We start from the raw sequence: 57,671 nt of genomic DNA, 5'->3' as shown, positions 1-57,671 counted from the left end.
CGAACTTGGTGGTGAAAGCTATAGCGTGATCCCTCGTTATAATGGTAATCCATCCTCTGGTATCGCGGTGCAACTGGCAACGGGCGCGAATGCGATTGAAACCCAAGCACGGGTTCAGGCGCGTCTAGATGAGCTGGCAGTTAACTTCCCACAAGGGTTAGAAATGCGCAAAGCTATGGATACGACGCCTTTTATCCAGCTTTCGATTGAAGAAGTGGTCAAGACTTTGTTTGAAGCCATCATTTTGGTTTTCTTGGTTATGTATCTCTTCTTACAAAACTTCCGCGCCACTTTGATTCCAACTATCGCTGTACCTGTTGTGTTACTTGGTACCTTTGGGGTGCTTGCTGCGATGGGCTTTTCGATTAATACCTTAACCATGTTTGCGATGGTATTGGCGATTGGCTTGTTGGTGGATGATGCGATCGTGGTGGTTGAAAACGTTGAGCGTGTGATGAGCGAAGAAGGTTTACAGCCAAAAGAAGCTACGCAAAAATCAATGAAACAAATCACTGGCGCTTTGGTCGGGATTGCGATGGTGTTGTCCGCTGTATTTGTACCTATGGCCTTTATCTCTGGCTCAACCGGTGCGATTTACCGACAGTTCTCACTTACGATTGTATCGGCAATGGTATTGTCTGTAGTTGTGGCGATGATTTTAACCCCAGCACTTTGCGCGACTATGCTTAAACCTATTCCAAAAGGTGGGCATAAAGCGAAAGGATTTTTTGCTTGGTTTAATAAAAAATTCGACGCCATGACAAACGGTTATAAAACAGGTGTGGCAGGCATGGTCAAACGCATTGCGCGTTCTATGCTGGTCTACATTCTGATGCTTCCTTTGTTGTTTGTGTTATTTAAAAATATTCCAGCCTCTTTCTTGCCTGAAGAAGATCAAGGTAACTTTATGTTGATCGTTCAGTTGCCAACCGGCGCGACCCTTGAGCGCACCCAAGAGGTGATGGATGAGGTGGCTGATTACTTTAAAAATGAGTCAAATGTTGATGGTTACTTTACTGTCTCCGGCTTTAGCTTTGCTGGTCAAGGTCAAAATGCAGGGATGTCTTTTATTAACTTAAAAGATTGGTCACTACGAACCAACCCAGATCAATCTGTCGATGCGATTATCGGGCGAGCGAATAAGTACTTTTCTGCCAATGATAAAGCGGTGATCTTTGCCGTTAACCCGCCTCCGATTCGCGAGCTAGGTCAAGCGACAGGTTTTGATTTTTACTTACAAGATAATGCCGGACTTGGACATGAAGCTTTGCTTGCGGCGCGCAACCAGTTACTTGGAATGGCGGCGCAATCACCTATCTTGCAAAAAGTACGTCCAAATGGCTTGGAAGATAACCCGCAATTTTTCATCGATTTAGATTATGAAAAAGCCAAAGCTTTAGGTATTTCGATTGATGATGTGAACCAAACCTTATCTGTGGCGTGGGGCTCGGCTTATGTGAATGATTTCATTGATAGAGGCCGTGTGAAGAAGGTTTATATCCAAGGGGATACGCCATACCGTATGAACCCTGAAGATCTTAAATCTTGGTATGTACGTAACGACACAGGCAAAATGGTACCTTTTGAAGCCTTTAGTACAATGCGTTGGGGTTATGGCTCACCTCAGTTAAGCCGTTATAATGGTAGCTCTGCGTTTGAAGTGCTAGGTGAGGCTGCGCCGGGTTATAGTACCGGGGATGCGATGGATGAAATCGAGAAGATTGCGCAGCAATTACCACAAGGTATCGGCGTGAGTTGGACGGGAACATCTTATCAAGAAAGACAAGCAGGCTCGCAAGCGCCTATGCTTTATGCTTTGTCTATGCTGGTGGTTTTCCTATGTTTGGCTGCACTTTATGAAAGTTGGACGATTCCTGCATCGGTTATCTTGGTTGTGCCGCTGGGGGTACTTGGTGCGTTAACTGCGACCTATTGGCGTGGTTTGGAAAATGATGTGTACTTCCAAGTTGGTCTGTTAACAACCATAGGTTTATCAGCTAAGAATGCTATTTTGATCGTCGAGTTTGCCAAAGAGCTTTATGATCAAGGCCATTCATTGGTTGAAGCCACAGTTGAAGCTTGTCGTATGCGCTTGCGTCCAATCATTATGACCTCGCTTGCCTTTGTTTTAGGGGTAACACCGCTTGTGATTAGCTCTGGCGCTGGTGCCAATGCACGCCATGCAATCGGTACTTCTGTAATGGGCGGGATGATCTCAGCAACTGTCCTCGCTATTTTCTTTGTGCCTGTGTTCTTTGTGCTTATTATGTCGTTATTTACTAAGAAGAAAAAAGAGCAGCAGCAAGCACAAATTGCAGAGGTTGAAGCTAATATTGATTAAACCCATTTAGAGGGGGATTTAATTCCCCTTAAAATAGTGTTGGATAAAGTCTATATTGTTATGGTTAAGTCGTTTAAGATAATGGCTTAACCATTTTTTATGCTTGGAGAAAACTATGAAATGCCACCGCTTAAATGAAGTGATTGAACTTCTGCAACCACATTGGCAGCAAGAACCCGATCTTAACTTAATGCAGTTTATTGTTAAATTAGCCCAAGAAGCAGGTTATGAAGGCAAGCTTGAAGATCTCACTGATGATGTTTTAATTTATCATCTTAAAATGCGTAATAGTGGTAAAGATGAAATGATCCCTGGCCTTGCGAAAGACCAAGAAGATGATTTTAAAACCGCATTATTACGTGCACGTGGCATTTTAAAAGACTAAATCTAATTGATTAGACTTAAGTATTTGACCTAAGCTGGATCTTGTAAGCAAGGTGATATAAACCCTTTTGCGCAAAAGGTATACTCATTAGCAAAAATACCTTGTCGCAAGGAAGAGCTAAGGAAGTAGCCATGACTCAAGAGAAGCAAAGTGCGCAGCATACGGATCCGCAAAAAATAAGCATTAAAGAAATTCCAGCCAAAACCAATCGCGCTCACAATGGGCGTATTTATGTGCGCAAAAGCAAAGGTAAATTCCAAGCTTTACGTCGTTACGGTGGCTGGTTTTTAATGCTTTTATTTATTCTTGTACCTTGGATTAACTATCAAGGTCATCAGGCCATTTTGCTCGATATTGGCCATCAACAATTTAATTTTGTCGGCACCACCTTATACCCTCAAGATCTTACTTTACTTGCCATTCTTTTTATATTTGCCGCTTTTGCACTCTTCTTTATTACCACATTTCTTGGACGTGTTTGGTGTGGTTATTTGTGTCCACAAACTGTCTGGACCTTTATTTATATCTGGTTTGAAGAAAAGTTAGAAGGCCCTGCAAACAAGCGTCGCAAGCAAGATCAAGGCAAAGTTTCCACGCAGCTTATCTGGCGTAAGGGCTTAAAGCATTTCGCTTGGTGGACGATTGCTTCACTTACAGGGCTTACTTTTGTCGGTTACTTCTTACCTGTGCGTGAGCTCTTCGTTGACTTCTTTAGTTTAAATATTTCTTTTTGGCCGGGATTCTGGGTCTTTTTCTTCGCGATTTGTACTTATGTCAATGCAGGTTTTATGCGCTCAATTGTATGTTTGCATATGTGTCCTTATGCGCGTTTTCAGTCTGCAATGTTTGATCGCGATACCTTTATCGTTGGTTATGATAGTGGGCGCGGAGAAGTCCGTGGACCGCGTTCGCGCAAGGCTGACCACAAAGCACTAGGTTTAGGCGACTGCATTGATTGTGACTTATGTGTGCAGGTGTGCCCAACAGGTATTGATATACGAAATGGACTGCAATATGAATGTATTAACTGCGGTGCTTGTATTGATGCCTGTGATGCCACCATGGCGCGCATGGGGTATCCTAAAGGCTTGATTAGTTATACGACTGAAAACAAACTTCAGCATAAGCAAACCAAAGTCCTGCGTCCTAAATTAATTGGTTATGGGGTTATGATGCTGATCATGTGCGGCATTTTCTGGCAGCAACTAGAAAGTGTCTCACCGGCTGGTTTAAGCGTCATCCGCGATCGCGCGCAGTTGTCTCGTGTTGATAGCCAAGGCTGGATAGAAAATACATATCTGCTTAAAGTGATGAATAAAACCCAGCAAAGTCAGACTTATAAGATTGAAACCCAAGGCTTAAATGGGCCAAAATGGTACGGCAAACAAAGCGTGCAAGTTGCTCCCGGTGAGGTCTATAGTTTGCCTGTGAGTATAGCGGTTGACCCAAATCAGCTTCAGTCACCTATCAGTACTTTTAAGTTTATTTTAAAGGCGGATTCTGGTTTTGAATTAGCTGTTGAGAGCCGTTTTATTAAGCCACTTAAATAAGAGTCAGCAGCGACTCTATAATGAAGAGTATGGCCTTCTTATGCTAAGATTTGCGCAGATACTTAAAAGGATAAATTATGCCAACTCACTCGCAAGCAATTTCAGAGGCAAAGTTTCACTTTGAAAAGCTAACCCCAGATTTTATTTGGTATGCATTAGAAAGCATTGGCGTACGCGCTGAATCTGGTTTTATGCCTTTAAATAGTTATGAAAACCGAGTTTATCAATTTATTGATGAAGACAAAAAGCGCTATGTGGTAAAGTTTTATCGCCCACAACGCTGGACTTTAGAACAAATTCTTGAAGAACATAACTTTGCTGTTGAGCTTGTTGAGAATGATATTCCTGTTGCCTCAGCAGTGGAGATCTCAGGGCAACGAGTGCATCAATATCAAGGTTATATTTTTGCCCTTTTTCCAAGTTTAGGTGGGCGCGAGTTTGAACTGGATAATCTTGATCAGCTCGAAGCTGTTGGACGTTATTTAGGCCGCTTACATCAAGTTGGAAGCTTGCAAAAATTTGCTCATCGACCGACATTAGGCTTAGATGAGTATGTCTATCAGCCGCGAAAATTACTCGAAAATAATCAATTTATCCCTGATTATCTACAAAATAGCTTTTTCAGTGATTTGGATGTTTTAATCCAAACTCTGGAAGAAAATTGGAATCATAAGTTTAAATCGATACGTTTACATGGGGATTGCCATGCAGGGAATATCTTGTGGCGTGACGGGCCTTTATTTGTCGATCTTGATGATTCACGAATGGGACCTGCTGTGCAAGATCTTTGGATGCTGTTAAGTGGCGAACGTGCTGAGAAGATCATGCAATTAGATATGATCTTAGAGGCTTACACAGAAATTAACACTTTTGATCAAAGCCAGTTGAAACTAATTGAGCCACTTCGGGGTCTGAGAATGGTGCACTATATGGCATGGCTTGCAAAAAGATGGCAAGATCCAGCTTTCCCGATTGCATTTCCTTGGTTTAATGAGCCAAAATACTGGGAAAATCAAGTATTAGGCTTTAAAGAGCAAATTGCAGCTATGCATGATGCGCCATTATCATTGCATCCTCAATGGTAAGACATTCAAGAAAGAAAATAATAGACTTAAATCAGTCACAATCTGAACACAAAATGGAGCTTCGTTTAATGAAAAAGTTATTTACCCTTGTTACTGCTATGCTGCTGAGCTTTAGCGCAATTTTACCTATTGCTGCGCATGCAGAGCGTTTTGCTGAAGGTGAGTATTATCAAGTCTTACCAACAGAGAAAACTAGCAGCCCAACAGTGACAGAGTTTTTCTCTTTTTACTGCCCACACTGTCATGCGTTTGAGCCAATTATTGGTGATTTAAAAGCCCATATCGATGGTAAAGCTGAGTTTAGAAAGAGCCCTGTTTCTTTCATGGGCGGTCCTGTAATGGGCGAAGCGATGAGCAAAGGCTATGCAACTATGGTTTCTCTTGGCGTTGAAGATAAACTAGTCCCTGTGATGTTTGATCGCATTCATAACAAACAACAACCACCAAAAGATGAAGCAGAACTTCGTCAAATCTTCCTAGATAACGGCGTAAGCGCTGAAGATTTTGACGGTGCATATGGCAGCTTCGCGGTTGACTCTATGGTACGTCGTTTTGATAAAGCATTTAAAGATAGTGGTTTAACTGGTGTTCCTGCAGTTGTGATTAATGGTAAATATCTAGTTAAGTCAGATAAAATCACAACCAAAGAAGAGTACTTTGAGCTTGTTGATGAGCTATTAAAAAAATAGTTAAATCTGAGATTTAAAACTAATTAAAGATGAGCGCTGGGGATCCCTTAGCGCTCTTTTTTTGCCTCATCAATTTAAGACATTATCTACACAGCTTGCTCGGCTAAGAGTTTAAGAAGGCGCTCCATCGCTCTATATCCTAAAGCTTCGGCTAAGTGGACGCGGCTTATTTGCTCTTGCTCAGCCAAATCTGCAATGCTTCTCGATACTTTTAAAATCTTATGATAAGCCCGAATCGATAACCCTAGTTGGTGAATAGCCGCTTCTAAAAATTGACTATCCTCCTCAGCGAGTTTGCAGTATTTCTCAATCTCACGGCTTTGCAGCTGCATATTGATCTTCCCTTGGCGCTTTAACATTATTTCGCGTGCACGAATGACTCTTTGTTTGACGACTTGGGTTGATTCGCCTCTGTCTTTGCCTGCGCTGAGCATGCCTTGAGGTAAAACGGGTATTTCTACTGATAAATCAAAGCGATCAAGTAAGGGGCCAGAAACCCGAGATAAATATCTTAAAGAAAGTTGTGCGCTGTGATGACTATTTTCATCAACATAGCCTGATGGGCTTGGATTTAAGGCGCCAACAAGTTGAAAGCGTGCAGGAAAGCGTACCTTAGCTGCGGCGCGTGAGATTACAATTTCACCAGACTCAAGGGGTTCACGCAGCGAGTCTAAGACTTTGCGATCAAATTCTGGCATCTCATCTAAAAATAATAACCCATTGTGAGCTAAAGAAATATCACCGGGTTTAGGGATTGAGCTACCACCGACTAAAGCAGGGATTGAGCTAGAATGGTGTGGACTGCGAAACGGGCGTTGTTTCCAGTTTTGTGGGCTGATATCGACATCGGTTAAAGATAAAACTGCTGCAGTTTCAAGCGCTTCTTCTTCACTCATTTCAGGCAATAGGTCACACAAGCGCGAGGCTAGCATGGTTTTGCCTGTTCCTGGAGGCCCTAAAAATAATAAGTTATGCCCGCCAGCTGCAGCTATCTCTAATGCGCGTTTGCCTTGCTGTTGACCGATAATATCTTGTAGATCTCTGGTTTGTTTATTATTTATTTTCAAGGGTGATGTTTCGATACAAGCAAGGCTTAATGGGTTGGTTTGCGGCGCGGTTAAATAAGCACAAACTTGAGCTAAGTCTGTAGCGCAAACATGGATCCCCTTTCCGACTAAAGCTACTTGGCCGGCGTTAGCTTTAGGGACAATAAGCTGACGTTGTTTTTTCTTTGCTTCTAATGCTGCTGGAAGTGAGCCTTTAACTTGTCGCAGGCTTCCTGATAATGCTAGTTCGCCAATAAACTCATACTTGGTTAAGTCTTGGCTGGGGATTTGATCTGATGCAGCTAAAATACCTAAAGCAATCGGAAGATCAAAGCGACCACCTTCTTTGGGGAGATCGGCTGGGGCAAGATTAATCGTTATTTTTTGTGAAGGCATCTCAAATCCAGAGTTAATAATTGCGCTGCGCACTCTATCTTTGGATTCTCTGACTGTGGTTTCTGGTAAGCCAACTAAAGTAAAACCCGGCATACCTTTACTTATATGTACTTCTACGACCACTTGTGGTGCTTGAACACCAAGGCAGGCTCGACTAAAAATGCAAGCAAGTCCCATAATCATTCCTTTTTATTTTAATAAAACCTAGACAAGTTATGGTTAAACTTATGAATATGCCGACTTGATTCATCTAAGTGCTTTATTTGCATAAAGTTAACACTTTGAAATGACTGGGCAAACGTTTAACGCTAGATGTTATCTAGGTTGACATCTATATAGTCAAGCAGAAGAAATGTTGTGTTTTTGTATAAAAAATGAGATTTTTGCTTGTCAAAGAACCAATTTTTGTGATACCACTATAGATATTGAGTATAAAATATTCCAAATGGACTGGGTATGCAGCAAGTTTTAGACATTCGTGCCATTATTGTGCGTCTCATTCTCGTGGTGGTGAAAACTTCCGCGCGGGGACGAGTGTCGACAAACTAAACACTCAAACGAAAAAGCCCCCGCACTTCTTTAGGTTCGGGGGCTTTTTTGTACTTAATAGCTTGCAAATATAGCCATTTAAACGCTTTGGGAAAGACGTTTTATATACAAATAAAAGAGACGATTAGAGAAAAGTCGGTAAGTGAAGTAATGAAATAAATAGAACACAACAGGAGAATGAAGTTAATGAATGGATCTGAGCTAGTCGTCAGTGCATTGCAGCAAGAAGGAATTACCCAAGTTTTTGGTTACCCAGGTGGCGCAATTATGCCGATTTATGACGCGCTATATGATGGCGGTGTCGAGCATATTTTATGTCGTCATGAACAAGGTGCAGCGATGGCTGCGATTGGGTATGCAAGAGCCACGCAAGGAGTTGGCGTGTGTATGGCAACTTCAGGACCAGGGGCAACCAACCTAGTCACCGGTCTTGCCGATGCAATGCTAGATTCTGTGCCGATTGTTGCGATTACAGGACAAGTTGCAAGCTCGCATATCGGGACGGATGCCTTCCAAGAAATGGACGTCATTGGGATGTCGCTTGCTTGCTGTAAGCATAGCTACCTAGTGACGGATATTAACGACTTAGCACCGACTCTCTCCGAAGCATTTGAACTTGCTCAAACTGGTCGCCCTGGCCCTGTTTTGGTTGATATTGCCAAAGATGTTCAGCTTGCCAAAGCGCCGGTTAAAATTCTGCCTGTGTTCACCCCACCTGAGCCACCTGTGGCTTGCTCCGAGCAGCTGCGCCTTGCTCAAGAAATCCTTGCACAAAGTGAGCGCCCTGTTTTATATGTTGGCGGTGGCGTTCAACTAGCGAAAGCAACCGATGTGGTGCGTGAGTTTTTAACTCATAACCCTATGCCTGCGGTTAGCACTTTAAAAGGTCTTGGTACGATAGATCGTCATCATCCGCATTACTTAGGTATGCTTGGGATGCACGGCACTAAGGCGGCTAACCTCGTGGTGCAAGAAAGTGATTTATTGATTGTTGTTGGCGCACGTTTTGATGACAGGGTGACAGGCAAGCTTGATACTTTCGCGCCAGAAGCCAAAGTGATTCATATCGATATCGACGCCGCAGAAATTCACAAATTACGTCAAGCCAATGCAGCGCTACGTGGTGAAATTCAAAAAGTTCTTCCTCAGCTAAAACTTGAACATAGCATTCAAACTTGGATCGAACACTGTGATCGCCTGCGCACTAAATTTAAGTGGCGTTATGATCACCCAGGCGATTTGATTTATGCGCCAGCTTTGCTTAAAGAGCTTTCGGATACTATGCCGGATTCAAGCGTTATCGCCACCGATGTTGGACAACATCAAATGTGGTCAGCGCAACATATCCAACCGCGTGAGCCACAAAACTTTTTAACTTCAGCTGGTCTTGGCACCATGGGCTTTGGTTTACCTGCGGCAATGGGGGCAAAAGTGGCTCGTCCTCAAGATGAGGTCATACTTGTTTCTGGCGATGGTTCTTTTATGATGAATATTCAGGAGCTTGGAACCTTAAAGCGTCGCCAAATTCCGCTAAAAATTATTCTCTTAGATAATCAGCGTTTGGGTATGGTTCGCCAATGGCAATCTTTGTTCTTTGATGGCCGTCATAGTGAAACTATTTTGGATGATAACCCAGACTTCCTGATGCTTGCCAAAGCCTTTGACATCGAAGGACTGCGTATCACGCAAAAACAAGAGATCACTCCTGCGCTTGAGCGTATGCTAAGCAGTGATAAGGCATTCTTATTACACGTTGTGATTTCTGAAGAAGAAAATGTATGGCCACTTGTACCGCCGGGCGCAGCAAACCAAGATATGTTGGAGAATACTTAATATGGAACGTTATCAATTAATTATTAAAGCAGAAGATAAACCGGTTTTACTTGAAAGAGTCTTGCGTGTCATTCGTCATCGTGGTTTTATTATTAAACAGGTGGCTGCAACTCAAAACCATGAGAGTCATGTAGCGAGTGTTGAAATTATTGTCGATTCAGACCGACCGATTAGCACCTTGATTCATCAAATTGAGAAGCTATGGGATATTCGCAGCGTGATCACCAATAAAATCGATAATACGATTCTACCGGCTCCATCATTTGAGCATTGTTAATGCCAAGCTGAGCTTGAGAAAAATATAAAAAACAAACACAACAGATATTTATACTCAAAGTCACAAGATAGAGTATACAAAAGAAATTATAAGCGTAATGCTAAGGAAGACAAATTATGGCTACAAGTACAGCAGACTACATTTGGTTTAACGGCGAGATGAAGCCTTGGGCAGAGGCAAATGTGCACGTATTAACTCACGCAATGCACTATGGGACGTCGGTATTTGAAGGGATTCGCTGTTACAACACGCCAAATGGTCCGATTGTCTTTCGTCACCATGAGCATATGCAACGCCTTGAAGATTCTGCAAAAATCTACCGATTCCCAATTCCATATACAGTCGAAGAAATGATGGAAGCTTGTCGCGAAACCCTTCGCGCAAACAAACTTGATTCTGCTTATATTCGTCCGCTTGGCTTTATTGGTAATGTTGGTCTAGGTGTTTGCCCACCAACTGACTCGAAAATGGATTTGATTATTGCTGCTTTCCCATGGGGCTCTTACCTTGGTGAAGAAGCACTAGCAAATGGTGTCGACGCGATGATTTCAAGCTGGAATCGCGCAGCGCCAAACACTATTCCAACGGCAGCAAAAGCTGGTGGTAACTACCTTTCATCACTACTTGTTGGTGGTGAAGCGCGTCGTCATGGTTATGATGAAGGGATTGCACTGTCTGTTGATGGTTATATTTCAGAAGGTGCGGGTGAGAATATCTTTGTTGTGAAAAACGGCAAGATTGTTACGCCGCCGGCAACGAGCTCTATTTTACCTGGGATCACGCGTGATTCGATTAAAATCTTAGCTGAAGATCTTGGTTATGAAGTGGTTGAGGCGAATATTGCGCGCGAAGCGCTTTATCTTGCGGATGAGATCTTTATGACAGGCACAGCAGCAGAAATCGTGCCGGTACGCAGCGTGGATCAAATCACTGTTGGCACGGGTAAACGTGGCCCTGTGACAGAGCAAATTCAAAAGGTTTTCTTTGGCTTGTTTGATGGCACAACTGAAGATAAGTGGGGCTGGTTGGATCCTGTTTATCCTGAAGCTAAATAACGAGTCTTTAGTGATAATTAGCTGATTGTGCTTATGTTCATGGAACAAAGATTTACTTGCACAAGGACGTGCAAGTCATAGCGATCATGGATGACTTGAGCGTCTTTGTGGAATGATATAAGCATAAGCAGCAACACGTCACACTTACAGCATCATATAAATTGAAAACCAGTTAAAGATTTAAAAGGAATTACAATGTCAGACAAACCACAACCGAGCGCACCCAAAAATCCAGTCTTCCCTTATCGCTCAGCAACCACAACTCATGGCCGTAACATGGCTGGCGCACGAGCATTATGGCGCGCAACAGGGGTTAAAAATGAAGACTTCGGCAAACCAATCATCGCCGTCGTAAACTCATTTACTCAATTCGTACCAGGCCATGTGCATCTAAAAGATATGGGTCAACTGGTTGCACGTGAAATCGAAGCAGCAGGCGGGATCGCAAAAGAATTTAATACTATCGCAGTCGATGATGGCATTGCGATGGGCCATGGCGGCATGCTGTACTCACTACCATCGCGTGAACTTATCTCTGATTCAGTTGAATACATGGTCAACGCTCACTGCGCCGATGCCATGGTATGTATTTCTAACTGCGATAAAATCACCCCAGGAATGTTGATGGCGTCACTACGCCTAAATATCCCAGTTATTTTTGTTTCAGGCGGACCAATGGAAGCGGGTAAAACTAAGCTTTCAGATCAAATCATCAAGCTCGATTTGGTTGATGCCATGATCCAAGGCGCCGATCCGAAAGTTTCAGATGAACAAGTGGAAGAAGTCGAACGTTCTGCTTGCCCTACTTGCGGCTCTTGCTCTGGGATGTTCACAGCTAACTCAATGAACTGCTTAACCGAAGCGCTAGGTCTTAGCCAACCGGGTAATGGTTCTATGTTGGCAACTCACGCCGATCGTCGTCAATTGTTTGAAAAAGCAGGCCATCGCATTGTTGAGCTAACCAAGCGCTATTACCTTGAAGGTGATGAAAGTGCATTGCCACGCAATATTGCGACCAAAGCTGCATTTGAAAACGCAATGGCGCTGGATATTGCAATGGGCGGTTCAACCAATACGGTTCTGCACTTACTTGCTGCGGCGCAAGAAGGCGAAGTTGATTTTGATATGATCGATATTGACCGCATGTCACGTCTAGTGCCACACCTATGTAAAGTTGCCCCATCTACACAAAAATATCATATGGAAGATGTTCACCGCGCTGGTGGTGTGATGGCTATTTTAGGTGAGCTTGACCGAGCTGGCCTGATTAATCGTGATACGCGCACTGTGCTTGGGCTTTCAATGGCAGAGCAACTTGCGCAATACGACATCATGCAAACGTCTGATCAAAACGTAAAAGATTTTTATCGCGCAGGCCCAGCTGGGATCCGCACGACAGAGGCTTTCTCTCAAGATTGTCGCTGGGAAACTTTGGATGATGATCGCGCTGATGGGTGTATTCGCACTAAAGAAAATGCCTTTAGCCAAGACGGTGGCCTTGCGGTACTAAAAGGTAATATTGCATTGGATGGTTGTATTGTTAAAACTGCTGGGGTTGATGAAAGCATTCTTAAATTTGAAGGCCCTGCTGTGGTATTTGAAAGCCAAGAAGATGCCGTCGATGGGATTTTAAACGGTAAAGTGAAATCCGGTGATGTGGTTGTGATCCGCTACGAAGGACCAAAAGGTGGTCCAGGCATGCAAGAAATGCTCTATCCAACGACTTACCTGAAATCTATGGGCTTAGGCAAAGAGTGTGCGCTGCTAACAGATGGTCGCTTCTCTGGTGGTACATCTGGCCTATCTATCGGTCACGCTTCTCCAGAGGCTGCTAATGGCGGTATTATCGGATTAGTAGAAAGTGGCGATCGCATCTCGATTGATATTCCAAATCGCTCAATCTCACTTGAAGTTGCTGAAACAGAAATTGAACGTCGCCGAGTTGAGCAAGATAAGCTAGGTTGGAAGCCGAAGAGCCGCCAACGCCAAGTATCACTCGCATTAAAAGCTTATGCAAAACTTGCGACCAGTGCTGATAAAGGCGCAGTGCGTGATAAATCTCAGTTGGAGGATTAATCATGGCTGACTCAAATTCAGGAGCTGAGGCCTCACTGCCTCAAACCGGAAGCGAATATTTACGTCAAATCTTGCGCGCACCTGTTTACGATGTGGCGCAAGTCACGCCGCTACAAGCGATGCCAAGATTGTCTGCGCGTCTTGATAACCAAGTACAGCTCAAACGTGAAGATCGCCAGCCGGTACACTCATTTAAACTTCGTGGCGCTTATAACATGGTCGCAAGTTTAACTGATAGCCAAAAACAAGCTGGGGTTGTGACGGCATCTGCGGGTAACCATGCCCAAGGGATCGCCTATTCAGGCCAACAGCTTGGCTTAAGAGCTATTATTGTGATGCCAAAAACTACGCCGGACATTAAAGTTTCGGCTGTGCGTAGCTTTGGTGGTGAAGTCGTGCTGCATGGCAGCAGTTTTGATGAAGCCAAAGCAGAAGCTGAGCGTTTAGCGGTTGAGCAAGGCATGACTTATGTGCCGCCGTTTGATCACCCATTGGTGATTGCTGGACAAGGCACAATCGGCATGGAAATGCTGCAACAAAACGGACACCTTGATTATATCTTTGTGCCGGTTGGCGGCGGCGGTTTAGCTGCTGGGGTTGCGGTGTTAATCAAGCAGCTAATGCCTGAAATCAAGGTAATTGCTGTCGAGCCAACAGATTCAGCATGCCTAAAAGCTGCGCTAGATAAAGGCGAGCCAACTGCCCTTGAGCGCGTCAGTATTTTTGCTGACGGTGTCGCGGTGAAGATCATCGGCAATGAAACTTTCCGTTTATGCCAAGAGTATTTAGACGGGCATATTTGCGTCTCAAGCGATGAAATTTGCGCTGCAGTCAAAGATATTTTTGAAGATACGCGCGCGATTGCTGAGCCATCTGGCGCCTTGGCATTAGCTGGGCTGAAGAAATATGCTGAGAAAAATCAGCTTCAAGGTAAGCAGCTAGGCGCGATTTTATCTGGCGCAAACACTAACTTCCACGGCCTTAGATATGTTTCTGAGCGTTGTGAAATTGGTGAGAAGCGTGAAGGTTTATTAGCGGTGACGATTCCTGAGCGCAAAGGTGCTTTCTTGGAGTTTTGTAATTTGATTGGTGGTCGCGCAGTTACTGAGTTTAACTATCGCTATCATGATCAAAGCAAGGCAAATATCTTTGTGGGTTTGCGTCTGCAAGAAGGCCAAACTGAGCTTGAAGGCCTGCTCACCGAATTGCAACAAGGTGGCTATGAAGTGATGGATTTATCAAATGATGAAATGGCCAAAGTGCATATTCGTTATATGATAGGTGGCAAGCCGCAAAAGCAACTTCAAGAGCGTTTATATAGCTTTGAATTTCCTGAGTATCCTGGTGCATTAGTGAAGTTTTTAAGCACCCTTGGAACCCATTGGAACATCAGTTTGTTTAACTATCGTAACCATGGCGCTGATTATGGTCGTGTCTTGTGTGGTTTTGAACTTACCGATGCGGATCAAGAGCGTTTCAATGCGCACTTGCAAGAGCTAGGCTATGAATATAAAGATGAGACTGATAATCCTAGTTATCGTTTTTTCTTGGCGATGAACGACTAGCTGGCGATACTTTTTTTAGGCACAAAAAAACCACTAACCAAATCAAAGGCTAGTGGTTTTTTCTTTTTGATTAAGTCTTATTTCTTCGGTGAAAAATCAAACTTTTGACCGGCAACTGATGCATCGATCATCAAACCACCTTTAGTCACAATAAACACAGCCATATCATTTACATAGCTTGCACGTGACGAGTTGTGTGCGCCAGATTGACCAGCTGTTGCAGAGTTACCTGTTGTGCCGACTTGTGCATTTGCACCGACGTTTATTGCAACTGCTGAGGTTTGTGCGCCAAATTCAAAGTTACCTTCAGTGAACTTGTCAAATGCACGTTTGTTTTTAAAGAAGATAATCTCGCTGTAGCCTTCACCACCAAAAGAGAAGCCGACAGAAAGTTGCGATAATTTTGTATCGCCAACGTACTCAGTGCCGCGGAATACGCGACCTTCACCGTAAGCGCCGCCAACAATAAAAGCGCCTTTACCTACGGTTGGGAAAAGTGCGTAGCCGTAAGCTGAGTTAAAATAACGCTCGGTTTCAGGGGCGCGTTGAAAGTTAACCAAGGCATCTTGGTATGAGTCTGCAAAAGCTGGGCTTGAAGTTAAGCCTAGTAAGATTAAGCAGGCTGCAAAAAATTGACTGATTCTCTTCATGTATTTCTCCATTATGTGTGCCTATATGGTTTTTTATGATGGCTTTTTGTTCACACTAGTATAACTGGCTTAAAAGCAAAAACCTTTTTTATTTACTTGAATTTAGCTTAGCTCACGATTAAAAATCAAGTATAACTCATAATTTTGAACACTGTTTTATATTTATTTACATTTTCACCTAAGCCAGCCAGTCTTGAAATAACTTTTCGCTATCCCCTAAATACTCAATCATCCAGTCAACCAATTGGTTGTTAGTGTCTGTATTCCAAACTAAGCAGCAACTACTTAATGGGCTTTTTTGATCTTGGCTTTGGCGCAGCGGTTTCTCCACTAAATCTCCGCGACTAATGAAATGTCTGGCCATATGTCTGGGCATAAACCCCATTCCGACACCTGTTTTTAGGCATTCAATGGCACTAAACCAGTTAGGTAAGAGTAGGCGACGCTGGCTGGCATAATGCCAAGTGTAGCGTTTTGGTAATATGGTTGAGGTATCATCTAAGCAAATAGCAGGATAGTGAATTAAGTCCTCTTCTGGCAGTTTGGCAAGTTCTGGTGACATTACAAAGGCCCAATCGAGTGTGCCCATTTCTTTGATAGCAAATTGGCCATTGACGGGAATTGCTGAAGTCGCACCAATCACTATATCGGTGCGGTTTTCAGAAATGGCTTCCCAAGCACCGTTATAAACTTCCATATTGACTTGTAGTTCAGCAAAATCAAATGCTTGATAGAAATCTTGAATCAGCTGCTCTAAAGGTTCGAGTTTAACAATATTGTCTAAGGTTAAGCGCAGGGTTTGGCTCCAACCATTCCCAACACGTTGAGTTTGCGCTTTGAGTTCATCCATATTGCGTAGGATTTGCCTTGCTTCACGAATAAAATGCTCGCCTGCTGGGGTGAGTACAACTTTACGCGGCTGACGCTCAAATAAGATCACCCCAAGCTCTTGTTCAACTTGGCGTACGCTATAACTGATCGCAGAAGGAACTTTATGTAGTTGATGGGCAGCAGCACTAAAGCTTTGAGTTTGTGCGACGACATCTAAAATATGTAGTGCTTGTTTTGAAAACATAACGAGCCTTTAAAACTAAATATTGAGTAGAAAGTATAGCTGAAGTTGCTTAAAACTCATCAATGAATCAAATTTTTTGATAGATAAGAGAGTTATTTTGCGTTTAATTTATCCTTTAAAGATCTTTATAATCGCAGGTATTAATTAGAGTTATCCTTTTTTAAGCATTTTATAGTTAATTATTTGTTTAAAAGCATCAAAAAAATTCAAAGGTATAAATATGAAAAAGACTGAGCTGTTTTATCTCGCAGCCCTTTCCATGCTTGGTTTTGTTGCAACCGACATGTATCTTCCGGCTTTTAAAGAGCTAGAAACCCACTTTGGTACAGGCCCTGAGTTGATTGCGCTGTCTTTATCTATCTTCTTGTCTGGGATGGCATTTGGCCAGTTATTGTGGGGTGTGGCATCGGATAAATTTGGTCATCGTAATACGCTTGCGTTGGGCTTGGTTGTCTTTTCTGTTGCGTCGATTGGACTTGCGTTTAGCCAAGAAGTTTGGCAATTGCTGAGCCTGCGTTTCTTACAAGCCTTTGGTGTGTGCGCGCCTGCTGTAATTTGGCAAGCCATGACGATTTCGCGTCACAAAGAAAAAAGCCAACAAATTTTCGCATCCATCATGCCTCTAGTGGCGCTTTCGCCTGCGATTGCTCCGCAACTTGGCGTATTTATGATGGCGCATTTTGGTTGGGCGAGCATTTTCGTGCTGTTGGCTGTGCTTGGTCTTCTTTTAACGGTTAAAACATTGACCTTACCAAGTGAAAAAGTTGAGCCTAAACAGTCGTCAATTTTAAAAGATATGCGCGGTTTGATGACATCTAAAACTTATTTAGGTAATGTCACCATGTTTGCCGTAGCTTCGGCTGCTTTCTTTGCATACTTAACTGCTATGCCTGAAATCATGACGCAAATGGGCTATGACGCAAAAGATATCGGCTTAAGTTTTATTCCTCAAACAATTGCATTTATGACTGGTGGTTACTTTGGTAAAAAACAAGTTGAGAAGTTAGGTGACGGCAAAGTCTTAAAAGCACTGCTTGGGTTATTCTCTGTGGCTTCACTTATTTTAGTTGTAGTTACTCAACTTGCGCCAACAAATATCTGGCCGGTATTACTGCCATTTTGCTTTATTGCTGTTGCCAATGGTGCGCTTTACCCAATCGTAGTTAACCGCGCACTTTCAAGCTTAGCGGCGCAAGAGTGCCCAGCAACGGCAGCTGGCTTGCAAAACAGTATTCAAATCTGCATTAGTAGTTTAGCAAGTGTGCTGGTGGCAAGCTTTGCAAGTAACGCACTTGTCGTCACAGGTCTTGCTCTAGCATTATGCTTAGTTGGGATTCATTTTGGTAACCTTTTAGCGAAGAAAAACCAAGTGCTTGAAACCTCAGTTGATGCTGCATAGTTTGTAATCAAGATAAAAAATTAAATTTTAATTCATTTTAAATCAATGGATTATATTTATATTTTCAAGTTTTTTTAAAAGATCGCTTGAAAAGCATTTAGGCTATCCACATATATTTAAGTGTAAGCGGTGCCACCTTTGTGGGCCGTTTAGAAACCTATCTTGAGTTGCCGTTTGGGACTTTATGATAGAGATTTTTAATTTACTATTGCTTAAATAATGAGGATAGTCTTATGCGTACTAATATCGATTTCTCACCTTTATACCGTAATGCGATTGGTTTTGACCGTCTATTGAATCTAATGGAAGCCAACACCAAGAATAACTCTGCGGGTTACCCTCCATACAATATCGAACAGAAAGACGAAAACCATTATCGTATCACGATGGCGGTTGCTGGCTTTGCTGACGAGCAGCTAGATATTACTCAACAAGAAAATATGCTAGTTGTGAAAGGCGAAAGCAAGTCTGATGATTCTGATAAAAAATACATTTACCAAGGTATTGCGGAGCGTGATTTTGAGCGCAAGTTCCAACTTGCTGATTATGTCAAAGTCATTGGCGCAGACTTAGAAAATGGCTTGTTGCATATTGATCTTGAACGTGAAATTCCAGAAGCCATGCAACCGCGTAAAATTGCGATTAATGGTAAAAACTTAATTGAAAGCAAATCTTAAGTTTTTAATTTGTTACAACTTGTTAACTAGCAAGTAATATAAAGATGAGAAAGGTGCTTATGCAAATCGCAGAGCGCCTTTTTTTATGCCTGTAAACCAAGGTTGAATAAGGCTTGATGAAAAAAACACACTTCTTTAACTCTATATTCACACAATGAATGATAATCTTTTGCAAAAATAAAACCTTATTTTTATTGTGTGCACCTATTCTTCTAATAGGTAAAACCAGTAAGCTAGTCGCTGATTAATCTATTACACTGGATTGTAAAATAAATGTGATATAAGTTGATTACTTGGAGGTTTAGAGTGTTTAGAGCTTTAGACAGAATTTACCAAATTGAAGCTTTCGCTTTAGCTTCTTTTTATAGCGCTTCAGAAAAAGGATATTTGTATGTCGAATAACAAAAAGCTTACTACCGCTGCTGGTTGCCCGGTTGCCCATAACCAAAATGTACAAACAGCTGGCAAGCGTGGTCCACAACTTTTGCAAGATGTGTGGTTCTTAGAAAAACTAGCTCACTTTGATCGTGAAGTGATTCCTGAGCGTCGTATGCACGCGAAAGGTTCTGGCGCATACGGTACCTTTACTGTTACGCATGATATTACTAAATACACGAAAGCTAAAATCTTCTCTGAAGTTGGTAAAAAAACTGAGCTTTTTGCTCGCTTTACCACAGTAGCAGGTGAGCGCGGCGCAGCAGATGCAGAGCGTGATATTCGTGGTTTTGCGCTTAAGTTTTATACTGAAGAAGGTAACTGGGACTTAGTTGGTAACAACACGCCCGTTTTCTTCATTCGTGATCCACTTAAATTCCCTGATTTAAACCACGCAGTGAAACGTGATCCACGTACCAACATGCGTAGCGCAGACAATAACTGGGATTTCTGGACATCTCTTCCGGAAGCGCTGCACCAAGTAACTATCGTGATGAGTGATCGTGGTATTCCTGCGACATATCGTCATATGCATGGTTTTGGTAGCCATACATTCAGCTTTATTAATGCAGATAACGAGCGTTTCTGGGTTAAATTCCACATGAAATCTCAACAAGGTATCAAGAACCTAACTGAGAAAGAAGCGGAAGAGCTAATCGGTAAAGACCGTGAAAGCCACCAACGTGACTTACTAGAAAGTATTGATAATGCAGATTATCCAAAATGGACCATGAAGGTACAAATCATGCCTGAAGCAGATGCTTCAAAAGTACCTTACAACCCATTTGATTTAACCAAAGTTTGGCCACATAAAGATTACCCATTGATTGAAGTGGGTGAAATTGAGCTAAACCGTAACCCAGAAAACTACTTTGCTGAAGTTGAGCAATCTGCATTTAACCCTGCAGCTGTGGTTCCTGGAATTAGCTTCTCACCTGATAGAATGCTTCAAGGTCGTTTATTCTCTTATGGTGATGCGCAGCGTTATCGTTTGGGTGTGAACCATCACCAGATCCCAGTAAACGCACCGCGTTGCCCAGTACATAGCTATCACCGTGATGGTGCTATGCGTGTAGATGGTAACTATGGCAGCACGATTGGTTATGAACCAAACTCAAAAGGTGAGTGGGCAGAGCAACCTGATTATTCAGAGCCGCCACTATCTCTAGAAGGCGCTGCGGATCATTGGAACCACCGTGAAGATGATGATTACTATAGCCAACCTGGAGCGCTATTTCGCTTGATGACACCTGAGCAGCAGCAAGTATTGTTTGAAAATACTGCTGGTAATATCGGTGGTGCGTCGAAACATATTCAGTTGCGTCACTTGACTAACTGTTATCGCGCAGATCCTGCTTATGCGGCAGGTATTGCTAAGCTTTTAGGTATCGATGAGTCTGAATATAAGGATTAATCTTTCTTGTATTGAGGTTGTATTCTTAGTCTTTGGATATAACTTTGAGATTTAAATCCTATCTAAGATAGAAAAAATAAATCCCGAAACTGGAGTTGTCTCGTTTCGGGATTTTTTGTGTTTGGAGAAAAATTATGACCAAGCTTAAATAGCTTGATTATGCGAAATACCATAGAACAAAGATTACTTGCACAAGGATGTGCAAGTCATAGCGCCCATGGATGGGACAGCGTCTTTGTGGCATGGTATTCGGATGAGCAAGCGCAACCTCTAAGCGAATATATCTACTTTTAAGCGAGCTTTAGCCTCTCAGACATAAGAGACTTAAAACTTAGTATATACTATTTTAAGTCCGCCAAAACGTAGGGAAGAAGAGCACCAAAATAGTTAAGATTTCCAAGCGTCCAAGCAGCATACCAAAGCTTAATATCCACTTCGCAGCATCAGGCAGGCCAGCAAAATTACCTGTTGGACCAATCACATCACCCATACCCGGCCCAACGTTTGCCACAGCAGTCATCGCACCTGTAATACTCGTGATAGGATCAAGCCCCATCGCACTCAAACTGCCAGCAATGATGATAATCGTAATCGCAAAGGTTAAGGCAAATGCAACCACTGAGCGCACTATATCATCATTAACAGGGCGCCCGTTGTAGCGCTGGACAAACACCCCAGATGGGTGAATCAAGCGCATGACTTGGTTATTTAAAAGCGATGCTGCAACTTGAAAGCGGAAGATTTTAACCCCGCCAGCAGTTGAGCCAGAGCAAGCTCCAGAAATCATTAAAAATGCAAAAATAACCGTGGGTAAACTTCCCCATGCAGTGAAATCCTCAAGCCCAAAACCTGTGGTGGTCATCACTGAAATAACATTAAAGAAAGAGACACGCAGCGCATCTAAGACTTGATAATGTCGAGTAAAAACAAGCCATAAAGCCACAGATAAAGCCGCAGCTATTACCGCATAGGCAAAGCCTTTAACCTGTGCATCTTTGACTAAAATCGATAGCTTTTGTTTACGTAGCGCGGCGACAAAAAGCAAGAAAGGCAAGCCGCCTAAAAACATAAACAAAGAGCCAACCCAATGTGCACCATTGGAGAAATGGTTCATCGAGCCATCAGAGGTCGAGTAACCACCGGTTGAAAGCGTGGTAAATGAATGGTTTATCGCATCAAACAAGTCCATGCCGGTAAGCATATAGCCGATTAAACATAGACAAGTTAAAGTAAGATAAACCCAGACGATATTAATCGCCACACTTTTTGCGCGCGGGCTACTTTTATCTGACCAATCTGAAGACTCAGTTTGGAACAGCTTCATCCCCCCAACGTTAAGCATCGGCAGGACAGCTACCGCCATCACGATAAAGCCAACCCCACCCAGCCATTGGAGCAATGAACGCCAAAGTAAGATGCTTGGCGCCATGTCATCCAGGCCGCTTAACACGGTTGAGCCTGTTGTTGTGATCCCAGACATGGTTTCAAAATAGGCATCAGTAAAGCTGATATGGTTGATAAACATAAAAGGCAGCGCAGCAAAAGCACTAGCTATCGTCCATACAAAACTGGTGATCAGGAACATATCCCGAACCCCAAGTCTAAATTTTTTAGTCCGTCCTAGACTCAAACACGCAAACGCACCAAGGTGAGTTAAAATAAGTGCTTGGCCAAACTCGATAAAACCACCAGTACCTGTGACAAAAGCGAGTATGGTTGGTACATACATAAACAGGGCGAGCTTAGATAACACCAACCCAATAACGAATAAAATAGGACGATAATTAACCATAAGACGAGCCTAAGTTTATAAGAAGAATGGGCTAGGTTGGAACAAGCGCTCAACATCTGGTACGTATTTCTTATCGACTAAGAACATCACCACGTGATCATCTTGCTCGATAACGGTTCTGTCATGTGCAATCAAGACTTCTTCACCTCGCACAATCGCGCCAATGGTGGTACCCGGCGGTAGTTTAATATCACCGATAGGTTTACCAACCACTTTTGAAGTGCTTTCATCACCGTGTGCAATCGCTTCGATCGCCTCAGCTGCGCCGCGACGCAACGAAGAAACGTTAACAATATCTGCGCGACGCACGTGAGTTAACAAGGCTGAGATCGTAGCTTGTTGAGGTGAAATCGCCACATCAATTACGCCGCCTTGGACGAGATCGACATAAGCGCTGCGTTGGATCAGCACCATTACTTTTTTGGCGCCCAAACGCTTGGCAAGCATGGCAGACATGATGTTAGTTTCATCTTCGTTAGTCAGCGCAATAAAGACATCGACTTGATCGATATTTTCTTCATTTAAGAGCTCTTGATCAGCCGCATCACCACAAAAAACAATCGTGTTTTCAAGCGATTCTGATAACTCTTCGGCTCTTTGGTAGTTACGTTCAATCAATTTCACATTGTAGTCTTTCTCAAGGCGCGACGCTAAACTTGAGCCAATGTTACCACCACCAACAATCATGATGCGGCGATAGTTTTTCTCAAGGCGTTGCAACTCACTCATGACCGAGCGAATGTGGTTACTCGCTGCAACAAAAAAGACTTCATCGTCAGCTTCAATGATAGTTGTGCCTTGTGGGCGAATCGGGCGACCTTGACGGAAAATAGCAGCCACGCGGGTATCAATGTGCGGCATATGTTCACGCAGCGCAGACAGAGCATTCCCCACAAGTGGGCCACCATAGTAGGCTTTGACGGCCACTAGGCTCACTTTTCTCTCTGCAAAGCTGACAACTTGCAGTGCGCCAGGATATTGAATCAAACGCTCAATATAACTTGTGACTAGCTCTTCAGGGGCAATTAAGTGATCAACAGGTACAGCGCCAGATTGAAATAAGCTTTCTTTCTCAGCTAAGTACTCAGGTGAGCGAATACGCGCGACACGGTTTGGAGTGTTAAACAAGGTGAAAGCCACTTGGCAGGCTGCCATATTGGTTTCATCTGAGTTGGTGACCGCAACGAGCATGTCTGCATCTTGTGCACCTGCTTCACGCAAGGTATCTGGGTGACTTGCATAACCATGAACAACTCGTAAGTCATACTTGTCTTGCATGTCTCTTAGACGCTCAGTGTTATTATCCACGACGGTAATATCATTGTTTTCGCCTACTAGGTTTTCAGCAAGCGTCCCACCAACTTGGCCGGCTCCGAGAATGATAATCTTCATAACAAACTGCTATACCTTTGTTGTATTGATCCACACAAGTTGTCTCTTAACTTAGATTATTAGGCTAAGAGACAAGTATGAAATTGATTTTTAGTTATGCTTTGTGTAGCACGGCATAATAGAAGCCATCCATTTCTTGCTCATTTGGCAAAATTTGGCGACCGATTTGAGCAAGATGCTCAGGCGCTAGGCTCGCATCAGGGGTGCGTTTTAAAAATGCCTCCACTTGAGCTTTGTTTTCTTGTGGGGTGATCGAGCAAGTAGCATAAACCATTGTTCCACCAGATTTTAGTTGTGTCCACATTGCATCAAATATTTCTGCTTGAAGCTCAACTAAGGCTTCGATATCTGTTGCGCGGCGCAGCCACTTAATATCTGGGTGACGACGAATTACGCCGGTAGCAGAGCAAGGTGCATCCAAAAGGATTCGATCAAACTGAGCGCCTTGCCACCAATCTTGCGGGTAACGTGCATCACCACAAATGACTTCAGCATCTAAGTTTAGGCGCGCTAGGTTATCGTCCACTCTTAATAGGCGTTTGGCATCGCTATCAATGGCAACGACATGAGTGTTTTTGGTGCGCTCAAGAATGTGCGCGGTTTTGCCGCCAGGGGCTGCGCAGCAATCTAAGATCAGCTCACCATCTTGCGGTTGTAAGTACTCTACTGCAAGTTGCGCAGCAGCGTCTTGAACTGAAACCCAACCTTCTTCAAAGCCAGGTAGCTTCTTCACATCACAAGGCGCGATTAATTTCAGCGCGTCGCTTGCATCTGGGTGGGTGATGGTTTCAATCTCTTGCTCATCGAGTAGGGCTTTGTATTCATCACGGGTGTGATGCTGAGTATTGACTCTTAACCACATTGGCGCTTTTTGATTATTCGCCTCAACCACTTGCTCCCAGTTTTCTGGGTAAGCTTCTTGCAACAGCTTTAACAACCAGCTTGGGTGTAAATATTTACCCGCATTATTTAATAATGATTCTTGGTTCAAGCTCTCTTGGTTGCGTTGGTAATTTCTTAGAACGCCATTAATCAGGCCGCTTAATTTATAACCACCTAATGCTTTAGCACCTTCAACTGTCTCACCAACGGCGGCATGAGATGGGATACGCATAAAGTTGATTTGATAAATGCCGACTAGAATGAGGTGATGAAAAACGCGCTTTTTACCTTTTAATGGCTTATCCATCAATTGATTAGCAATAAACTCAAGGCGTGGCAGGTTACGCAGAGCGCCATAGCAAATCTCTTGCAATAGGGCGTGATCTCGCGGTTTTAACTCCTGCATTGCTGCTGGGAGTATGTTTGAAAGTGACTGACCTTGGTCAACGACTTCGTATAAAACTTCGGCAGCAAGGGCGCGAACATTCATAATAATTATTCTCTATTTAATTTATCTATTAAGCGATTTAAAGCTAAGTAATTTAAAGCACAGAGCCGGGCGTGAACCAATCCCCTTTGGAATTGAGTACATCTGCCACAGGCATAGCTTTTTTACCTGGGATCTGAATCATCTCAAGCACTAATACATCTTGCTTGGTTTGGATGTAGATCCCGCTTTTATCTGCTTTTAAAATTTCACCCGGCTTGGCTTTCGCCTCTGCTTGCGCTTCCACGCGAGATTGCCAAACCTTGATTGTATTCTCATTGAGCGTAAAGTGACTCACAGGCCATGGGTTAAATGCACGTACGCAACGCTCGATATGCGCGGCGTCATCTTGCCAATTAATTTGCGCTTCCTCTTTAGAAAGTTTCTTCGCGTAATTTGCCAGTTCATCATCTTGCTTAATTGGTTGTGCTTGACCGCTTGCGATCGTTTGCAAGCAATCGACTAATGCGCTTGGTCCAAGCTCGGCAAGTTTGGCATACATAGAAGCGCTGGTATCTGTACTTTCAATTGGCAGTTTTGCAATTGAGAGCATATCACCTGTATCTAGGCCAATATCCATTTGCATAATCGTCACGCCGGTTTCGCTATCTCCCGCCCAGATTGAGCGTTGAATCGGCGCTGCGCCACGCCAGCGAGGTAAAATTGAACCATGCACATTAATGCAGCCCAAGCGCGGCGTATCTAAAACAGCTTGTGGCAGGAGCAGGCCATAAGCAACCACCACCATAATATCTGCATTTAGGTCTTTAAGAGTTTGTTTTGCATCATCAGATTTGAAGTTTTCAGGCTGATAAACAGGAATGTCATGTTCAACTGCGAGGCTTTTAACTGGGCTTGGCATGAGTTTTTTACCACGCCCTGCTGGTCGGTCTGGTTGGGTGTAAGTTGCGATAACTTGATGCTCTGAGTCAATCAGTGCTTGAAGGTGTTTGGCTGCAAAATCTGGTGTACCGGCAAAGACAATTTTAAGTGACTGGCTCAAGGTTAACCTCTTTATATATGCTGGATAATGACATGTTATATGGCGCATCTAAAAACAAGCATACCCATAATCTCAAAGTACAAATACTTGATTTCATGGGTATAGAATATGTTTTATGTGTTCTGCTAAGCGAGCAGAATTGTTAGTTCTTTTCGTTAAAACGCTTAATTTTCTCAAGCTTTTGCTTGATACGTTGACGTTTTAGTGGCGAAAGATAATCAACAAATAGTTTGCCTTCAAGGTGATCAAGCTCATGTTGAATACAAATCGCTAACAGATCTTCAGCATCAAAAGTAAATTCTTTGCCATGACGATCAAGCGCTTTGACTGTAACTTCGTGTGCGCGAGGCACTAAAGCGCGGGCGCCCGGTACAGAAAGGCAGCCTTCTTCGATACCGTCTTCACCACGTTTGTCTAAAATTTCAGGGTTAATCAGGACCATAGGTTGGTCGCGAGTATCTGAAACATCGATCACAACAAGACGTTTATGAAAATCGACTTGGGTCGCTGCTAGGCCAATCCCTTCTTCGTCGTACATCGTCTCGATCATGTCATCGATCATAGTTTGTAGTTCAGGGGTAAATTCCTCGATTGGTGTTGCGACAGTGCGCAGGCGATCATCGGGAAAAGTTAAAACATTTAATACAGACATATTTCGTTAAGTTTCTCTATTTCATTTTGTTGAGCTAATTTTAGTCATTTTACCAGTGAAATAACAGCTTTGAATCACTTTTGTACTGGCTTAAAAATAAGACAACAGTATTTAAGCATCTATCCTATTCTTTTTAGGTTAAAAAACAAACACTTTATTTTTTATTAAGAGTATGAAATATAAAGTTTATATTTCTTAAAGGGGGATATTTTGGATAAATATCAGGATATAAAACCAACCCAAAGCTTAAACTTATGCCAAACGCGAATTCAAGAATTAAGTCTAGCGCAGCAAGCTTGGTTGCGTCTGGCGTTAATTCCAAGGTTAAGGCGCAAGGCGCTGATGCAGATATTAACCAAGGCGGGGCCGATACATTTGTGTCAGCAATCTTCATCGCCGCAATTAGCTAGTTTAGGTTTAACTCAAACCCAGATTCAGTTTTTAAAAAATACTAGCTTATCTCAAGTTGCACAAATCCAAGAATGGTTAGCCCAATCCCCTTCGCGTTCACTGCTTTTATATGGTGATGTAGAATATCCTTTTTTATTACGCCAAATTTCCTCTGCGCCACTTTTCTTATTTATCGAAGGGAATAAAGATATTTTAACTATGCCGCAGGTAGCGATTGTTGGGAGTCGCCATGCCAGTTATCAATCCTTAAATGCAGCGAGTCAGTTTGCGCAGTATTTTGTTGAGCAAGGAGTGAGTGTTACCAGTGGCTTAGCGCTTGGGGTTGATGGTCACGCACATCAAGGAGCGTTAGATGCTCAACAGGCAAAACCCGAAACCTTAGCCAAAACCATCGCAGTACTCGGAACAGGGCTTGATAATATTTACCCGAAAAAACATACCCAATTAGCCCGAGATATTATCGAGCACGGTGGCGCGGTCATTTCTGAGTTTCTGCCTCATACCCCGCCAAAGCCGCAAAATTTTCCTCGGCGCAACCGCATCATTAGCGGTTTATCTTTAGCTGTGCTCGTGGTGGAAGCGGCGCAAAGAAGTGGCTCTTTAATTACTGCGCGTTATGCGCTGGAGCAAAATCGTGATGTTTTTAGCTTGCCAAGCTCAATTGCCTATAATGGTGGCAATGGAAGCAATAAATTACTGCAAGATGGTGCTATAATGGCATTAAGCCCACAAGATGTGCTTGAACATCTACAGCAAGATTTATCTAACTTCTATCAGCTTTTTTCTGAACATCAAACTGAGCTCGATTTCTCACAAGAAGCACTGCAAGATAACAAATCAAGCGACACATCATTGCCAATTAAACCAAAGATAAGTGAATTATCACTTGCGAGTCAAAAGATACTTGATACCCTAACCACAGAGCCGATAGCTATTGATATTATCGCCACTCGTACCCATATTCCTGTACATGAGATCATGAGTGAAATTCTCGATCTTGAATTAACCGGACTTGTGAGCGCTGTGGCTGGCGGTTATATTCGTATTTAATCGAGATAAATAATTTTAAACCTAAGGAGCAAATTATGATGGATATATTGATGTACCTATTTGAAACTTATATCCATAGTGATAATGAGCTTCAATTAGACCAAGACGAGCTTGAAACAGAGCTTGTGCGTGCTGGTTTTAAAACTCCAGATATATATAAAGCGTTAAATTGGCTTGAAGAGTTAGCCGCATTACATGATCAAGATGGTGAGCATGCACTGCGCATGTCAGCGCCAACCTCAATGCGTATTTATACCTATGAAGAAAGCATCAAGATTAATCTAAAGTGCCGCGGTTTCTTACTTTTCCTTGAACAAATTGAGGTGCTCACGCCTGAAATCCGTGAAATGGTGATTGATCGCGTGATGAGCTTAGACTCTGCCGAGATTGAAATCGAAGATTTGAAATGGGTTATTTTAATGGTGCTGTTTAATGTACCGGGAAATGAGAGTGCTTATACTCAAATGGAAGAGCTTTTGTTTGCAGCCCAGCAAGGACAACTGCATTAATGAATAAGATTAACCATGATCTCTTTGAAGCCAAAGCCCATGCGTTAGAGCACAGACCTTGTCCTGAATGTGCAGCAAATGGGCGCGAGGGTGTGCTTGAAGTGCGTCATGGTAAACGTGGCCCATTTCTTGGCTGCAAGCTATATCCTGAATGTGAATATATTGAAGCCCTGCATAATAATGATGGACATATTATCAAGTCATTAGAAGTACCTTGCCCTGAGTGCCAAAGCCAAGCCCGCAACGGTGAATTGGTTTTACGCCAAGGGCGTTATGGGATGTTTATTGGTTGCAGTTTGTACCCTGAGTGTACCCATATTGAATCAAAAGATGAGCCAAAGCAGGTTGAAGAATCTGAGCAATTAGCTTGCCCTGAGTGTCAAAAAGGTGAGTTAGTGGCGCGGAATTCTCGTTTTGGGAAGCGCTTTTATGCTTGTAATGCTTACCCTAAGTGTAAGTTTTCACTTAATTTAGAGCCACAAGTAGGCGTATGCCAAAGTTGCGGCTTTAAATTATTAGCACTCAAGAAAACAGCCAAGGGTGAGTCTTTAGTCTGCGCTGATCGCAAGTGTCAGGCACTGCAAAACGAATCCCTTCAAAACTAAAACTGCAGCTGGGCTATTTCGCTTATTGCCCTGCTGCAATTTTAACTGGTTTGCATATTTAGGCTTGGATCATTTCTTGAAGTTTCGGAAAGTCTTTCTCATTCAAGTGCTTGGCTACTTCCACTAAACGCGCGCGTAGGATCTCTGGCGTGCGTCCAACCACATTAATATGTCCCATCTTACGTCCCGCACGTTTTTCCTTCCCATACCAATGAATATGGCAATAAGGGATCGCCAGTAATTCTTGTGGCAGCTCATCTATCCCAAGAAGATTAATCATCGCCGATGGTTTCGCATTCGGGTGACCAAGAGGTAGGCCGGCAACTGCGCGCAAGTGGTTTTCAAACTGACAAACATCACTGCCTTGCTGCGTCCAGTGCCCTGAGTTATGCACACGTGGCGCAATCTCATTCACTAGTAATTTACCGTCTAAGTCGAAAAACTCAACCGCTAATACGCCAACATAATCCAAGGTTTGAGTGATCGCTTGGAACATTTCAGTCGCTTGTGCTTGAAGATCTGCATCCTCAATGGTTAGCGAAAAACGCAGCACACCATCTAAATGCGTATTTTGTGCAAGCTGATAGGTGATAACTTCACCTTGCGGATTGCGCGCGCCAATAATTGAAACTTCACGTTGAAAAGGAATGAATTTCTCTGCGACTATGCCTTGAGCAGGGTTGCCCTGAGTAGGCTCAACTGCGAGCGCTGCAGCCATTTCTGTCCAAGTATCATCAAACTGTGACATCTCTTTGATACGCCACTGGCCTTTGCCATCATAGCCACCAAGCGCAGTTTTCAAAACGAGAGGCAAACCTAAGCTTTCAATCGCTTGTTCAAAATCTTGCTTGGTATTAATCAAAGCGTAAGGCGCATTGCTAACCTTGGCATCATCTAAGAGCTTTTTCTCTACACGGCGATCGCCACCGGTTAAGATGGCTTGAGCGCTTGGTTTTAATTTACCGCTTTGTTCACAAACATCGAGAATATCCAATGGAATATGCTCAAATTCTGCGGTGATCACATCGCATTGAGCAATGGCAGCCTTGAGCGCAGAAAGTGAGTCGGCTGCGCTATCTGCTGAATTAAACTCTTGGAAAACTTGGTTTGATACTGGGTGAACCACCTGATTGGTGTTGACATCAAATGCCATCACTTGAAGATTCAAAGGAGCGCCTGAAAGTGCCATCATACGTGCAAGTTGGCCTGCACCTAAAACGAGGATCTGCATTCTTGTATTCCTGTAAGCGATAAAATTATTCAAAGGTAAAGCGAGTCATCATGAAAATTAAGCTTGCGACGGATCTGGATTATCTAACACAGCTTGGGTTTGCGCTTGGCGGAAAGCTTTAATTGCATCCATTACTTTAGGATCGCTAGTGCCGACGATTTGCGCAGCAAGTAAGCCAGCATTAGCAGCGCCAGCATCACCAATAGCAAGAGTGCCCACGGCAATTCCTTTTGGCATTTGAACAATTGAGTGCAATGAGTCAACACCTGATAAAGCGCGCGATTGAACCGGCACACCTAAAACAGGTAAAGGAGTGAAAGCTGCCGTCATACCAGGAAGATGCGCTGCGCCACCTGCGCCAGCAATAATCACACTAAGGCCACGTTCTTGAGCGGTTTCGGCATACTCAGCAAGAAGGTGAGGTGTACGGTGGGCTGAAACAACTTTGGTTTCATAGCTCACACCTAATTGCTCTAACATTTGCGCTGCGTGTTGCATGGTTGGCCAATCAGATTTAGACCCCATAATAATGCCGACTTTCATTTCAAGCTCCTGTTGCTTCTTTATATAAAGATTTAGGTTTGTATAAATTGCCAGAAAAATTGTTAAAAAATTGATCAAGACAGAAAAAATAATTTTCAGTATTATACGGTGTAACTTACCTAAGGAAAACGTTTGCGTAAGTTTAATTTGTTTATTTTTGCCTTATAAGTAAAGAGGTTTTTTGTGAGTTCGATTACGCAAGCAACAAAAGCACTGCAAGCTGGCAAGGTGATTGCCTACCCAACCGAAGCTGTATTTGGTGTCGGTTGTGATCCGGATAACCAAGCGGCAATTGAAGCTTTGTTGGAACTAAAACAGCGTCCAGTTGAAAAGGGACTGATTTTAATCGCAGCGACTTATGAGCAGCTTTTAGATTATATCGATGAATCTCAGCTAAGCGCCGAGCAAATCGCGCAAGTTAAAGCAACTTGGCCTGGTCCTGTCACTTGGGTGATGCCGGTTAAATCGTCAGTTTTAAAGGCTGTCACAGGTCAGTTTGATTCTGTTGCGGTGCGCGTGAGTGATCATCCGATTGTGCAAGAATTATGTTTAGCCTTCGGTAAGCCAATCACCTCAACGAGCGCAAACCTAACCACCTTGCCACCTTGTCGCACTCAAGAAGAAGTGATTGAGCAGTTAGGACTAGATAAAGTAACCTTGGTCGAAGGGAAAGTTGGCGGACTTGATAAACCAACTCAAATCCGTGATGCGCGTAGCGAAAAAGTCTTAAGACAAGGGTAAGCCATGAATCACTCAGATGTAACACCAACTCAAAACAGCTTAGATCAAATTGATAAGTCCGCTGTGAAAGCATTTTTGCTTCGCTTGCAAGATTCAATTTGCCAACAAGTCGAGTCAATCGAGAGTAAGAGTTTTGAGCTTGATGCGTGGCAGCGAGATAAAAATGATCCTAAGAAACCTCTTGGTGGTGGCGGTGAAAGCCGCGTCTTAAAAGAGGGCAGTGTTTTTGAGCAAGCTGGGGTGAATTTCTCACATGTGTTTGGCGACAAGATGCCTGCATCGGCAACGGCGCATCGTCCTGAACTCGCAGGTCGACGTTTTGAGGCAATGGGGGTATCGATTGTGATCCACCCACATAATCCTTATGTGCCGACCACGCATGCCAATGTTCGCTTCTTTATTGCTGAAAAAGAAGGCCATGCGCCGATCTGGTGGTTTGGTGGTGGCTTTGATCTCACGCCTTTCTATCCGTTTGAAGAAGATTGTCGTTTCTGGCATCAATCCGCTAAAGATATTTGTGGTAAGTTCGGCGACAATTTATATGCCGAACATAAAGCATGGTGTGATAAATATTTCTTCCTACCACATCGTGATGAAACCCGTGGTATCGGAGGATTATTCTTTGACGACTTTAACCAACTTGGCTTTGAGAAAAGTTTTGCTTATACCAAAGCCGTTGGCGAAGGCTTTATGCAAGCGTATCTACCAATCGTTAAAAAACGTTATCAAACCGAGTTCACACAAAAGCAGCGTGATTTCCAATTATATCGTCGTGGTCGTTATGTTGAGTTTAATTTAGTTTATGACCGTGGTACTTTATTTGGACTACAAAGTGGTGGCCGCACTGAGTCAATCTTAATGTCGATGCCACCTTTGGTGCGTTGGGAATATCAATATCAAGTTGAACCTAATAGCGCCGAGGCAGATTTATATCAAAATTATTTAAAGCCAAGGGATTGGGTATAACAAGGCGATGCGATATAAATAGTAAACAGTTTTTAGCTATCCACTATATACCAGCTATGTTTTCTATATAAAGAGGCAGTATGATTTCATTTCCAGACAATTTATCCGCGGCGCTTGGCTCGACTCAAGATGTTTATATTGTGGTAGGGAATCCTATTGCTCAAAGTAAATCACCTTTGATTCATACACTATTTGCTCGCCAAACGATGCAGCCTATTCATTATCAAAGCTTGCTTATCCCTGAAGGAGCGTTCGATGCTTATATCGATCACTTCTTTAGCCAAGGTGGGCGCGGTTGTAATGTGACGGCGCCGTTCAAACAAGATGCTTTTAATTATGCAGATAGACTGACTCAAAGAGCTGAGCTTTCTGGCGCAGTGAATACCTTAAAGCGCTTGGATGATGGCGAGATCATCGGTGATAACACAGATGGCGCAGGTTTAGTCCAAGATTTGCTGAATTATCAAATTGAGCTTGAGGGCGCTAATATTTTGATTATTGGAGCAGGCGGCGCAACTCGTGGTGTATTAAAGCCATTGTTGGAGCAAAATCCACAAAAAGTAACCTTAACCAATCGTACTTTTGAAAAGGCGCAGCAATTAGCTGACTTATTTGCACCTTTTGGTTCGATAGAAGCGCAAGCGATAGATGAGGTTCATTCAAGCTTTGATATAGTGATCAATGCGACCTCAGCTGGCTTAAGCTCGCAATTACCACAAATCAGTGAAGCTATTTTTAGCCCACAGACTGTCACTTATGACATGATATATGGCGCAGGTGATACTAAGTTTAACCAATGGGCAAAATCTAATGGCGTTATCCAAGCTTTTGATGGCTTAGGCATGTTGGTTGGACAGGCTGCGGAGAGCTTTATGTTATGGCGTGGTCTTCGCCCTGGTGCGAAACAAGTGCTGCGTGAATTAAGAAAAAATATTCAGGCTTAAATTTCTTGGGTATATAAAGAGGAAGAATGAATGAATCAAGGCATTATCTTTTCAGATGATATTACTTGGAATGAAAAAGATCAGCTGCTTATTTTTGTTGCCCAAGTACAAGGTCAAAGAGTTGAGTGTGTTGTGAGTAAGAAAAAACTTCAACAATCGGCGCAAATGGTTGTTGATGATATTGGCAAAGCATTCGAAGCGTATGAAGTTTGCCACTTTGAGTTAGAAGAAGAAGCCCAAAGTCTAATCGAAGCTGAAAGCTATGATGAATTTGGGCAAGTGATTTTAAGTGATGAAATCTAAGCTTATTCTTGGATGCTAGGTTTAACCTCAATCACACTATGAAGAAAGTCTTCTTTATTCTGCACATAATTATTGGCAGATGTTAATAAGAAGGCTTTTTCTTTTTCTGTTAATAGGCGAGCTTGTTTCACTGGGCTGCCGACATATAAATAGCCAGATTCAAGAGTTTTACCCGGCGGTACTAGACTACCAGCACCTATCATTACATCAGATTCAACCACAACACCATCTAAAACAATACTGCCCATTCCTACAAGAACTCGGTCTTTTATCTCACAGCCATGCAGCATGACTTTATGTCCTATGGTGACATCATCACCAATAATTAAAGGATAGCCTTGTGGATTTTCAGTATTTTTATGTGTCACATGCAAGACACTCGTATCTTGGATATTGGTTCGGCTGCCAATTTTGATAAAGTTTACATCACCACGGGCTGCCACCAATGGCCAGATACTCGAATCTTCCCCTATTTCAATCTCACCAACTAAAACAGCAGTTTTATCTACATAAGCTGTTTTGGCTATTTTAGGTGTAATACCTTTAAAGCTTCTTACTTGTATCATGTGTTTCCCCATTTATTTTTATTTATTGATACGCTGCATATCTACTCAGATTAGCAAAAATCACGTTATTACGCAGTTTTGATGTAAAAATAGACGTTATTCGTACGTAGTTTAGACGAAATAAAAATAGTTTAAATTAATCCTAAAAAACGCTTGCTAATGTGATCAATCTCCCTATAATGCGCACTCACTGACACGGCGGGGCTAACAAGCGTTAACCAAAACGCAGTCAGTGATTAAGCGGTTTTTTGAAGTTTCATGAAAATTTCAAAAATAAATCAGAAAAATGTAAAAAAGTGTTTGACACTTTCTTATAATTCGATAGAATGGCCGCCCTGTTCAAGAGAAGCGCTGCTTTGATTGAACAAGCTCTTTAACAATTTAAACCTATCAATCTGTGTGGGCACTCGTTGATTGTACAATTAGACTTCTTAGTTTACTAAGAGTCAAAATTTCAATGAACTAGTGACCAAATCGAGATTTCTTATCGTTTAACGATATAGAAAACTTGGCACAGTCAATTCATTATCTTTCTGTTGGAAAGATAATAGCTTTAGAATTACATCTTATTTTCGGATAAGAATTAGTTTTGAAGTCAGTATTCATTGAGCTTGTCGAAAGACACAAAATCTTAAATTGAAGAGTTTGATCATGGCTCAGATTGAACGCTGGCGGCAGGCCTAACACATGCAAGTCGAGCGGAAACGAGAAGGTGCTTGCACCTTCGGCGTCGAGCGGCGGACGGGTGAGTAATGCATAGGAAATTGCCCTAATGTGGGGGATAACTATTGGAAACGATAGCTAATACCGCATAATGCCTTCGGGCCAAAGCAGGGGACCTTCGGGCCTTGCGCGTTAGGATATGCCTATGTGGGATTAGCTAGTTGGTGAGGTAATGGCTCACCAAGGCGACGATCCCTAGCTGGTCTGAGAGGATGATCAGCCACACTGGGACTGAGACACGGCCCAGACTCCTACGGGAGGCAGCAGTGGGGAATATTGCACAATGGGCGAAAGCCTGATGCAGCCATGCCGCGTGTATGAAGAAGGCCTTCGGGTTGTAAAGTACTTTCAGTTGTGAGGAAGGTAGCGTAGCTAATAACTGCGTTGCTTGACGTTAGCAACAGAAGAAGCACCGGCTAACTCCGTGCCAGCAGCCGCGGTAATACGGAGGGTGCGAGCGTTAATCGGAATTACTGGGCGTAAAGCGCATGCAGGTGGTTTGTTAAGTCAGATGTGAAAGCCCGAGGCTCAACCTCGGAACTGCATTTGAAACTGGCAGGCTAGAGTACTGTAGAGGGGGGTAGAATTTCAGGTGTAGCGGTGAAATGCGTAGAGATCTGAAGGAATACCAGTGGCGAAGGCGGCCCCCTGGACAGATACTGACACTCAGATGCGAAAGCGTGGGGAGCAAACAGGATTAGATACCCTGGTAGTCCACGCCGTAAACGATGTCTACTTGGAGGTTGTGGCCTTGAGCCGTGGCTTTCGGAGCTAACGCGTTAAGTAGACCGCCTGGGGAGTACGGTCGCAAGATTAAAACTCAAATGAATTGACGGGGGCCCGCACAAGCGGTGGAGCATGTGGTTTAATTCGATGCAACGCGAAGAACCTTACCTACTCTTGACATCTACAGAACTTAGCAGAGATGCTTTGGTGCCTTCGGGAACTGTAAGACAGGTGCTGCATGGCTGTCGTCAGCTCGTGTTGTGAAATGTTGGGTTAAGTCCCGCAACGAGCGCAACCCTTATCCTTGTTTGCCAGCACGTAATGGTGGGAACTCCAGGGAGACTGCCGGTGATAAACCGGAGGAAGGTGGGGACGACGTCAAGTCATCATGGCCCTTACGAGTAGGGCTACACACGTGCTACAATGGCGCATACAGAGGGCAGCCAACTTGCGAAAGTGAGCGAATCCCAAAAAGTGCGTCGTAGTCCGGATTGGAGTCTGCAACTCGACTCCATGAAGTCGGAATCGCTAGTAATCGTGGATCAGAATGCCACGGTGAATACGTTCCCGGGCCTTGTACACACCGCCCGTCACACCATGGGAGTGGGCTGCAAAAGAAGTAGGTAGTTTAACCTTCGGGAGGACGCTTACCACTTTGTGGTTCATGACTGGGGTGAAGTCGTAACAAGGTAGCCCTAGGGGAACCTGGGGCTGGATCACCTCCTTATACGAAAAGTGCATAGATGAGTGTCCACACAGATTGATATGTTTAAATATTAAAGCGTTATTGATAAGTGCATGTTGAATGTATTTATCAATAACTTCACTGTTTTCAGTGAGTTTGCTCTTTAACAATTTGGAAAGCTGACGAAATAATAAATTTCAATTTTTATTATTTCACCAAAAGTTCTCAATCTTATCTTTTAAGATAAGTAAACAAACACACATTTAAGTGTCTTGGCGTTTAATTATTAAGTAATTAAACGTATCTATTGAGTCCGGCAATCGATATTTAGATTAACCCTCTAAATATCAAAAACAAATCTTATTTGTTTGGTATACAGCACTAAAACTTTTTAGGGTTGTATGGTTAAGTGAATAAGCGTACACGGCGAATGCCTTGGCAGTCAGAGGCGATGAAGGACGTATTAACTTGCGATAAGCCCAGATTAGGTAGTAAAAACCACTTGAGTCTGGGATTTCCGAATGGGGAAACCCACATGCATAAGCATGTATCATTAACTGAATACATAGGTTAATGAGGCGAACCGGGGGAACTGAAACATCTAAGTACCCCGAGGAGAAGAAATCAACCGAGATTCTGAAAGTAGCGGCGAGCGAAATCGGATTAGCCCTTAAGCTTTTGATGAGGCAGGTGAACAAGCTGGAAAGCTTGGCGATACAGGGTGATAGCCCCGTAACCAACACCTCATAATCAGTGAAATCGAGTAAGGCGGGGCACGTGAAACCTTGTCTGAACATGGGGGGACCATCCTCCAAGGCTAAATACTACTGACTGACCGATAGTGAACCAGTACCGTGAGGGAAAGGCGAAAAGAACCCCTGTGAGGGGAGTGAAATAGAACCTGAAACCGTGTACGTACAAGCAGTAGGAGCACCTTCGTGGTGTGACTGCGTACCTTTTGTATAATGGGTCAGCGACTTATATTTAGTAGCAAGGTTAACCGAATAGGGGAGCCGTAGGGAAACCGAGTCTTAACTGGGCGTCGAGTTGCTAGGTATAGACCCGAAACCAGGTGATCTAGCCATGGGCAGGTTGAAGGTTGAGTAACATCAACTGGAGGACCGAACCGACTAATGTTGAAAAATTAGCGGATGACTTGTGGCTAGGGGTGAAAGGCCAATCAAACCTGGAGATAGCTGGTTCTCCCCGAAAGCTATTTAGGTAGCGCCTCGGATGAATACTACTGGGGGTAGAGCACTGTTAAGGCTAGGGGGTCATCCCGACTTACCAACCCTTTGCAAACTCCGAATACCAGTAAGTACTATCCGGGAGACACACGGCGGGTGCTAACGTCCGTCGTGGAGAGGGAAACAACCCAGACCGCCAGCTAAGGTCCCAAATTATAGCTAAGTGGGAAACGATGTGGGAAGGCTAAAACAGCTAGGATGTTGGCTTAGAAGCAGCCATCATTTAAAGAAAGCGTAATAGCTCACTAGTCGAGTCGGCCTGCGCGGAAGATGTAACGGGGCTAAGCTATAAACCGAAGCTGCGGCTGCATATTCTTACGAATATGCGGGGTAGGGGAGCGTTCTGTAAGCCGTTGAAGGTGGTCTGTAAGGGCTGCTGGAGGTATCAGAAGTGCGAATGCTGACATGAGTAACGATAAAGGGAGTGAAAAACTCCCTCGCCGGAAGACCAAGGGTTCCTGTCCAACGTTAATCGGGGCAGGGTAAGTCGACCCCTAAGGCGAGGCAGAAATGCGTAGTCGATGGGAAACGGGTTAATATTCCCGTACTTCTTACAATTGCGATGGGGGGACGGAGAAGGCTAGGTGGGCCTGGCGATGGTTGTCCAGGTTCAAGTGCGTAGGCTAATTTCTTAGGTAAATCCGGGAAATTGTTAGGCTGAGACACGACGTCGAGCACCCAAGGGTGTGAAGTCATTGATGCCATGCTTCCAGGAAAAGCCTCTAAGCTTCAGATTGTAAGGAATCGTACCCCAAACCGACACAGGTGGTCGGGTAGAGAATACCAAGGCGCTTGAGAGAACTCGGGTGAAGGAACTAGGCAAAATGGTACCGTAACTTCGGGAGAAGGTACGCTCTTAGCGGTGATGAGACTTGCTCTCTAAGCTGCCGAGAGTCGCAGATACCAGGTGGCTGCAACTGTTTATTAAAAACACAGCACTGTGCAAAATCGTAAGATGACGTATACGGTGTGACGCCTGCCCGGTGCCGGAAGGTTAATTGATGGGGTTAGATTTCGGTCGAAGCTCTTGATCGAAGCCCCGGTAAACGGCGGCCGTAACTATAACGGTCCTAAGGTAGCGAAATTCCTTGTCGGGTAAGTTCCGACCTGCACGAATGGCGTAATGATGGCCACGCTGTCTCCACCCGAGACTCAGTGAAATTGAAATCGCTGTGAAGATGCAGTGTACCCGCGGCTAGACGGAAAGACCCCGTGAACCTTTACTACAGCTTGGCACTGAACATTGACCCTACATGTGTAGGATAGGTGGGAGACTTTGAAGCGCAGTCGCTAGATTGCGTGGAGTCAACCTTGAAATACCACCCTTGTATGCTTGATGTTCTAACTTAGCCCCATTATCTGGGGTGAGGACAGTGCCTGGTGGGTAGTTTGACTGGGGCGGTCTCCTCCCAAAGAGTAACGGAGGAGCACGAAGGTGGGCTAATCACGGTTGGACATCGTGAGGTTAGTGCAATGGCATAAGCCCGCTTGACTGCGAGAATGACAATTCGAGCAGGTGCGAAAGCAGGTCATAGTGATCCGGTGGTTCTGAATGGAAGGGCCATCGCTCAACGGATAAAAGGTACTCCGGGGATAACAGGCTGATACCGCCCAAGAGTTCATATCGACGGCGGTGTTTGGCACCTCGATGTCGGCTCATCACATCCTGGGGCTGAAGTCGGTCCCAAGGGTATGGCTGTTCGCCATTTAAAGTGGTACGCGAGCTGGGTTTAGAACGTCGTGAGACAGTTCGGTCCCTATCTGCCGTGGGCGTTGGAAGATTGAAGGGGGCTGCTCCTAGTACGAGAGGACCGGAGTGGACGAACCTCTGGTGTTCGGGTTGTCATGCCAATGGCATTGCCCGGTAGCTAAGTTCGGAATCGATAACCGCTGAAAGCATCTAAGCGGGAAGCGAGCCCTAAGATGAGTCTTCCCTGGCACTTTAAGTGTCCTAAAGGGTTGTTCGAGACTAGAACGTTGATAGGCAGGGTGTGTAAGCGTTGTGAGGCGTTGAGCTAACCTGTACTAATTGCCCGTGAGGCTTAACCATACAACACCTAAGAAGTTTTGTAGTTGGATTGAATAGAAACACTTAAATGAGTGTGAGAACCTTATCGTTTAGATAAAAATATAGCTTTCCGAATTATTATTTAACGTGAAACGTTAAATAAAAAGAATTTACTTGGCGACCATAGCATTATGGACCCACCTGATCCCATGCCGAACTCAGAAGTGAAACGTAATAGCGCCGATGGTAGTGTGGGGTTTCCCCATGTGAGAGTAGGACATCGCCAGGTTCTTATATACAACTTTGTTTAGACAAGGTTGACAACAATAAAGCAAATTTACATCAGTCTTTATTGTTCAAGGAAGCTCGTATTATGCGGGCTTTTTTGATGCATAGCGGAATCACGCTGATATAGCTCAGTTGGTAGAGCGCACCCTTGGTAAGGGTGAGGTCGGCGGTTCAAATCCGCCTATCAGCACCAGAATTTGCTTAGCGACCATAGCATTATGGACCCACCTGATCCCATGCCGAACTCAGAAGTGAAACGTAATAGCGCCGATGGTAGTGTGGGGTTTCCCCATGTGAGAGTAGGACATCGCTAGGCTCTAATAATAAATAAATAAAGCAAATATACGTAAGACTTTGTTTAAATAAGAAATTGCCCACGTCATAGTGGGCTTTTTCATATCTGGCATTTGGCTTTTCTTAACTAGCTAGTTATCCTCACTTCAATACCTACCTATCAAAAATAATCCTTAATCAGAAAAACTTATTAAAATAAACGATTCAAGCCATTTAAGGCTGCTACACGATAGGCTTCAGCCATTGTTGGATAGTTAAAAGTCGTATTAGTAAAATACTCAATCGTATTTGCAGCGCCTTTTTGCTCCATAATTGCTTGACCGATATGAATAATTTCAGCCGCTCTTTGTCCAAAGCAGTGGATTCCTAGAATTTCTTTTGTTTCACGATGGAAAAGGATTTTTAAGCTGCCGATATCCTTGCCTGCAATCTGAGCGCGAGCAAGGTGCTTAAAGGAGGCGCGTCCAATTTCATATGGAACTTTAGCCGCGGTTAACTCTTGTTCGGTTTTACCGACCGAGCTGATCTCAGGAATGGTATAGATACCTGTTGGGATATCATCAATCAAGAAGTTGTCTGCCTGGCCTTTGGCTATGGCTTGCGCTACAAAGCGGCCTTGGTCATAAGCTGCACTGGCAAGGCTTGGGTAGCCAATCACATCACCAATCGCATAGATATTGTCTGTATTAGTTTGATAGTTCTTATTTACTTTGAGTTGTCCGCGTGAGTCAGGTGTGAGGCCTATGCTATCAAGATTAAGTTTATCAGTGTTACCTGTGCGTCCATTGGCAAATAACAAGCAGTCCGCTTTCATTTTTTTGCCTGATTCAAGGTGAAGAATCACCCCATCATCAGTGCCTTCGACTTTTGAATAGGTTTCCCCATTTCGTATTACCACACCGCTATTCCAAAAGTGATAGGAGAGGGCATCTGAAGTTTCATTATCTAAAAACTCCAGTAAGCGATCTCGGGTATTAATAAGATCTGTTTTAACATCTAAGCCTCTGAAAATAGAAGCGTATTCACAACCAATTACGCCCGCGCCATAAATAATAATATGTCTTGGATGATGCTGAAGGTTTAAGATGCTATCACTGTTGTAGATTCTTGGATGATCAAAATCTATATCTTGTGGTTGGTATGGACGCGAGCCTGTCGCGATGACAAATTTTTGTGCTTGATAAAAGTCTTTTGAGCCATCCTGTTTAGTGACGCAAATAGTATTCTTATCGACAAAGCTTGCAAGGCCAAATAACAGCGTACAATTATTGCGATCATAAAAACCTTGGCGCATTGTGGTTTGTTTATCGATAACGCCTTTCGCATGGGCTAAAATATCATTAAAAGATGCAGTTAAGCTGCTGTTATTCTTACTAAATAATGGGTTTTGGTTGAACTCTATAATTCGACTTACGGCATGACGTAAGGCTTTGGAAGGAATGGTCCCCCAGTGGGTACAGCCGCCGCCAACACTTTCTTCTTTTTCAACAATAGCAACCTTCAGCCCTGCTTTGGTAAGTCCCATTGCTGCCCCTTCACCACCAGGGCCGCTGCCAATTACAATCACATCAAAACTTGCAACTGTATTTATTTTTGGTTGAGTGGACTCGTTACTTTCTGGTTGAGTGCTGACTTCTTGTTTGGTTTTAAGCTTGCTATCTTGCGCCATTATTGATTCCCTTTTGGTTAAACCTTCCTATATTCATACTAACTGATTTTTACTTAAGATAAACAGCTATTAAGAAACTCCACAGCGGTGATCACAGCGGGAAATTTAGGATTAAGATTCAAGATATACCTTAAGGGGATTTTTGTTATACTGTGCCTCTTGTTTTAAAAAGAAGATAAATACTTATGGGAATACGAGCACAGCAAAAAGAAAAAACCAGACGCTCATTAATTGATGCAGCTTTTGGCCAACTTAGTGCCGATCGTAGCTTTTCAAATTTAAGCTTGCGCGAAGTTTCCCGTGAAGCAGGCATTGCGCCGACTTCTTTTTACCGCCACTTTAAAGACATGGACGAGCTAGGTTTGGTCATGGTTGATGAAGGTGGATTATTACTTCGCCAATTAATGCGTCAAGCCCGCCAGCGTATTGCTAAAGAGCGCAGTGTGATCCGCACTTCGGTGCAAACTTTTATGGAATTTATTGAAGATAGCCCAAACGTGTTTCGCTTATTATTGCGTGAACGTTCTGGCACATCACAAGCTTTTCGTGCTGCAGTGGCAAGAGAAATTGAGCATTTTGGCGCCGAGTTAACTGAATATTTAGTGCATAAAGGAATGGCACGTGAAATCGCCCAAATCCAAGCACAAGCATCTGTGACCATAGTCTTTACTTCTGGTGCACAGGCGCTTGATTTAGAAAAAGAAGAGCGTGAAGCTTTATCTGAAAGTATGATTATTCAGCTCAAAATGCTAGCGAAGGGTGCAGCGTATTATCATTTAAGCCAAGATCAAATCACACCGAAAGAAACCAGTTCTTCTGCATCTTCAGATAGCTGATTTTCTTGAGCAGTTAGCTCTAGTTGCGTCATGACGCCGAAGTGATCAGATACCACAGGATAGTTGCTGCCATTAAACATGGTGCGACTTTGTAATACCTTATGTGTTTGGTTAGTTAGGATAAGATCGATGCGTAGTTTCTTATTATTTTCCTTCCAACCATCAATTTTTTTGACCACGCTAAAACCTGCATCTTTATTTTGCGATATGTTGTAAGTATCGACTAAACCTTGTTCCAGTAAGTAGTCATAGCCTTGGTTTTTGACTTGGCTAGGGTTATTAAAATCACCGAGCAAGAAGCTAGGGCGATCTGACACCTGTTGCATAATCTTTGCTATTTGAGCTTGGAAAGGCGCCTCTTCATCATCCCACCATCCACAGTGACAGTTAAATAAATCAATGACTTGTTCTTTATGCGCAATGCTTATTTTGACTGCGCGGCGATGCTTCCAAAAGCCTTCATCATAGTTCTCATTCAGATCAATGGTTTGATGGGCTAAGACTGAGGCTTTGGTTAAAAAGGCTAAACCTTCTTGATACTTACCATAACTCTGGTGGACATAATCCCATGTGAGCTCGTAATGATGACCATGTTTAGCAAGTAACTGTTGCAAGAGGTAGGCATAGTTGTCTTCTGCTATCTCAGCATTGCCTATAAACTTTTTACATAACTTTGGGCTTGCCATGAGTTGATTGACTTCTTGCAGTGCAATCACATCAAATCTATGATCAATAATTGCTGTCGCAAGAATATCTAGTTTTTCAAGCTGATCATCTTCTTGCCAACTATGGGTGTTTAGGGTTAGTAACTTCATAATATATCCCTTATTTAGCCAAGTATGGGGAGATGCATACTTGGCTAATATCCTTGATTTAAGTTATGCCATACTCAGTTTATCGACCAAGTGGGATTTAATTACATCCACACCAGGACCATATATGGCTTGTACACCTTGGTCTTTCACCACTAAACCAAGTGCACCGGTTGCCTTCCATTGGCTATGATCTTGTACTAACTCTGTGTCTTTAACCGTAATACGTAAGCGCGTCATACAAGCATCTACTTCTGAGATATTCTCACGTCCACCTAGGTTTTGGATAATGATATCAATTTTATCATCTTCAGACATGCCTTCTGCTTTTTCATCAATGTAATTGCCCGCACGGCCTGGAGTCGGCAGGTTTAGTTTCGCAATAAGTACGCGGAAGATGCCATAGTTCACGCCAAAGAAAGCAAGGCAAGCTAATACGAAATTAATCAAGTCACCACCAATACCGGCAGAAATCATCATAGGTACGCGGGTTGCGAGTTCTATCATGCCAAATGCATGTACACGTAAGTCAAAGAAGTCGACCATAGCAAAGGCAAGACCAGTTAAGATAGCGTGTGCAACGTATAAGACAGGCGCCACGAACATAAACATAAACTCGATTGGCTCGGTCACCCCAGTTAAGAAAACAGCTAAGCAAGCAGATAAGAACATAGGTTTATATTGCATGCGTTTGTCTTTATCAACGCTGTGATACATCGCAAGACCAATACCTATAAGCGAGGCTGCACCAATAATCACTTGTCCAGCTTTAAAGCGAGCAGGATGTACTGTATCAAGTAGGTTTTGATATGCTGCTGGGTCAGTCAGTTTTAGGTTGTTAAGATCGCTCACCCAAGCTAGCCAAAGAGGGTCTTGTCCATAAACACTTGCGCCAGCATTCGCACCCGTTAGCAGTTGATAAGTGCCACCCAGTTCAGTGTAGTTCATTGGAATCGTTAGCGTGTGGTGCAGGCCAAATGGCAGCAGTAGACGCTCAAGTGTGCCGTAGACAAACGGAGCAAGTACTGGCGCACTATCTTTTGACGTCGCAATCCATTGACCAAAGTCATTCAATGCACCTTGGATAATTGGCCAAATTACAGCTAGCGCGAAGGCTACGATAACCGAATAGAAGATAACAACAAATGGTACGAAACGTTTGCCGTTAAAGAAAGCCAAGGCTTCAGGTAGGCGGGCAAAGTTATAATATTTATTGAAAAGGTTGGCACCTAAGAAACCTGAGATGATGCCGATGAACACACCCATGTTGAGTGCTGGCGCACCTAAAACTGTGGTGAAGAATTGGGTAACAGGAAGTTCGCTACCAAATAGGCTTGATACAATTGCAGTTTCATCGCCCATCATTGCGCCGTTAACGCCAAAGATAACACCAGTGGTGCGGTTTATCAGGATAAAGGCAATCGCCGCAGCAAATGCACCGCCAGCACGCTCTTTAGCCCAAGAGCCGCCAATCGCAACAGCAAAGAGTAGGTGAAGGTTAACAATGATCCCCCAACCAATGTTTTCCATGATATGGCCAATGGTTTCAATTGCGCCGAAACCGCCAGCATACATGGCAACAACTTTGCCGAGGGAAATCATAATACCAGCCGCTGGCATCACAGCAATCACAACAATGAGAGATTTGCCAAAGCGTTGCCAGAAGTCAAATGATAGTAAGTTACTCATAGCTTCATTCCTTGAGAGAGGCTGAGTATTGTCAGCCTTTGTAGGGTTATTTTTTGTTTCTTGTAGATATGTTCCACGTGAAACTATTATTGTATTTTATGAAAAACATATGCTGCATAAGGGGCGATTTCACCCGCCTGCAAGCTTAGATCTGGGTTATTTGAGTTTTGATTATCGATAACCAATGTGCCCAATTTTTTATCTGTTAAGTTAAATTTTGCTGACTTTGAGCTCAAGTTAGTCACGATTGTCCAGGTTTCTTTATCTGTAATGCGTTGATAAGCATAAATCTGAGCATTTTCTTCAAGCAATAGATGATAACGCCCTGTGATTAAGCTTGTATGTTGCTTACGTAGAGAAATAAGCTTTTTATAGAAATTTAAAACAGAGTTTGGATCTTTGAGTTGATCTTCTACATTGATTTGAGGGTAGTTTTGATTCACCTCTAGCCAAGCTTTAGCGTCAGAGAAACCTGCAAATTCAGCATTTTTCCATTGCATTGGGGTTCGGCTATGATCGCGCGAAACTTGGTTTAGTAACTCAAGGATTTCTTGATCGGATTTACCTTTCGCCTGAAGTTTCTTCGCTAGATTACGCGCCGATACATCTTGGAAATTAGCTAAGGATGTGAACTTGTTATTTACCATACCAATTTCTTGGCCTTGATAAATAAAAGGCGTGCCTTTCATCAAGAAATAACAAGTTGCAAGCGCAGTGGCACTTGAGTACCAATGTTCGTCACTGCCAAATGTTGAAATGCTTCGTGCTTGATCATGATTTTCTAGGTATAAAGCGTTCCAACCTTTGCCTTCTAGCGCATCTTGCCAACGGCTAAGGATTTGCTTAAATTCAACCAAATCAAACTCATGACGGTTAGCTTCATCAGCCCATAGTGCCATATGTTCAAATTGGAAGATCATGTTGAATACGCCGCCATTGGCCTTTTCTGTCGGCTCTTCAACCCAAATCAAAGAATCCTCAGCGGCCACACCATTGGCTTCACCGACAGTGACAATATCAAATGGAGCAAAAGCTTGATCTCTTAGCTCATATAAATGTTTTTCGATTCCCGGCACATTCATGTGATAGTCAAATGAAGAAACGTGCGCTTCGCCTTTTGGATTAGGCAGATTAGGCAACCCTGGTTTTTTCTGGATATGACTAATTGCATCGACACGAAAGCCATCAATGCCGCGTTCGAGCCACCAATGAATCATTTTAAAGAGTGCCGCTTTGACTTCAGGGTTTTCCCAGTTGAGATCTGGCTGTTTCTTGGAAAAAAGGTGCAGATAATATTGGGCGCTAGTCTCGTCATATTCCCACGCGCTGCCATGGAAAATACTTTCCCAGTTATTTGGCTCTTGAGTTGGTTTTTCTGCAGTGGCTGGTGCGCCATCACGCCAAATATACCAATCGCGTTTCGGGCTTTGCTTGTCTTGACGTGATTCAATAAACCAAGGATGCTCATCACTGGTATGGTTGATCACAAGATCCATTATGATGCGGATCCCTTTACGGTGCGCAGATTCGATTAAACGATCCACGTCCTCAAGGCTACCAAAGTCTGGGTGGATGGCTTGATAATCTGAAATATCATAACCATTGTCATCGTTTGGTGATTGATAAAAAGGGCAAATCCATACTAAATCGACACCGAGATCAGCAAGATAATCGAGCTTTTCGATGATCCCGTTAATATCACCAATCCCATCTTGGTTGGTATCAAAAAAGCTACGTGGGTAAATTTGATAAGCCGTCGCAGACTTCCACCAAACAAGTGGGGCCTCTAGACTCGCTGTATTTGTGTGCTGTGTTGATTGATTTATTTTCATCCTGAAAGATACCTTGTGTTACCGTTAACAGAAAGGTATCAGATAAATACGTAATTACTAGAAGGCTTAAGTTAAATTTGTGAGCTTTCTCGTACTTTTAATTCAAATTCGCCATGCAAAGGTAGGAAATCTTGCTTGATGATCTTTTCGACCGCTTGGTAGCCCATTTCATAATAGTTAAAGGCCACACTGGTTAGGCTAGGAACGAGCAGGTCGCTATATTCATAATCACCAATCCCTGCGACCCAGAGATCTTGACCTATTTTAAGACCTTGGCTTTTCGCGCAGCGGTATAAACGAATGGCAATATTGTCGGTCGCGCAAAAGTAGATATGATTCTTTTGTAGCATAAGGTCTTGATAGCTTTGCTTATCTTCGGAATCACACAGAGGGTGAGGCATAAATTTATAGCTGGCGAAATCTTGCGCCATTAATTGATTAAATAGCTGAGTACGGCCGGAGAGCATACGCTCGTCATAGATATAGCAAATTCCAGAAATCTGTGCTTGTTTGGCAATAAGCGTATCTAGCGTGCAATGGATAAGCTTAGAGATGGCTTCGGTTTCTGGATAGATAAGCGAGCATTTATTTGGCATATCCTTGCCAATAAAGACTAAATTATCAAGGTGTTGATAGAACTCTTCCTGAATACTGTGACGTGAGGGAATAAGAATAGTACCTAACGCATTTAAGCCGTAAAACTCTCGCACTGCTTGGCACTCTGAGTCATGGCTAAAGCCTGTTGCATGAAACAGCATACTGGCTTGATGCTTATTGGCTGCAGCAAGCGCACCTTTGATCACTCGGCTTGTGGTATAAGAATCAATTCTTGGCGCCACAAAGCCGATGATATTGGATTGACTGCGAATGGAGCGTGCAAACTTGTTGGGTACATAGTGGTGCTCTTTCACTATGGTATCGATTTTTTGACGGTTATCTTCTGAAACATAGCCACCATTAAAGTAGCGCGAAACCGTCATTTTTGAGATCCCAAGCTGCCTTGAGATTTCTGCCATAGTGATTTTTTGAGCCATATTTACTTCACTTCTATTATGTATATCAACAAGAAAAACTACTTCGCAATACGCTCAAGGAAAACACCTGCTTCCATATGATGCGTAAATGGGAATTGATCAAACAATGCAAAACGCGTCACTTTATGCGTCTTAGATAAAATATCTAAGTTATCTTTTAAGGTTTCAGGGTTACACGAAATATACATAATACGCTCATAACCTTGAACCATTTTACAGGTTTCTTCATCCATGCCTGCACGAGGTGGATCAACAAAGATGGTGTTGCAATTGTAGCTTTGTAAGTCGACATTTGCGTCTTTTAAGCGGCGAAACTCGCGCTTGCCTTGCATCGCATCAGTAAAGTCTTCTGCAGACATACGAATGATTTGCACATTGTCGATTTTATTCGCTTGAATATTGTATTGCGCAGAATCAACGGAAGGTTTTGCCAGTTCTGTCGCTAAGACGCGCTCAAAGTTTTGTGCTAGGGCTAAAGAGAAGTTGCCATTACCACAATAAAGCTCAAGTAAATCACCTTGGCTTTGCTTGGTGCAATCGACGGCCCACTCAAGCATTTTTTGCGCAACAAAAGCGTTAGGTTGAGTGAAGCTATTTTCTACTTGTTGGTAGATATACTCTTGGCCATGAACATTGAGCTTTTCAACTACATATTCTTGATCCATGACGATTTTCATTTTGCGCGCACGGCCGATGATATTGAGTTTAAAGCCTTGCGCATTAAGTGTATCTTTGAGCTCACGGGCTTTTTCTTCCCATTGGCTATCCAGTTGACGGTGATATAAAAGAGAAACCAAAATCTCACCACTTAAAGTCGAAAGGAAATCAACTTGGAAGAGCTTACGGCGCAGCGTATCGTCAACTTTAATCAAGTCCACCAGTTTTGGCATAAGTTCGTTAATCAAAGCACTTGCAGCAGGGAATTGATCAATGCGGTATTTCTCACGCGTTGCTTGATCAAACATGATGTAATACATGTCCTCACCTTCATGCCAAATACGAAATTCAGCGCGCATGCGGTAATGCTTTTCAGGAGAGGTATAAACTTGCAGCTCTGGCATCTCAATATGTGAGAAAATATCTTGGATACGTGTAATTTTTTCATCAAGTTGCGCTTGGTAGCCTGCGGCTGTGTATGCTGTGCTGGTCAAAGGTGTGCCTTTATTTCTAATGGATTCATAGTTTGCTTCAGATGAGGCTATATTAAAGCATGTCCATCTATATATAAAGCGTTGCAAGGCTACCAGTAAGTCTAGACATCTAGAATGCTATATATTAAGCTTATCCTCGCTGGTGTTATATGCAAATTTTTAGCATAAAACTAAAAGGGAATTTGGTGAGAATCCAAAACTGACGCGCAGCGGTAATAAGAACGAAACCTAATACCAAGTAAGGTATCAACACACTGTCTTGATGATGGGAAGTGGAGGGAGTAGGCGAAAGTTCGCTTTCATGCTTTAAGTCCGAATACCTGCCAGTAACTGTTTACCCAAGTGTTGGGTATATCGATATTCTCGCGATTTAGGATGAACAAATGAAAAGATCCCCTCTAGCGGCCATAATCGGCACGCTTGTTTTGCCGTGCGCCATTTTTACCCCACATGTTTATGCGCAAGACGATGACCAAGTCACTGAAACACTTACCGTTACCGCAAGCCAAAGAACAGCGCCTGTTACCAATAAAATTGCGCCAGTCGTGACGGTTGATAAAGAACAAATCCAAAAACTCCAAGCGACAAGCTTAGTTGAAGTCTTACGCACTCTACCTGGTGTTCAGTTTTATCAACAAGGCAGCAATGGCTCGTCTGCGCGTGTCTTAGTTCGCGGGAGTGACCAAGTTCTATTCTTACTCAATGGTGTGCGTCTGGGAAGTGGTTCACTTGGTTATAGCGATCCAAACCAAATCCCACTAACAGGCATTCAGCGCATCGAATACATTCGTGGTGCGCGCGCTGCTATTTATGGCGCGGATGCGAGTGCTGGGGTGTTTAATATCATTACTACGCCAACCGATAAACAAAGCCACTCTCGTTTAGCCATTTCAGGCGGTAAGGATGGTTATCAATCTTATCAAGTGGGGACGACCCAACATTTTAATGATAAGTATTGGGTTAATTTTGATACCCGTTATACCAAAGATGATGGTTTTGATGCGTTTCAAGATTACGACGCTGATGATGATGGTTATGAAAATTCAGATGTCGTCGCAGAAATTGGGGCAGATTTGAATGACAACTGGCAAGCTCGAGTTGGTGGTACTTATCACAAAGGTCGAACTGAGTATGATGCTGATGCATTTAATAATGGCGCGCGTAACGTTACTGAAAATCACAACATTTATGGCAAATTAAGCTATCAAGATCAAGATTTTGCTTCTGAGCTTACACTGGCTCAAACGCGTGATTCAATGACAGATAATATCTACAATTCTAAATTCCAAACCGATCGTTTGTTTTTTGGGCTGCGCAATAATTGGCAGTTTGATCCCGTCCAATCTGTAGGTTTTGGCTACGAATATTATAATGATGACTTATCTGATTCAGATACAGGATCTGACTGGGGCAGTGGCACAAAATACGATGAAGATGAGCGCTATAACTCGTCGGGTTATTTGACCTATGCGTATGATGATAGAATCTACCAGCTTGAAGCGAGCTTACGCTATGATGATAACGAGCAATTCGGTGATAAAACTACTTGGCAAGTCGGCGCAGGCTGGCAATTCTTGCCGGATTATCGCTTAACCGCAAATGCAGGAACTGGTTTCAAGGCTCCGACCTTTAATGATTTATATTACCCAGGGTTTGCGAATCCTGATTTAGAAGCAGAAGAGTCGACGAGTTATGAAGTGGCTTTGGAAGCTGAATATGCATGGCTGAATTGGCGTTTAGCTGGTTTTTATCAAGATATTGATAATCGTATTACTTGTCAGAGTGAATTCTCAACTTGTAGTAATGATGATGTCGAATACCAAGGTGTGGAGTTAGCCGCAAGCTTTATGACAGGTGATATTAGCCATGACTTTAGCTATGAGTATTTAGATCCTGAAGATAAAAATACAGGCAAAATGCCTATTCGCTTAGCAAGGCATAATCTGAAGTGGTCAGCTTCTTACCCGATTAACAATTGGCTATTGGGTATGGATTACTTTTATCGCAGCAAGTCGTATGATTCTTATTATAATTCGACCTCTTATTCAACTTCTACAGTTAAGCTAGATTCATATTCGTTAGTTAACCTACGTGCAAGTTACGCCTTTGATTCTGGAGTGACTTTAGCTGGGCGTTTAGAAAACGTATTGGATGACGATTATGAAACAGTCGCGCATTACAATACTCAAGGGATTAGCTATTACGCTACGCTAAGTTATGACTTCTAAAGTTATGAGTACTTGAAAAGCAGACAAAGCTTAATCTAGGCAATAAGATAAAGAATGCGTTATGATTTAGCTCTTAACGCATTTTTTATAAAGGTAGTCTTGTGTCAAACGTAAGCCTTGCGGCAAATATTTTAGTTTTTGATTCTGGCGTCGGTGGCTTGTCTGTATTTAAAGAAATCAAACAGCTCTTGCCGAATGAAAATTATATCTATTTATTTGATAACCAAGGCTACCCTTATGGCGAGCTCGATCCCAAGGTTCTAATTGAGCGCGTCAATCAGCTTATCTTGAATTTAACCAAGCTGCATGCAATTGATCTTGTTGTGATTGCATGTAACACAGCTAGTACCATTGTCCTACCATCACTGCGTAAGAACCTTTCTATACCTGTTGTTGGAGTCGTGCCAGCTATTAAACCTGCGGCAGCTATCAGCCAAAAAGCACTTGCCCTTATAGCTACACCTGCAACTGTTCAACGAGACTACACCAAACAACTTATTCATTCATTTTGCCCACAGCAAGAGGTTTTGCTCGTTGGTTCGACGCGCTTAGTCATGATGGCAGAAGATAAGTTACGACATAAAGCGGTTGATATGGCTGAGTTAGGGTTAATTTTAGAGCCTTTACGAAACAAGATAGATGTGGCGGTATTAGGTTGTACCCATTTCCCACTATTAGCTGATGAGATTCAGGTTATTTTAGGGGATGAGGTGACGCTGGTGGATTCGGGCGCTGCAATTGCAAGGCGAGTGGCTTCTTTATTGAGTCAAAAGCAAGGCTTGCATGAGTGTAGGAGTGAAACTAGTTACCCTATATATGCAAGTGCGACACCTTGGGAAGATGCCGCACTTGAAGTTAGTTTAAAGTCTTTAGGATTTGATTCGATTAAACATCTTCCGCTGCGCCGTGTTTAGGCTCATTGGCAACTCGTACTTTTAAGGTACGCTGTAGATATTCTTTCTCATTGAGCGCGGTAATGATTGCTTCTGCATCACGCTGCGCGACAACAACAAAACCAAACCCACGTCTTTTACCTGTACGCTTGTCTTTCATTAAGCGTACAGCGTCGACATGACCATATTCAGAAAATAAGCTCATCACTTCTTGTTCGCCAGCTTTATACGGTAGGTTACCTACATATAAAGTTTGGAGTTCAGTGTCATTTGCTTCGTTAGTTTCTTCCGATGTGGCTGTAGAAAAAGTGGTTGCAAGGATAATAGTGGTGACCACAATACCGAGAAGAAAGCTAACCATTGGTGGCGTATTTGGTAAGAGGGTAAAGATCCCGCTACCAATAATGGCATAGCCCGTGAGCCATAAAATTGATTTTTTTGAGTTCATAAATAAAAGCTACTTAGAGTGGATAAAAAGAGAATTCGCCATACATTAACAATATGGATACATAGATATTACTTTTTATTGAGTTTTTTTTCCAGTTGTATATAAAAACAACAAAGAGATTTTATTAAAATTGCTTTTTTTAGGGCATTAATTAGATCTTTTCGATGAATCTATCTTTTTATGACTTTGCAATATGAAGCGTGTCACTTTATCACGAAGCTAAAGCAACTCAAATACATCTAAAATCGATTGTTATTTATACGCTTTGTTTGGTTTTTGATTGCATTTTAATCACTCGGCAAAAAAGTTTAAAAAAACTCAAAAAAACACTTGTCAGCTTTTAAAAACTCCCTATAATGCGCACTCACTGACACGGCGGACTGCTTCGAAAAGCAAGAAGTTAAAGCTAGGTAACTAGCTAAGTGTTAGCGGTTATTTCACTCTTTTAAGGGTGAGCGAAAAAACTTTAAAAAAGTGTTTGACACTTTGAAATGATTCGCTAAAATAGCCGCCCTGTTCAGAGAGATTTATATCTTACTGAGCAAGCTCTTTAACAATTTAAACCTATCAATCTGTGTGGGCACTCGTTGATTGTACGATTAGACTTCTTAGTTTACTAAGAGTCAAAATTTCAATGAACTAGTGACCAAATCGAGATTTCTTATCGTTTTACGATATAGAAAACTTGGCACAGTCAATTCATTATCTTTCTGTTGGAAAGATAATAGCTTTAGAATTACATCTTATCTTCGGGTAAGAATTAGTTTTGAAGTCAGTATTCATTGAGCTTGTCGAAAGACACAAAATCTTAAATTGAAGAGTTTGATCATGGCTCAGATTGAACGCTGGCGGCAGGCCTAACACATGCAAGTCGAGCGGAAACGAGAAGGTGCTTGCACCTTCGGCGTCGAGCGGCGGACGGGTGAGTAATGCATAGGAAATTGCCCTAATGTGGGGGATAACTATTGGAAACGATAGCTAATACCGCATAATGCCTTCGGGCCAAAGCAGGGGACCTTCGGGCCTTGCGCGTTAGGATATGCCTATGTGGGATTAGCTAGTTGGTGAGGTAATGGCTCACCAAGGCGACGATCCCTAGCTGGTCTGAGAGGATGATCAGCCACACTGGGACTGAGACACGGCCCAGACTCCTACGGGAGGCAGCAGTGGGGAATATTGCACAATGGGCGAAAGCCTGATGCAGCCATGCCGCGTGTATGAAGAAGGCCTTCGGGTTGTAAAGTACTTTCAGTTGTGAGGAAGGTAGCGTAGCTAATAACTGCGTTGCTTGACGTTAGCAACAGAAGAAGCACCGGCTAACTCCGTGCCAGCAGCCGCGGTAATACGGAGGGTGCGAGCGTTAATCGGAATTACTGGGCGTAAAGCGCATGCAGGTGGTTTGTTAAGTCAGATGTGAAAGCCCGAGGCTCAACCTCGGAACTGCATTTGAAACTGGCAGGCTAGAGTACTGTAGAGGGGGGTAGAATTTCAGGTGTAGCGGTGAAATGCGTAGAGATCTGAAGGAATACCAGTGGCGAAGGCGGCCCCCTGGACAGATACTGACACTCAGATGCGAAAGCGTGGGGAGCAAACAGGATTAGATACCCTGGTAGTCCACGCCGTAAACGATGTCTACTTGGAGGTTGTGGCCTTGAGCCGTGGCTTTCGGAGCTAACGCGTTAAGTAGACCGCCTGGGGAGTACGGTCGCAAGATTAAAACTCAAATGAATTGACGGGGGCCCGCACAAGCGGTGGAGCATGTGGTTTAATTCGATGCAACGCGAAGAACCTTACCTACTCTTGACATCTACAGAACTTAGCAGAGATGCTTTGGTGCCTTCGGGAACTGTAAGACAGGTGCTGCATGGCTGTCGTCAGCTCGTGTTGTGAAATGTTGGGTTAAGTCCCGCAACGAGCGCAACCCTTATCCTTGTTTGCCAGCACGTAATGGTGGGAACTCCAGGGAGACTGCCGGTGATAAACCGGAGGAAGGTGGGGACGACGTCAAGTCATCATGGCCCTTACGAGTAGGGCTACACACGTGCTACAATGGCGCATACAGAGGGCAGCCAACTTGCGAAAGTGAGCGAATCCCAAAAAGTGCGTCGTAGTCCGGATTGGAGTCTGCAACTCGACTCCATGAAGTCGGAATCGCTAGTAATCGTGGATCAGAATGCCACGGTGAATACGTTCCCGGGCCTTGTACACACCGCCCGTCACACCATGGGAGTGGGCTGCAAAAGAAGTAGGTAGTTTAACCTTCGGGAGGACGCTTACCACTTTGTGGTTCATGACTGGGGTGAAGTCGTAACAAGGTAGCCCTAGGGGAACCTGGGGCTGGATCACCTCCTTATACGAAAGTGCATAGATGAGTGTTCACACAGATTGATATGGTTTATAGATAAAGAGATTCCAATGATGGGTCTGTAGCTCAGCTGGTTAGAGCGCTCGCCTGATAAGCGGGAGGTCGGTGGTTCAAGTCCACTCAGACCCACCAATCATTGAAAATACTTCTAAGATGGGGCTATAGCTCAGCTGGGAGAGCGCCTGCCTTGCACGCAGGAGGTCTGCGGTTCGATCCCGCATAGCTCCACCATCTTTAAGTATTCTTATTAAGAATCTTTAAAAATGGTTCAATTAGAAATATTTGAATCTGCTCTTTAACAATTTGGAAAGCTGACGAAATAATAAATTTCAATTTTTATTATTTCACCAAAAGTTCTCAATCTTATCTTTTAAGATAAGTAAACAAACACACATTTAAGTGTCTTGGCGTTTAATTACTAAGTAATTAAACGTATCTATTGAGTCCGGCAATCGATATTTAGATTAACCCTCTAAATATCAAAAACAAATCTTATTTGTTTGGTATATAACACTAAAACTTTTTAGGGTTGTATGGTTAAGTGAATAAGCGTACACGGCGAATGCCTTGGCAGTCAGAGGCGATGAAGGACGTATTAACTTGCGATAAGCCCAGATTAGGTAGTAAAAACCACTTGAGTCTGGGATTTCCGAATGGGGAAACCCACATGCATAAGCATGTATCATTAACTGAATACATAGGTTAATGAGGCGAACCGGGGGAACTGAAACATCTAAGTACCCCGAGGAGAAGAAATCAACCGAGATTCTGAAAGTAGCGGCGAGCGAAATCGGATTAGCCCTTAAGCTTTTGATGAGGCAGGTGAACAAGCTGGAAAGCTTGGCGATACAGGGTGATAGCCCCGTAACCAACACCTCATAATCAGTGAAATCGAGTAAGGCGGGGCACGTGAAACCTTGTCTGAACATGGGGGGACCATCCTCCAAGGCTAAATACTACTGACTGACCGATAGTGAACCAGTACCGTGAGGGAAAGGCGAAAAGAACCCCTGTGAGGGGAGTGAAATAGAACCTGAAACCGTGTACGTACAAGCAGTAGGAGCACCTTCGTGGTGTGACTGCGTACCTTTTGTATAATGGGTCAGCGACTTATATTTAGTAGCAAGGTTAACCGTTTAGGGGAGCCGTAGGGAAACCGAGTCTTAACTGGGCGTCGAGTTGCTAGGTATAGACCCGAAACCAGGTGATCTAGCCATGGGCAGGTTGAAGGTTGAGTAACATCAACTGGAGGACCGAACCGACTAATGTTGAAAAATTAGCGGATGACTTGTGGCTAGGGGTGAAAGGCCAATCAAACCTGGAGATAGCTGGTTCTCCCCGAAAGCTATTTAGGTAGCGCCTCGGATGAATACTACTGGGGGTAGAGCACTGTTAAGGCTAGGGGGTCATCCCGACTTACCAACCCTTTGCAAACTCCGAATACCAGTAAGTACTATCCGGGAGACACACGGCGGGTGCTAACGTCCGTCGTGGAGAGGGAAACAACCCAGACCGCCAGCTAAGGTCCCAAATTATAGCTAAGTGGGAAACGATGTGGGAAGGCTAAAACAGCTAGGATGTTGGCTTAGAAGCAGCCATCATTTAAAGAAAGCGTAATAGCTCACTAGTCGAGTCGGCCTGCGCGGAAGATGTAACGGGGCTAAGCTATAAACCGAAGCTGCGGCTGCATATTCTTACGAATATGCGGGGTAGGGGAGCGTTCTGTAAGCCGTTGAAGGTGGTCTGTAAGGGCTGCTGGAGGTATCAGAAGTGCGAATGCTGACATGAGTAACGATAAAGGGAGTGAAAAACTCCCTCGCCGGAAGACCAAGGGTTCCTGTCCAACGTTAATCGGGGCAGGGTAAGTCGACCCCTAAGGCGAGGCAGAAATGCGTAGTCGATGGGAAACGGGTTAATATTCCCGTACTTCTTACAATTGCGATGGGGGGACGGAGAAGGCTAGGTGGGCCTGGCGATGGTTGTCCAGGTTCAAGTGCGTAGGCTAATTTCTTAGGTAAATCCGGGAAATTGTTAGGCTGAGACACGACGTCGAGCACCCAAGGGTGTGAAGTCATTGATGCCATGCTTCCAGGAAAAGCCTCTAAGCTTCAGATTGTAAGGAATCGTACCCCAAACCGACACAGGTGGTCGGGTAGAGAATACCAAGGC

At 43.4% G+C, this 57,671-nt stretch carries 41 protein-coding genes, 3 tRNA genes, 6 rRNA genes and 1 riboswitch (2 of these 51 running past the window's edge); of the genes, 32 read left to right on the top strand and 18 right to left on the bottom strand.

Features of this window, described 5'->3' with window-relative positions; translation table 11 throughout:
• The 5 genes from AC2VOY_RS06690 to AC2VOY_RS06670 all read left to right on the top strand — a co-directional run.
• Positions 1-2,341: the 3' portion of an efflux RND transporter permease subunit gene (locus tag AC2VOY_RS06690; RefSeq protein WP_491830508.1), read on the top strand. The gene continues 803 nt to the left of window position 1, outside the view; 2,341 of the gene's 3,144 nt are visible here — the last part of the coding sequence; its start codon lies off the left edge, out of view; its stop codon occupies positions 2,339-2,341.
• Between the two features lie 115 nt (positions 2,342-2,456).
• The gene (locus AC2VOY_RS06685) at positions 2,457-2,726 is read left to right on the top strand and encodes a YihD family protein (RefSeq protein ID WP_491830507.1); all 270 of its coding nucleotides are present in this window, start codon (positions 2,457-2,459) and stop codon (positions 2,724-2,726) included.
• 131 nt (positions 2,727-2,857) lie between these two features.
• A complete protein-coding gene (gene ccoG / locus AC2VOY_RS06680) occupies positions 2,858-4,276 on the top strand; it encodes a cytochrome c oxidase accessory protein CcoG (protein WP_491830506.1) in 1,419 nt (472 codons plus the stop codon).
• Positions 4,277-4,353: 77 nt separating this feature from the next.
• The gene (locus tag AC2VOY_RS06675) at positions 4,354-5,361 is read left to right on the top strand and encodes a serine/threonine protein kinase (RefSeq protein WP_491830505.1); all 1,008 of its coding nucleotides are present in this window, start codon (positions 4,354-4,356) and stop codon (positions 5,359-5,361) included.
• 68 nt (positions 5,362-5,429) lie between these two features.
• Positions 5,430-6,050, top strand: a complete 621-nt coding sequence (locus tag AC2VOY_RS06670) for a thiol:disulfide interchange protein DsbA/DsbL (protein ID WP_491830504.1) — start codon at positions 5,430-5,432, stop codon at positions 6,048-6,050.
• Positions 6,051-6,136: 86 nt separating this feature from the next.
• On the opposite strand, the gene AC2VOY_RS06665 is transcribed toward AC2VOY_RS06670, so the two are convergent.
• Entirely contained in the window at positions 6,137-7,669 is a 1,533-nt protein-coding gene (locus tag AC2VOY_RS06665; protein WP_491830503.1) for a YifB family Mg chelatase-like AAA ATPase, read from the bottom strand.
• 558 nt (positions 7,670-8,227) lie between these two features.
• On the opposite strand from AC2VOY_RS06665, the gene ilvG reads away from it, so the two are divergent.
• The 5 genes from ilvG (at position 8,228) to ilvA (ending at position 14,847) form a co-directional block, all read left to right on the top strand.
• A complete protein-coding gene (ilvG, locus tag AC2VOY_RS06660; protein ID WP_491833040.1) occupies positions 8,228-9,874 on the top strand; it encodes an acetolactate synthase 2 catalytic subunit in 1,647 nt (548 codons plus the stop codon).
• Position 9,875: 1 nt separating this feature from the next.
• A complete protein-coding gene (gene ilvM / locus AC2VOY_RS06655) occupies positions 9,876-10,151 on the top strand; it encodes an acetolactate synthase 2 small subunit (protein ID WP_491830502.1) in 276 nt (91 codons plus the stop codon).
• 116 nt (positions 10,152-10,267) lie between these two features.
• The gene (locus AC2VOY_RS06650; RefSeq protein ID WP_491830501.1) at positions 10,268-11,206 is read left to right on the top strand and encodes a branched-chain amino acid transaminase; all 939 of its coding nucleotides are present in this window, start codon (positions 10,268-10,270) and stop codon (positions 11,204-11,206) included.
• A 195-nt stretch (positions 11,207-11,401) separates the two neighbouring features.
• Positions 11,402-13,282, top strand: a complete 1,881-nt coding sequence (gene ilvD / locus AC2VOY_RS06645) for a dihydroxy-acid dehydratase (protein WP_491830500.1) — start codon at positions 11,402-11,404, stop codon at positions 13,280-13,282.
• 2 nt (positions 13,283-13,284) lie between these two features.
• Positions 13,285-14,847, top strand: a complete 1,563-nt coding sequence (gene ilvA, locus AC2VOY_RS06640) for a threonine ammonia-lyase, biosynthetic (RefSeq protein WP_491830499.1) — start codon at positions 13,285-13,287, stop codon at positions 14,845-14,847.
• A 77-nt stretch (positions 14,848-14,924) separates the two neighbouring features.
• Here ilvA and AC2VOY_RS06635 read toward each other — a convergent pair whose 3' ends face one another.
• Positions 14,925-15,497, bottom strand: a complete 573-nt coding sequence (locus AC2VOY_RS06635; RefSeq protein WP_491830498.1) for a lipid-binding SYLF domain-containing protein — start codon at positions 15,495-15,497, stop codon at positions 14,925-14,927.
• 178 nt (positions 15,498-15,675) lie between these two features.
• Complete coding sequence (gene punR / locus AC2VOY_RS06630) at positions 15,676-16,572, bottom strand: DNA-binding transcriptional activator PunR (protein ID WP_491830497.1); 897 nt, start codon at positions 16,570-16,572, stop codon at positions 15,676-15,678.
• Positions 16,573-16,786: 214 nt separating this feature from the next.
• Between punR and punC the strand changes: the two genes are divergently transcribed.
• The 3 genes from punC (at position 16,787) to katE2 (ending at position 20,497) form a co-directional block, all read left to right on the top strand.
• Positions 16,787-17,971, top strand: a complete 1,185-nt coding sequence (gene punC / locus AC2VOY_RS06625; RefSeq protein ID WP_491833038.1) for a purine nucleoside transporter PunC — start codon at positions 16,787-16,789, stop codon at positions 17,969-17,971.
• A gap of 233 nt (positions 17,972-18,204) precedes the next feature.
• Positions 18,205-18,648: an Hsp20 family protein gene (locus tag AC2VOY_RS06620; RefSeq protein ID WP_491830496.1), complete on the top strand. Its 444-nt coding sequence runs from the start codon at positions 18,205-18,207 to the stop codon at positions 18,646-18,648.
• A 391-nt stretch (positions 18,649-19,039) separates the two neighbouring features.
• On the top strand, positions 19,040-20,497 hold the full coding sequence (gene katE2 / locus AC2VOY_RS06615; protein WP_491830495.1) for a catalase KatE2: 1,458 nt from the start codon (positions 19,040-19,042) through the stop codon (positions 20,495-20,497).
• A gap of 346 nt (positions 20,498-20,843) precedes the next feature.
• On the opposite strand, the gene AC2VOY_RS06610 is transcribed toward katE2, so the two are convergent.
• From AC2VOY_RS06610 to def, 5 genes are all read right to left on the bottom strand, one after another.
• Positions 20,844-22,289 carry a TrkH family potassium uptake protein gene (locus AC2VOY_RS06610; RefSeq protein WP_491830494.1) on the bottom strand — a complete coding sequence of 482 codons (1,446 nt, stop codon included), beginning with the start codon at positions 22,287-22,289 and terminating at the stop codon, positions 20,844-20,846.
• 15 nt (positions 22,290-22,304) lie between these two features.
• Positions 22,305-23,681 carry a Trk system potassium transporter TrkA gene (trkA, locus tag AC2VOY_RS06605; RefSeq protein WP_491830493.1) on the bottom strand — a complete coding sequence of 459 codons (1,377 nt, stop codon included), beginning with the start codon at positions 23,679-23,681 and terminating at the stop codon, positions 22,305-22,307.
• A gap of 94 nt (positions 23,682-23,775) precedes the next feature.
• Entirely contained in the window at positions 23,776-25,053 is a 1,278-nt protein-coding gene (rsmB, locus tag AC2VOY_RS06600; RefSeq protein WP_491830491.1) for a 16S rRNA (cytosine(967)-C(5))-methyltransferase RsmB, read from the bottom strand.
• A 52-nt stretch (positions 25,054-25,105) separates the two neighbouring features.
• Positions 25,106-26,053 (bottom strand): methionyl-tRNA formyltransferase, encoded by a 948-nt coding sequence (gene fmt / locus AC2VOY_RS06595; RefSeq protein ID WP_491830490.1) that lies wholly within the window; start codon positions 26,051-26,053, stop codon positions 25,106-25,108.
• 142 nt (positions 26,054-26,195) lie between these two features.
• Positions 26,196-26,705: a peptide deformylase gene (def, locus tag AC2VOY_RS06590; RefSeq protein ID WP_491830489.1), complete on the bottom strand. Its 510-nt coding sequence runs from the start codon at positions 26,703-26,705 to the stop codon at positions 26,196-26,198.
• 210 nt (positions 26,706-26,915) lie between these two features.
• On the opposite strand from def, the gene dprA reads away from it, so the two are divergent.
• Genes dprA through AC2VOY_RS06575 form a run of 3 tightly spaced genes read left to right on the top strand, consistent with a single transcriptional unit; the run spans position 26,916 to position 29,280 of the window.
• On the top strand, positions 26,916-28,166 hold the full coding sequence (dprA, locus tag AC2VOY_RS06585; RefSeq protein ID WP_491830488.1) for a DNA-processing protein DprA: 1,251 nt from the start codon (positions 26,916-26,918) through the stop codon (positions 28,164-28,166).
• Between the two features lie 32 nt (positions 28,167-28,198).
• Entirely contained in the window at positions 28,199-28,675 is a 477-nt protein-coding gene (locus AC2VOY_RS06580) for a DUF494 family protein (RefSeq protein ID WP_491833036.1), read from the top strand.
• Positions 28,675-29,280 (top strand): topoisomerase DNA-binding C4 zinc finger domain-containing protein, encoded by a 606-nt coding sequence (locus AC2VOY_RS06575; RefSeq protein WP_491830486.1) that lies wholly within the window; start codon positions 28,675-28,677, stop codon positions 29,278-29,280. The genes AC2VOY_RS06580 and AC2VOY_RS06575 overlap by 1 nt, the downstream gene beginning before the upstream one ends.
• Positions 29,281-29,338: 58 nt before the next feature.
• On the opposite strand, the gene AC2VOY_RS06570 is transcribed toward AC2VOY_RS06575, so the two are convergent.
• On the bottom strand, positions 29,339-30,511 hold the full coding sequence (locus AC2VOY_RS06570) for a 5-(carboxyamino)imidazole ribonucleotide synthase (protein ID WP_491830485.1): 1,173 nt from the start codon (positions 30,509-30,511) through the stop codon (positions 29,339-29,341).
• Between the two features lie 57 nt (positions 30,512-30,568).
• Positions 30,569-31,054: a 5-(carboxyamino)imidazole ribonucleotide mutase gene (gene purE / locus AC2VOY_RS06565; protein WP_491830484.1), complete on the bottom strand. Its 486-nt coding sequence runs from the start codon at positions 31,052-31,054 to the stop codon at positions 30,569-30,571.
• Positions 31,055-31,237: 183 nt separating this feature from the next.
• On the opposite strand from purE, the gene tsaC reads away from it, so the two are divergent.
• The 4 genes from tsaC to AC2VOY_RS06545 all read left to right on the top strand — a co-directional run bounded on the left by tsaC (position 31,238) and on the right by AC2VOY_RS06545 (position 34,008).
• A complete protein-coding gene (tsaC, locus tag AC2VOY_RS06560; RefSeq protein ID WP_491830483.1) occupies positions 31,238-31,795 on the top strand; it encodes an L-threonylcarbamoyladenylate synthase type 1 TsaC in 558 nt (185 codons plus the stop codon).
• A gap of 3 nt (positions 31,796-31,798) precedes the next feature.
• Positions 31,799-32,761, top strand: coding sequence for an oxygen-dependent coproporphyrinogen oxidase (gene hemF, locus AC2VOY_RS06555; protein WP_491830482.1), 963 nt, complete (start codon positions 31,799-31,801; stop codon positions 32,759-32,761).
• 80 nt (positions 32,762-32,841) lie between these two features.
• A complete protein-coding gene (gene aroE, locus AC2VOY_RS06550) occupies positions 32,842-33,705 on the top strand; it encodes a shikimate dehydrogenase (RefSeq protein WP_491830481.1) in 864 nt (287 codons plus the stop codon).
• 30 nt (positions 33,706-33,735) lie between these two features.
• Positions 33,736-34,008 carry a DUF1488 family protein gene (locus AC2VOY_RS06545; RefSeq protein WP_491830480.1) on the top strand — a complete coding sequence of 91 codons (273 nt, stop codon included), beginning with the start codon at positions 33,736-33,738 and terminating at the stop codon, positions 34,006-34,008.
• 2 nt (positions 34,009-34,010) lie between these two features.
• On the opposite strand, the gene AC2VOY_RS06540 is transcribed toward AC2VOY_RS06545, so the two are convergent.
• Positions 34,011-34,574, bottom strand: coding sequence for a gamma carbonic anhydrase family protein (locus tag AC2VOY_RS06540; protein ID WP_491830478.1), 564 nt, complete (start codon positions 34,572-34,574; stop codon positions 34,011-34,013).
• A 633-nt stretch (positions 34,575-35,207) separates the two neighbouring features.
• Here AC2VOY_RS06540 and AC2VOY_RS06535 point away from each other — a divergent pair.
• The 5 genes from AC2VOY_RS06535 to rrf (AC2VOY_RS06515) all read left to right on the top strand — a co-directional run bounded on the left by AC2VOY_RS06535 (position 35,208) and on the right by rrf (AC2VOY_RS06515) (position 40,567).
• A 16S ribosomal RNA gene (locus AC2VOY_RS06535) occupies positions 35,208-36,750 on the top strand.
• Positions 36,751-37,111: 361 nt separating this feature from the next.
• A 23S ribosomal RNA gene (locus AC2VOY_RS06530) occupies positions 37,112-40,005 on the top strand.
• Between the two features lie 131 nt (positions 40,006-40,136).
• Positions 40,137-40,252: ribosomal RNA gene (gene rrf, locus AC2VOY_RS06525) — 5S ribosomal RNA — on the top strand.
• Positions 40,253-40,368: 116 nt separating this feature from the next.
• Positions 40,369-40,444, top strand: a tRNA-Thr gene (locus AC2VOY_RS06520).
• 7 nt (positions 40,445-40,451) lie between these two features.
• Positions 40,452-40,567, top strand: a 5S ribosomal RNA gene (gene rrf / locus AC2VOY_RS06515).
• Together the 16S, 23S and 5S rRNA genes with 1 tRNA gene alongside form the textbook arrangement of a ribosomal RNA operon.
• Positions 40,568-40,735: 168 nt before the next feature.
• On the opposite strand, the gene sthA is transcribed toward rrf (AC2VOY_RS06515), so the two are convergent.
• A complete protein-coding gene (sthA, locus tag AC2VOY_RS06510) occupies positions 40,736-42,214 on the bottom strand; it encodes a Si-specific NAD(P)(+) transhydrogenase (protein WP_491830477.1) in 1,479 nt (492 codons plus the stop codon).
• 185 nt (positions 42,215-42,399) lie between these two features.
• Here sthA and fabR point away from each other — a divergent pair, with 185 nt between their 5' ends.
• On the top strand, positions 42,400-43,050 hold the full coding sequence (gene fabR, locus AC2VOY_RS06505; protein WP_491830476.1) for an HTH-type transcriptional repressor FabR: 651 nt from the start codon (positions 42,400-42,402) through the stop codon (positions 43,048-43,050).
• Here fabR and AC2VOY_RS06500 read toward each other — a convergent pair.
• The 5 genes from AC2VOY_RS06500 to trmA all read right to left on the bottom strand — a co-directional run bounded on the left by AC2VOY_RS06500 (position 43,002) and on the right by trmA (position 49,568).
• Entirely contained in the window at positions 43,002-43,865 is an 864-nt protein-coding gene (locus AC2VOY_RS06500) for an endonuclease/exonuclease/phosphatase family protein (RefSeq protein WP_491830475.1), read from the bottom strand. The genes fabR and AC2VOY_RS06500 overlap by 49 nt on opposite strands.
• A gap of 63 nt (positions 43,866-43,928) precedes the next feature.
• Positions 43,929-45,551 carry a PTS transporter subunit IIBC gene (locus AC2VOY_RS06495; protein ID WP_491830474.1) on the bottom strand — a complete coding sequence of 541 codons (1,623 nt, stop codon included), beginning with the start codon at positions 45,549-45,551 and terminating at the stop codon, positions 43,929-43,931.
• Positions 45,552-45,637: 86 nt separating this feature from the next.
• Positions 45,638-47,383, bottom strand: coding sequence for a glycoside hydrolase family 13 protein (locus AC2VOY_RS06490; RefSeq protein WP_491830473.1), 1,746 nt, complete (start codon positions 47,381-47,383; stop codon positions 45,638-45,640).
• A 71-nt stretch (positions 47,384-47,454) separates the two neighbouring features.
• A complete protein-coding gene (locus tag AC2VOY_RS06485; protein ID WP_491830472.1) occupies positions 47,455-48,417 on the bottom strand; it encodes a LacI family DNA-binding transcriptional regulator in 963 nt (320 codons plus the stop codon).
• Positions 48,418-48,455: 38 nt separating this feature from the next.
• Positions 48,456-49,568: a tRNA (uridine(54)-C5)-methyltransferase TrmA gene (trmA, locus tag AC2VOY_RS06480; protein WP_491830471.1), complete on the bottom strand. Its 1,113-nt coding sequence runs from the start codon at positions 49,566-49,568 to the stop codon at positions 48,456-48,458.
• Between the two features lie 123 nt (positions 49,569-49,691).
• A riboswitch (cobalamin riboswitch) is annotated at positions 49,692-49,910 on the top strand.
• A gap of 41 nt (positions 49,911-49,951) precedes the next feature.
• Between trmA and AC2VOY_RS06475 the strand changes: the two genes are divergently transcribed.
• Together AC2VOY_RS06475 and murI are read left to right on the top strand one after the other, a co-directional pair.
• Positions 49,952-51,796 (top strand): TonB-dependent receptor domain-containing protein, encoded by a 1,845-nt coding sequence (locus AC2VOY_RS06475; RefSeq protein WP_491830470.1) that lies wholly within the window; start codon positions 49,952-49,954, stop codon positions 51,794-51,796.
• A gap of 101 nt (positions 51,797-51,897) precedes the next feature.
• On the top strand, positions 51,898-52,710 hold the full coding sequence (gene murI / locus AC2VOY_RS06470; RefSeq protein ID WP_491830469.1) for a glutamate racemase: 813 nt from the start codon (positions 51,898-51,900) through the stop codon (positions 52,708-52,710).
• Here the strand turns inward: murI and AC2VOY_RS06465 are convergent.
• Positions 52,682-53,137, bottom strand: a complete 456-nt coding sequence (locus tag AC2VOY_RS06465) for an RNA recognition motif domain-containing protein (RefSeq protein WP_491830468.1) — start codon at positions 53,135-53,137, stop codon at positions 52,682-52,684. The two genes, murI and AC2VOY_RS06465, sit on opposite strands and share 29 nt — an antisense overlap.
• An 810-nt stretch (positions 53,138-53,947) precedes the next feature.
• Between AC2VOY_RS06465 and AC2VOY_RS06460 the strand changes: the two genes are divergently transcribed.
• From AC2VOY_RS06460 to AC2VOY_RS06445, 4 genes are all read left to right on the top strand, one after another.
• Positions 53,948-55,490: ribosomal RNA gene (locus tag AC2VOY_RS06460) — 16S ribosomal RNA — on the top strand.
• Positions 55,491-55,557: 67 nt separating this feature from the next.
• Positions 55,558-55,634, top strand: a tRNA-Ile gene (locus AC2VOY_RS06455).
• A gap of 23 nt (positions 55,635-55,657) precedes the next feature.
• A tRNA-Ala gene (locus AC2VOY_RS06450) sits at positions 55,658-55,733 on the top strand.
• A gap of 304 nt (positions 55,734-56,037) precedes the next feature.
• Positions 56,038-57,671, top strand: a 23S ribosomal RNA gene (locus AC2VOY_RS06445); it runs 1,260 nt beyond the window's last position.

It is taken from the genome of Vibrio sp. KMM 9700, from assembly GCF_058545285.1.
The sequence above is the reverse complement of the archived record's forward strand: the minus strand, read 5'-3'. Positions and strand labels throughout refer to the sequence as shown.

Excerpts from the sequence above, each read along its gene's own strand:
- ccoG (WP_491830506.1), top strand. The coding sequence starts at position 2,858 with ATGACTCAAGAGAAGCAAAGTGCGCAGCATACGGATCCGCAAAAAATA.
- AC2VOY_RS06635 (WP_491830498.1), bottom strand. The coding sequence starts at position 15,497 with ATGAAGAGAATCAGTCAATTTTTTGCAGCCTGCTTAATCTTACTAGGC.
- ilvM (WP_491830502.1), top strand. The coding sequence starts at position 9,876 with ATGGAACGTTATCAATTAATTATTAAAGCAGAAGATAAACCGGTTTTA.
- AC2VOY_RS06665 (WP_491830503.1), bottom strand. The coding sequence starts at position 7,669 with ATGGGACTTGCTTGCATTTTTAGTCGAGCCTGCCTTGGTGTTCAAGCA.
- sthA (WP_491830477.1), bottom strand. The coding sequence starts at position 42,214 with ATGGCGCAAGATAGCAAGCTTAAAACCAAACAAGAAGTCAGCACTCAA.
- def (WP_491830489.1), bottom strand. The coding sequence starts at position 26,705 with ATGTCTGTATTAAATGTTTTAACTTTTCCCGATGATCGCCTGCGCACT.
- AC2VOY_RS06570 (WP_491830485.1), bottom strand. The coding sequence starts at position 30,511 with ATGCAGATCCTCGTTTTAGGTGCAGGCCAACTTGCACGTATGATGGCA.
- fabR (WP_491830476.1), top strand. The coding sequence starts at position 42,400 with ATGGGAATACGAGCACAGCAAAAAGAAAAAACCAGACGCTCATTAATT.
- aroE (WP_491830481.1), top strand. The coding sequence starts at position 32,842 with ATGATTTCATTTCCAGACAATTTATCCGCGGCGCTTGGCTCGACTCAA.
- AC2VOY_RS06685 (WP_491830507.1), top strand. The coding sequence starts at position 2,457 with ATGAAATGCCACCGCTTAAATGAAGTGATTGAACTTCTGCAACCACAT.
- rsmB (WP_491830491.1), bottom strand. The coding sequence starts at position 25,053 with ATGAATGTTCGCGCCCTTGCTGCCGAAGTTTTATACGAAGTCGTTGAC.
- AC2VOY_RS06495 (WP_491830474.1), bottom strand. The coding sequence starts at position 45,551 with ATGAGTAACTTACTATCATTTGACTTCTGGCAACGCTTTGGCAAATCT.
- AC2VOY_RS06610 (WP_491830494.1), bottom strand. The coding sequence starts at position 22,289 with ATGGTTAATTATCGTCCTATTTTATTCGTTATTGGGTTGGTGTTATCT.
- AC2VOY_RS06620 (WP_491830496.1), top strand. The coding sequence starts at position 18,205 with ATGCGTACTAATATCGATTTCTCACCTTTATACCGTAATGCGATTGGT.
- ilvA (WP_491830499.1), top strand. The coding sequence starts at position 13,285 with ATGGCTGACTCAAATTCAGGAGCTGAGGCCTCACTGCCTCAAACCGGA.
- AC2VOY_RS06485 (WP_491830472.1), bottom strand. The coding sequence starts at position 48,417 with ATGGCTCAAAAAATCACTATGGCAGAAATCTCAAGGCAGCTTGGGATC.
- AC2VOY_RS06650 (WP_491830501.1), top strand. The coding sequence starts at position 10,268 with ATGGCTACAAGTACAGCAGACTACATTTGGTTTAACGGCGAGATGAAG.
- AC2VOY_RS06545 (WP_491830480.1), top strand. The coding sequence starts at position 33,736 with ATGAATCAAGGCATTATCTTTTCAGATGATATTACTTGGAATGAAAAA.
- AC2VOY_RS06490 (WP_491830473.1), bottom strand. The coding sequence starts at position 47,383 with ATGAAAATAAATCAATCAACACAGCACACAAATACAGCGAGTCTAGAG.
- ilvD (WP_491830500.1), top strand. The coding sequence starts at position 11,402 with ATGTCAGACAAACCACAACCGAGCGCACCCAAAAATCCAGTCTTCCCT.
- AC2VOY_RS06675 (WP_491830505.1), top strand. The coding sequence starts at position 4,354 with ATGCCAACTCACTCGCAAGCAATTTCAGAGGCAAAGTTTCACTTTGAA.
- AC2VOY_RS06540 (WP_491830478.1), bottom strand. The coding sequence starts at position 34,574 with ATGATACAAGTAAGAAGCTTTAAAGGTATTACACCTAAAATAGCCAAA.
- AC2VOY_RS06575 (WP_491830486.1), top strand. The coding sequence starts at position 28,675 with ATGAATAAGATTAACCATGATCTCTTTGAAGCCAAAGCCCATGCGTTA.
- AC2VOY_RS06670 (WP_491830504.1), top strand. The coding sequence starts at position 5,430 with ATGAAAAAGTTATTTACCCTTGTTACTGCTATGCTGCTGAGCTTTAGC.
- AC2VOY_RS06475 (WP_491830470.1), top strand. The coding sequence starts at position 49,952 with ATGAAAAGATCCCCTCTAGCGGCCATAATCGGCACGCTTGTTTTGCCG.
- punR (WP_491830497.1), bottom strand. The coding sequence starts at position 16,572 with ATGTTTTCAAAACAAGCACTACATATTTTAGATGTCGTCGCACAAACT.
- katE2 (WP_491830495.1), top strand. The coding sequence starts at position 19,040 with ATGTCGAATAACAAAAAGCTTACTACCGCTGCTGGTTGCCCGGTTGCC.
- AC2VOY_RS06500 (WP_491830475.1), bottom strand. The coding sequence starts at position 43,865 with ATGAAGTTACTAACCCTAAACACCCATAGTTGGCAAGAAGATGATCAG.
- hemF (WP_491830482.1), top strand. The coding sequence starts at position 31,799 with ATGAATCACTCAGATGTAACACCAACTCAAAACAGCTTAGATCAAATT.
- ilvG (WP_491833040.1), top strand. The coding sequence starts at position 8,228 with ATGAATGGATCTGAGCTAGTCGTCAGTGCATTGCAGCAAGAAGGAATT.
- AC2VOY_RS06465 (WP_491830468.1), bottom strand. The coding sequence starts at position 53,137 with ATGAACTCAAAAAAATCAATTTTATGGCTCACGGGCTATGCCATTATT.
- trkA (WP_491830493.1), bottom strand. The coding sequence starts at position 23,681 with ATGAAGATTATCATTCTCGGAGCCGGCCAAGTTGGTGGGACGCTTGCT.
- purE (WP_491830484.1), bottom strand. The coding sequence starts at position 31,054 with ATGAAAGTCGGCATTATTATGGGGTCTAAATCTGATTGGCCAACCATG.